General features: G+C 68.0%; 60 protein-coding genes and 2 pseudogenes. 43 read left to right on the top strand and 19 right to left on the bottom strand.

Annotation, left to right across the window (positions count from 1 at the left end; all coding sequences use genetic code 11):
- Positions 1–385: 385 nt before the first annotated feature.
- The 9 genes from ACTWLT_RS14310 to ACTWLT_RS14350 all read left to right on the top strand — a co-directional run bounded on the left by ACTWLT_RS14310 (position 386) and on the right by ACTWLT_RS14350 (position 9,111).
- Positions 386–1,834 (top strand): Y4yA family PLP-dependent enzyme, encoded by a 1,449-nt coding sequence (locus ACTWLT_RS14310; protein ID WP_445318794.1) that lies wholly within the window; start codon positions 386–388, stop codon positions 1,832–1,834.
- Positions 1,831–3,150: a pyridoxal-phosphate dependent enzyme gene (locus tag ACTWLT_RS14315; protein WP_445318795.1), complete on the top strand. Its 1,320-nt coding sequence runs from the start codon at positions 1,831–1,833 to the stop codon at positions 3,148–3,150. Before ACTWLT_RS14310 ends, ACTWLT_RS14315 begins: the two co-directional genes overlap by 4 nt.
- A gap of 1 nt (position 3,151) precedes the next feature.
- Positions 3,152–4,342: an aminotransferase class V-fold PLP-dependent enzyme gene (locus ACTWLT_RS14320; protein WP_445318796.1), complete on the top strand. Its 1,191-nt coding sequence runs from the start codon at positions 3,152–3,154 to the stop codon at positions 4,340–4,342.
- A gap of 112 nt (positions 4,343–4,454) precedes the next feature.
- Positions 4,455–5,216, top strand: coding sequence for a class I SAM-dependent methyltransferase (locus ACTWLT_RS14325; protein ID WP_445318797.1), 762 nt, complete (start codon positions 4,455–4,457; stop codon positions 5,214–5,216).
- Between the two features lie 121 nt (positions 5,217–5,337).
- Entirely contained in the window at positions 5,338–6,327 is a 990-nt protein-coding gene (locus ACTWLT_RS14330) for a metal ABC transporter substrate-binding protein (protein WP_445318798.1), read from the top strand.
- A 1-nt stretch (position 6,328) separates the two neighbouring features.
- A complete protein-coding gene (locus tag ACTWLT_RS14335) occupies positions 6,329–7,099 on the top strand; it encodes a metal ABC transporter ATP-binding protein (RefSeq protein ID WP_445318799.1) in 771 nt (256 codons plus the stop codon).
- Positions 7,096–7,983 carry a metal ABC transporter permease gene (locus ACTWLT_RS14340; RefSeq protein WP_445318800.1) on the top strand — a complete coding sequence of 296 codons (888 nt, stop codon included), beginning with the start codon at positions 7,096–7,098 and terminating at the stop codon, positions 7,981–7,983. The genes ACTWLT_RS14335 and ACTWLT_RS14340 overlap by 4 nt, the downstream gene beginning before the upstream one ends.
- Positions 7,967–8,806: a metal ABC transporter permease gene (locus tag ACTWLT_RS14345; RefSeq protein ID WP_445318801.1), complete on the top strand. Its 840-nt coding sequence runs from the start codon at positions 7,967–7,969 to the stop codon at positions 8,804–8,806. Before ACTWLT_RS14340 ends, ACTWLT_RS14345 begins: the two co-directional genes overlap by 17 nt.
- Entirely contained in the window at positions 8,803–9,111 is a 309-nt protein-coding gene (locus tag ACTWLT_RS14350; RefSeq protein WP_445318802.1) for a metalloregulator ArsR/SmtB family transcription factor, read from the top strand. The genes ACTWLT_RS14345 and ACTWLT_RS14350 overlap by 4 nt, the downstream gene beginning before the upstream one ends.
- A gap of 16 nt (positions 9,112–9,127) precedes the next feature.
- Here the strand turns inward: ACTWLT_RS14350 and ACTWLT_RS14355 are convergent, their stop codons facing one another.
- Positions 9,128–10,003 carry a helix-turn-helix transcriptional regulator gene (locus ACTWLT_RS14355; RefSeq protein ID WP_445318803.1) on the bottom strand — a complete coding sequence of 292 codons (876 nt, stop codon included), beginning with the start codon at positions 10,001–10,003 and terminating at the stop codon, positions 9,128–9,130.
- Positions 10,004–10,178: 175 nt separating this feature from the next.
- Here ACTWLT_RS14355 and ACTWLT_RS14360 point away from each other — a divergent pair, with 175 nt between their 5' ends.
- On the top strand, positions 10,179–11,201 hold the full coding sequence (locus tag ACTWLT_RS14360) for a zinc-dependent alcohol dehydrogenase family protein (RefSeq protein ID WP_445318804.1): 1,023 nt from the start codon (positions 10,179–10,181) through the stop codon (positions 11,199–11,201).
- Between the two features lie 17 nt (positions 11,202–11,218).
- Here ACTWLT_RS14360 and ACTWLT_RS14365 read toward each other — a convergent pair whose 3' ends face one another.
- The gene (locus ACTWLT_RS14365; protein WP_445318956.1) at positions 11,219–11,905 is read right to left on the bottom strand and encodes a Type 1 glutamine amidotransferase-like domain-containing protein; all 687 of its coding nucleotides are present in this window, start codon (positions 11,903–11,905) and stop codon (positions 11,219–11,221) included.
- Between the two features lie 224 nt (positions 11,906–12,129).
- Here ACTWLT_RS14365 and ACTWLT_RS14370 point away from each other — a divergent pair, with 224 nt between their 5' ends.
- From ACTWLT_RS14370 to ACTWLT_RS14380, 3 genes are all read left to right on the top strand, one after another.
- Complete coding sequence (locus ACTWLT_RS14370) at positions 12,130–12,540, top strand: (R)-mandelonitrile lyase (protein WP_445318805.1); 411 nt, start codon at positions 12,130–12,132, stop codon at positions 12,538–12,540.
- 98 nt (positions 12,541–12,638) lie between these two features.
- The gene (locus ACTWLT_RS14375; protein WP_445318806.1) at positions 12,639–13,313 is read left to right on the top strand and encodes a nucleotidyltransferase domain-containing protein; all 675 of its coding nucleotides are present in this window, start codon (positions 12,639–12,641) and stop codon (positions 13,311–13,313) included.
- Positions 13,310–14,056 carry a nucleotidyltransferase domain-containing protein gene (locus tag ACTWLT_RS14380; protein ID WP_445318807.1) on the top strand — a complete coding sequence of 249 codons (747 nt, stop codon included), beginning with the start codon at positions 13,310–13,312 and terminating at the stop codon, positions 14,054–14,056. The genes ACTWLT_RS14375 and ACTWLT_RS14380 overlap by 4 nt, the downstream gene beginning before the upstream one ends.
- A 35-nt stretch (positions 14,057–14,091) precedes the next feature.
- Here ACTWLT_RS14380 and ACTWLT_RS14385 read toward each other — a convergent pair whose 3' ends face one another.
- On the bottom strand, positions 14,092–15,048 hold the full coding sequence (locus tag ACTWLT_RS14385; protein WP_445318808.1) for a helix-turn-helix domain-containing protein: 957 nt from the start codon (positions 15,046–15,048) through the stop codon (positions 14,092–14,094).
- 103 nt (positions 15,049–15,151) lie between these two features.
- Here ACTWLT_RS14385 and ACTWLT_RS14390 point away from each other — a divergent pair, with 103 nt between their 5' ends.
- On the top strand, positions 15,152–16,213 hold the full coding sequence (locus tag ACTWLT_RS14390) for a saccharopine dehydrogenase family protein (protein WP_445318809.1): 1,062 nt from the start codon (positions 15,152–15,154) through the stop codon (positions 16,211–16,213).
- A gap of 46 nt (positions 16,214–16,259) precedes the next feature.
- Here the strand turns inward: ACTWLT_RS14390 and ACTWLT_RS14395 are convergent, their stop codons facing one another.
- Positions 16,260–17,441, bottom strand: coding sequence for a HEAT repeat domain-containing protein (locus ACTWLT_RS14395; RefSeq protein WP_445318810.1), 1,182 nt, complete (start codon positions 17,439–17,441; stop codon positions 16,260–16,262).
- A gap of 68 nt (positions 17,442–17,509) precedes the next feature.
- Here ACTWLT_RS14395 and ACTWLT_RS14400 point away from each other — a divergent pair.
- Together ACTWLT_RS14400 and ACTWLT_RS14405 are read left to right on the top strand one after the other, a co-directional pair.
- A pseudogene (locus ACTWLT_RS14400) lies at positions 17,510–17,605 on the top strand (pyridoxamine 5'-phosphate oxidase family protein); the annotation flags it as partial.
- Positions 17,606–17,838: 233 nt separating this feature from the next.
- Complete coding sequence (locus ACTWLT_RS14405; RefSeq protein WP_445318811.1) at positions 17,839–18,396, top strand: hypothetical protein; 558 nt, start codon at positions 17,839–17,841, stop codon at positions 18,394–18,396.
- Between the two features lie 1,533 nt (positions 18,397–19,929).
- On the opposite strand, the gene ACTWLT_RS14410 is transcribed toward ACTWLT_RS14405, so the two are convergent.
- The 5 genes from ACTWLT_RS14410 to ACTWLT_RS14430 all read right to left on the bottom strand — a co-directional run bounded on the left by ACTWLT_RS14410 (position 19,930) and on the right by ACTWLT_RS14430 (position 23,747).
- Positions 19,930–20,484 carry a DUF4352 domain-containing protein gene (locus tag ACTWLT_RS14410; RefSeq protein WP_445318812.1) on the bottom strand — a complete coding sequence of 185 codons (555 nt, stop codon included), beginning with the start codon at positions 20,482–20,484 and terminating at the stop codon, positions 19,930–19,932.
- A 511-nt stretch (positions 20,485–20,995) separates the two neighbouring features.
- Positions 20,996–21,406, bottom strand: a complete 411-nt coding sequence (locus tag ACTWLT_RS14415) for an NUDIX hydrolase (RefSeq protein WP_445318813.1) — start codon at positions 21,404–21,406, stop codon at positions 20,996–20,998.
- Positions 21,407–21,537: 131 nt separating this feature from the next.
- Complete coding sequence (locus ACTWLT_RS14420; protein ID WP_252414569.1) at positions 21,538–21,954, bottom strand: YeeE/YedE thiosulfate transporter family protein; 417 nt, start codon at positions 21,952–21,954, stop codon at positions 21,538–21,540.
- Positions 21,954–22,610, bottom strand: coding sequence for a YeeE/YedE family protein (locus tag ACTWLT_RS14425; protein WP_445318814.1), 657 nt, complete (start codon positions 22,608–22,610; stop codon positions 21,954–21,956). Before ACTWLT_RS14425 ends, ACTWLT_RS14420 begins: the two co-directional genes overlap by 1 nt.
- A gap of 585 nt (positions 22,611–23,195) precedes the next feature.
- Positions 23,196–23,747: a hypothetical protein gene (locus tag ACTWLT_RS14430; protein ID WP_445318815.1), complete on the bottom strand. Its 552-nt coding sequence runs from the start codon at positions 23,745–23,747 to the stop codon at positions 23,196–23,198.
- 871 nt (positions 23,748–24,618) lie between these two features.
- Between ACTWLT_RS14430 and ACTWLT_RS14435 the strand changes: the two genes are divergently transcribed.
- From ACTWLT_RS14435 to ACTWLT_RS14450, 4 genes are all read left to right on the top strand, one after another.
- Positions 24,619–25,380 carry a GNAT family N-acetyltransferase gene (locus tag ACTWLT_RS14435; RefSeq protein ID WP_445318816.1) on the top strand — a complete coding sequence of 254 codons (762 nt, stop codon included), beginning with the start codon at positions 24,619–24,621 and terminating at the stop codon, positions 25,378–25,380.
- Between the two features lie 57 nt (positions 25,381–25,437).
- Positions 25,438–26,166: a tetratricopeptide repeat protein gene (locus ACTWLT_RS14440; protein ID WP_445318817.1), complete on the top strand. Its 729-nt coding sequence runs from the start codon at positions 25,438–25,440 to the stop codon at positions 26,164–26,166.
- 122 nt (positions 26,167–26,288) lie between these two features.
- A complete protein-coding gene (locus ACTWLT_RS14445) occupies positions 26,289–26,903 on the top strand; it encodes a dihydrofolate reductase family protein (RefSeq protein WP_445318818.1) in 615 nt (204 codons plus the stop codon).
- A 104-nt stretch (positions 26,904–27,007) separates the two neighbouring features.
- Complete coding sequence (locus ACTWLT_RS14450) at positions 27,008–27,682, top strand: DUF6891 domain-containing protein (protein ID WP_445318819.1); 675 nt, start codon at positions 27,008–27,010, stop codon at positions 27,680–27,682.
- An 8-nt stretch (positions 27,683–27,690) separates the two neighbouring features.
- Here the strand turns inward: ACTWLT_RS14450 and map are convergent, their stop codons facing one another.
- Positions 27,691–28,473 carry a type I methionyl aminopeptidase gene (gene map / locus ACTWLT_RS14455; protein ID WP_445318820.1) on the bottom strand — a complete coding sequence of 261 codons (783 nt, stop codon included), beginning with the start codon at positions 28,471–28,473 and terminating at the stop codon, positions 27,691–27,693.
- A 65-nt stretch (positions 28,474–28,538) separates the two neighbouring features.
- Here map and ACTWLT_RS14460 point away from each other — a divergent pair, with 65 nt between their 5' ends.
- The 3 genes from ACTWLT_RS14460 (at position 28,539) to ACTWLT_RS14470 (ending at position 31,582) form a co-directional block, all read left to right on the top strand.
- The gene (locus ACTWLT_RS14460) at positions 28,539–28,841 is read left to right on the top strand and encodes a helix-turn-helix domain-containing protein (RefSeq protein WP_445318821.1); all 303 of its coding nucleotides are present in this window, start codon (positions 28,539–28,541) and stop codon (positions 28,839–28,841) included.
- 153 nt (positions 28,842–28,994) lie between these two features.
- Positions 28,995–30,605: an FAD-binding oxidoreductase gene (locus tag ACTWLT_RS14465; RefSeq protein WP_445318822.1), complete on the top strand. Its 1,611-nt coding sequence runs from the start codon at positions 28,995–28,997 to the stop codon at positions 30,603–30,605.
- 149 nt (positions 30,606–30,754) lie between these two features.
- On the top strand, positions 30,755–31,582 hold the full coding sequence (locus ACTWLT_RS14470) for a peptidoglycan-binding domain-containing protein (RefSeq protein WP_445318823.1): 828 nt from the start codon (positions 30,755–30,757) through the stop codon (positions 31,580–31,582).
- A 22-nt stretch (positions 31,583–31,604) separates the two neighbouring features.
- On the opposite strand, the gene msrA is transcribed toward ACTWLT_RS14470, so the two are convergent.
- Both msrA and ACTWLT_RS14480 read right to left on the bottom strand, forming a co-directional pair.
- Positions 31,605–32,123, bottom strand: coding sequence for a peptide-methionine (S)-S-oxide reductase MsrA (msrA, locus tag ACTWLT_RS14475; RefSeq protein WP_445318824.1), 519 nt, complete (start codon positions 32,121–32,123; stop codon positions 31,605–31,607).
- A 36-nt stretch (positions 32,124–32,159) separates the two neighbouring features.
- Positions 32,160–32,912, bottom strand: a complete 753-nt coding sequence (locus ACTWLT_RS14480; RefSeq protein WP_445318825.1) for a DUF1223 domain-containing protein — start codon at positions 32,910–32,912, stop codon at positions 32,160–32,162.
- A gap of 100 nt (positions 32,913–33,012) precedes the next feature.
- Between ACTWLT_RS14480 and ACTWLT_RS14485 the strand changes: the two genes are divergently transcribed.
- Positions 33,013–33,426, top strand: a complete 414-nt coding sequence (locus ACTWLT_RS14485) for a VOC family protein (RefSeq protein WP_445318826.1) — start codon at positions 33,013–33,015, stop codon at positions 33,424–33,426.
- A 65-nt stretch (positions 33,427–33,491) separates the two neighbouring features.
- Positions 33,492–33,935, top strand: a complete 444-nt coding sequence (locus ACTWLT_RS14490) for an OsmC family protein (protein ID WP_445318827.1) — start codon at positions 33,492–33,494, stop codon at positions 33,933–33,935.
- Between the two features lie 46 nt (positions 33,936–33,981).
- Here ACTWLT_RS14490 and ACTWLT_RS14495 read toward each other — a convergent pair whose 3' ends face one another.
- The gene (locus ACTWLT_RS14495; RefSeq protein ID WP_445318828.1) at positions 33,982–34,692 is read right to left on the bottom strand and encodes a DNA alkylation repair protein; all 711 of its coding nucleotides are present in this window, start codon (positions 34,690–34,692) and stop codon (positions 33,982–33,984) included.
- A gap of 118 nt (positions 34,693–34,810) precedes the next feature.
- Between ACTWLT_RS14495 and ACTWLT_RS14500 the strand changes: the two genes are divergently transcribed.
- Complete coding sequence (locus tag ACTWLT_RS14500; protein ID WP_445318829.1) at positions 34,811–35,170, top strand: hypothetical protein; 360 nt, start codon at positions 34,811–34,813, stop codon at positions 35,168–35,170.
- 150 nt (positions 35,171–35,320) lie between these two features.
- Positions 35,321–35,510: pseudogene (locus ACTWLT_RS14505) on the top strand (hypothetical protein); the annotation flags it as partial.
- Here ACTWLT_RS14505 and ACTWLT_RS14510 read toward each other — a convergent pair.
- On the bottom strand, positions 35,511–35,837 hold the full coding sequence (locus ACTWLT_RS14510) for a hypothetical protein (RefSeq protein ID WP_445318830.1): 327 nt from the start codon (positions 35,835–35,837) through the stop codon (positions 35,511–35,513).
- Positions 35,838–36,188: 351 nt separating this feature from the next.
- On the opposite strand from ACTWLT_RS14510, the gene ACTWLT_RS14515 reads away from it, so the two are divergent.
- The 12 genes from ACTWLT_RS14515 to ACTWLT_RS14570 all read left to right on the top strand — a co-directional run bounded on the left by ACTWLT_RS14515 (position 36,189) and on the right by ACTWLT_RS14570 (position 47,022).
- Positions 36,189–36,716 carry a 2'-5' RNA ligase family protein gene (locus ACTWLT_RS14515; RefSeq protein ID WP_445318831.1) on the top strand — a complete coding sequence of 176 codons (528 nt, stop codon included), beginning with the start codon at positions 36,189–36,191 and terminating at the stop codon, positions 36,714–36,716.
- Positions 36,717–37,085: 369 nt separating this feature from the next.
- Positions 37,086–38,300, top strand: coding sequence for an acyl-CoA dehydrogenase family protein (locus ACTWLT_RS14520; protein WP_445318832.1), 1,215 nt, complete (start codon positions 37,086–37,088; stop codon positions 38,298–38,300).
- A gap of 45 nt (positions 38,301–38,345) precedes the next feature.
- A complete protein-coding gene (locus ACTWLT_RS14525; protein ID WP_445318833.1) occupies positions 38,346–39,311 on the top strand; it encodes an ATP-binding cassette domain-containing protein in 966 nt (321 codons plus the stop codon).
- A complete protein-coding gene (locus ACTWLT_RS14530) occupies positions 39,295–40,143 on the top strand; it encodes an ABC transporter permease (protein ID WP_445318834.1) in 849 nt (282 codons plus the stop codon). The genes ACTWLT_RS14525 and ACTWLT_RS14530 overlap by 17 nt, the downstream gene beginning before the upstream one ends.
- Positions 40,144–40,195: 52 nt before the next feature.
- Complete coding sequence (locus tag ACTWLT_RS14535; RefSeq protein WP_445318835.1) at positions 40,196–40,603, top strand: DUF6157 family protein; 408 nt, start codon at positions 40,196–40,198, stop codon at positions 40,601–40,603.
- Between the two features lie 62 nt (positions 40,604–40,665).
- Complete coding sequence (locus ACTWLT_RS14540; RefSeq protein ID WP_252414530.1) at positions 40,666–41,031, top strand: VOC family protein; 366 nt, start codon at positions 40,666–40,668, stop codon at positions 41,029–41,031.
- A 763-nt stretch (positions 41,032–41,794) separates the two neighbouring features.
- The gene (locus ACTWLT_RS14545) at positions 41,795–42,250 is read left to right on the top strand and encodes an SRPBCC family protein (RefSeq protein ID WP_445318836.1); all 456 of its coding nucleotides are present in this window, start codon (positions 41,795–41,797) and stop codon (positions 42,248–42,250) included.
- Between the two features lie 433 nt (positions 42,251–42,683).
- Entirely contained in the window at positions 42,684–43,223 is a 540-nt protein-coding gene (locus ACTWLT_RS14550; protein WP_445318837.1) for a copper resistance CopC family protein, read from the top strand.
- A 210-nt stretch (positions 43,224–43,433) separates the two neighbouring features.
- Positions 43,434–44,960 carry a class I adenylate-forming enzyme family protein gene (locus tag ACTWLT_RS14555; protein WP_445318838.1) on the top strand — a complete coding sequence of 509 codons (1,527 nt, stop codon included), beginning with the start codon at positions 43,434–43,436 and terminating at the stop codon, positions 44,958–44,960.
- On the top strand, positions 44,953–46,161 hold the full coding sequence (locus tag ACTWLT_RS14560) for a type III PLP-dependent enzyme domain-containing protein (RefSeq protein ID WP_445318839.1): 1,209 nt from the start codon (positions 44,953–44,955) through the stop codon (positions 46,159–46,161). Before ACTWLT_RS14555 ends, ACTWLT_RS14560 begins: the two co-directional genes overlap by 8 nt.
- 82 nt (positions 46,162–46,243) lie before the next feature.
- The gene (locus tag ACTWLT_RS14565) at positions 46,244–46,453 is read left to right on the top strand and encodes an acyl carrier protein (protein WP_445318957.1); all 210 of its coding nucleotides are present in this window, start codon (positions 46,244–46,246) and stop codon (positions 46,451–46,453) included.
- Positions 46,454–46,599: 146 nt separating this feature from the next.
- On the top strand, positions 46,600–47,022 hold the full coding sequence (locus ACTWLT_RS14570) for a GNAT family N-acetyltransferase (RefSeq protein WP_445318840.1): 423 nt from the start codon (positions 46,600–46,602) through the stop codon (positions 47,020–47,022).
- Between the two features lie 109 nt (positions 47,023–47,131).
- Here the strand turns inward: ACTWLT_RS14570 and ACTWLT_RS14575 are convergent, their stop codons facing one another.
- From ACTWLT_RS14575 to ACTWLT_RS14585, 3 genes are read right to left on the bottom strand one after another with little or no spacing between them, the layout of a single operon-like run.
- Positions 47,132–47,974 carry an alpha/beta fold hydrolase gene (locus ACTWLT_RS14575; protein WP_445318841.1) on the bottom strand — a complete coding sequence of 281 codons (843 nt, stop codon included), beginning with the start codon at positions 47,972–47,974 and terminating at the stop codon, positions 47,132–47,134.
- A gap of 34 nt (positions 47,975–48,008) precedes the next feature.
- Positions 48,009–48,986: a CopD family protein gene (locus ACTWLT_RS14580; protein WP_445318842.1), complete on the bottom strand. Its 978-nt coding sequence runs from the start codon at positions 48,984–48,986 to the stop codon at positions 48,009–48,011.
- A 44-nt stretch (positions 48,987–49,030) separates the two neighbouring features.
- Complete coding sequence (locus ACTWLT_RS14585; protein ID WP_445318843.1) at positions 49,031–49,516, bottom strand: copper resistance CopC family protein; 486 nt, start codon at positions 49,514–49,516, stop codon at positions 49,031–49,033.
- A gap of 165 nt (positions 49,517–49,681) precedes the next feature.
- Between ACTWLT_RS14585 and ACTWLT_RS14590 the strand changes: the two genes are divergently transcribed.
- The 3 genes from ACTWLT_RS14590 to ACTWLT_RS14600 all read left to right on the top strand — a co-directional run bounded on the left by ACTWLT_RS14590 (position 49,682) and on the right by ACTWLT_RS14600 (position 52,244).
- The gene (locus ACTWLT_RS14590; protein WP_256482042.1) at positions 49,682–50,173 is read left to right on the top strand and encodes an RDD family protein; all 492 of its coding nucleotides are present in this window, start codon (positions 49,682–49,684) and stop codon (positions 50,171–50,173) included.
- Positions 50,174–50,295: 122 nt separating this feature from the next.
- Positions 50,296–50,877 (top strand): HEAT repeat domain-containing protein, encoded by a 582-nt coding sequence (locus tag ACTWLT_RS14595; RefSeq protein ID WP_445318958.1) that lies wholly within the window; start codon positions 50,296–50,298, stop codon positions 50,875–50,877.
- Between the two features lie 611 nt (positions 50,878–51,488).
- Positions 51,489–52,244 carry a hypothetical protein gene (locus ACTWLT_RS14600; RefSeq protein WP_445318844.1) on the top strand — a complete coding sequence of 252 codons (756 nt, stop codon included), beginning with the start codon at positions 51,489–51,491 and terminating at the stop codon, positions 52,242–52,244.
- Between the two features lie 639 nt (positions 52,245–52,883).
- Here ACTWLT_RS14600 and ACTWLT_RS14605 read toward each other — a convergent pair.
- Positions 52,884–53,249 carry a hypothetical protein gene (locus ACTWLT_RS14605; RefSeq protein ID WP_445318845.1) on the bottom strand — a complete coding sequence of 122 codons (366 nt, stop codon included), beginning with the start codon at positions 53,247–53,249 and terminating at the stop codon, positions 52,884–52,886.
- Between the two features lie 435 nt (positions 53,250–53,684).
- Between ACTWLT_RS14605 and ACTWLT_RS14610 the strand changes: the two genes are divergently transcribed.
- Positions 53,685–54,371: an SDR family NAD(P)-dependent oxidoreductase gene (locus ACTWLT_RS14610; RefSeq protein ID WP_445318846.1), complete on the top strand. Its 687-nt coding sequence runs from the start codon at positions 53,685–53,687 to the stop codon at positions 54,369–54,371.
- A 265-nt stretch (positions 54,372–54,636) separates the two neighbouring features.
- Here ACTWLT_RS14610 and ACTWLT_RS14615 read toward each other — a convergent pair whose 3' ends face one another.
- Positions 54,637–55,209 carry a hypothetical protein gene (locus ACTWLT_RS14615; RefSeq protein WP_445318847.1) on the bottom strand — a complete coding sequence of 191 codons (573 nt, stop codon included), beginning with the start codon at positions 55,207–55,209 and terminating at the stop codon, positions 54,637–54,639.
- Between the last annotated feature and the right edge of the window lie 54 nt (positions 55,210–55,263).

Raw genomic sequence — 55,263 nt, forward strand, 5'->3', positions numbered from 1 at the left:
CCTGCACCTCGTCCGCCAGCCAGGCTGGCGTCGCGCGCCGACCAGCACCACCAGCTCCGACCTCTGCAGGGGGCACTCGCGGATCGGCATCGCCGGTGACAGGAGGGCGAGACCCGCGCCGGCCAGTAGCGCCGGCGGTCGGACAGAACAAGACAATGGCTGGCCGTCGTTCTCGTCAGGATTGCTGGATAGTCGACGCATGCATTGACGCTTACCATCACATATGCGCACTCCTATATGTGACGGCCGGGCGTCCAGTCGCTCACTTGCCACCCCTTGGCGGGCGTCGGAACATCGGTTACGTTGAAGCGGGCCGCCGTCACGAAGGGTTTCGGCGTAAGGGGTGGCGGCGCCCGTGGCGCCACGACTCACCTGAGGAGTCGCATTGCCCCTTTACCTGTCTCCGCGAATCGGTCCGGCACTACAGTCGGCGCTCGACGAAACCGTCCTGATGGCGCAATTATCCGACGCGTTGGGATCTCCACTCGGCGTGATCCTGCCACAGCAGTTGACGGACAACGTTGCCGCATTCCGCTCGGTCTTTTCCGACCATCGCCTCTCCGGTCACATCTATTACGCGCACAAGGCCAACCGATCCAGTGCCCTGGTGCGAGAACTCGCCGCCACCGACGCGGGTATCGACGTGGCGTCGCTCGCCGAGCTGCAGCACGCGCTCGGTGCCGGCTTCGTGCCGCAGCGGATCATGGCGACCGGGCCGAAGAACGAGGAGTTCCTCTGGCTGTGCGCCCGTACCGGGGTCACCGTCAGCGCTGACTCTGTCGGGGAGTTGGCGGCGCTCGCCACACTGGTCACGGATTGGTCGTTGCCGCGCATACCGGTGATGGCACGCCTGTCGGGCTTCACCTCAACAGGCGTGCAGTTCAACAGCCGCCGCAGCCGTTTCGGGGTGTCGGCCGCCGCGGTGAGCGAGGTTCTCGACGTGATCGAGAAACATGCCGACGCCCTGGATCTGGTCGGAGTGGCGTTTCACCTCGACACGATCGGGCTGCCGGAAAAGGCCGTGGCGTTGGAGGGCTGCCTCGGCGCGCTGGACGAGTGCCGCCGGCGCGGTCTGCGGCCATGGTCGGTGGACATCGGCGGTGGGTTCGGCGTGGACTACCTCGCCGACGGCGCGCAGTGGGAGCGGTACACCTCCGCGTTGACCGAGGCGGTGCTCGGCAGGCGGGCGCCACTGACCTGGACCGGGCACGGTTACGGGTTGCGCGCCGAGGGTGCCCACATTCGGGGTTCCCTGAACCTGTACCCGGCTCACCGGCCCGTCTCCGGACCCGCGTACCTCGATCGGCTGCTACGAACAACCTCGCCCGAGCAGCGCCGCCCACTCGGGACACTGCTGTTGGACAACATGTACGACCTGCACGTCGAGCCGGGTCGGGCCCTGCTCGACCAGTGCGGCCTGGTCCTGGCCAGCGTTCTCGAGGTGCGTGACGAGGCCAACGGCGACACGATCGTGCGCCTGGACTGCAACGCGCGCGACGTCAGTCTTGAGGAACACGGAATCCTGATGGACCCGGTCGTCGTGCACCGGACGACCCCGGCCGCTCCGGGGCCCGTGGGGGTGTACCTGTTCGGCAATCTCTGTCTCGAAGCGGATCTCATCACCCGACGCAAGGTCTTCCTGCCGTCCCGGCCCTGCGCCGGCGACCTGCTGGCCTTCGTCAACACCGCCGGCTATCTCATGGACTTCAGCGCCACACAGGCGCTGCGCCAGCCGATCGGCCGCAAGGTCGCGCTGTACCGCGACGACGGCGCGTGGCGATGGTGCCTCGACGAGCAGTACTGGCCCGTTCACCATCGCGCGGAGGCACCATGAGGTTCGAGAACATGACCGATGCCATCGGCAACACCCCACTGGTGCGTATCGACCCCGCCGTGCACCGTCTGCGAAACATCGACCTGTACGCCAAGATGGAGCTGCTCAACCCGTTCGGCTCCCTGAAGGACCGCGCCGCGTGGAACATGGCCCGACCCCTGCTCACCCAGGCCGTTGAGCGCGGAGACACCGTCGTCGAGTTGTCCAGCGGCAACACGGCCAAGGCTCTGGCCGTCATCGCCGGCATGCACGGGCTCACTTTCAAAAGCGTCACCAATCGCATGAAGGTCGCCGAGATCAAGGACCTGCTGCTGCTGCTCGGCGCGGAGATCGACGAGCTGCCCGGGCAGGCCGAATGCCTCGACCCCACCGACACGGACGACCCGCTGACCAGGATGTACCACCGGCTGGCCGGATCGGGTGGCGGCTACCTGCACACCGACCAGTACTTCAACGAGCTCAACGTCGACGCGCACCTGAACGGCACCGGGCCGGAGATCGTGAAGGACCTCGACGGCCGAGCCCCGGACTACTTCATCGCCTGCGTCGGAACGGCCGGCTCCTCCACCGGTGTGGCGGCCGCGCTGCGCCAGCACAATCCTGACGTGAGCGTCGTCGGGCTGGTCGCGCACAAGTCCGACTTCATCCCGGGGATCCGCACCATTGACGAGGTGCACGAGGTCGGCCTCTTCGACCCCGGCGTCTATGACACGGTGGAGACGATCACCGCTGACGACGCCATCGATGGTCTGCTGACTCTCGTACGTCGATGCGGCACGCTCGCCGGGCCGACCGGTGGTGGTGCCTACCAGGGCGCCGTACGCCATCTGCGCGCCATCGACGCGCAGCTCACCGAACGCCGCACGGCGGTCTTCATCGTCTGTGATCGCGTCGAGAGCTACATGAGCTATCTGCGGGAGCGGCGCCCCGAACTGTTCGGCCGGCCACCGCGGCGCAACTCCCTCCGCATGGTGACCGACGCGGACGTGAGGCAGGCGGCCACCATGGATGTCGCGGAAGCCGAGCGGTGGATCGCCGAGCGTCGAGGGCTGGTGGTCGACCTGCGCAGCCCGTTCGCGTACCAGGCGCTGCACATCGACGGCTCGATCAACATCGTCGACGAACTCTTCGCGGAACTACTTCACGGTGGGCTGCCGTTCGGCCGCCGCCAGCCGGTGCTGCTGGTTTGCCCGGTGGGGGAGAAGTCCGCCCGCTACGCCGCGCTGCTGACCCGGATGGGTCATCCAGATGTGCGCTCGCTCAACGGCGGGATCATCGCCTGGCGCGACGCCGGCGCCGAGCTCGTGCGCGACTGACATGGATGTTCTCGACGAGCTGCGCCCGTGGCAGGAGGCATTGCGCGCCCAGTTCCCGCTCATCACCGCCAACCCCGACGTGGCGTACCTGGACAGCGCCGCCACCTCGCAGAAGCCACAGGCGGTCCTCGACGCGGTCCTGACCTATCTGACGACGGGCAACGCCAACGCCGCCCGTGGCACGTACCCGTGGGCGAACCGGACCACCACCCGCATCGAACAGGCCCGCGACCGGCTGCGCCGCTTCCTCGACGATCCGGCGCCGCAGCGTTCGGGCGTGCACTTCGTCAGTGGCACCACCGAGGGACTGCGCGCCATCGCCCGCGACTGGCTCGCCCCGCAGTTGCGCGACGGCGACGAGATCATCGTGCCGTTCGCCGACCACGCCGCCAACAACGCACCCTGGCTGGAAACCGCGGAGCTGCTGCGCCACCAGGGCATCACCGTCGGCGTCCGGGCAATGCCCTACGACGCCGCCCACGACTACGACACCGGTCGGCTCGCGGCGATGATCAACGGTCGGACGCGCCTGATCGCCGCGACCCACGTGCACCACGTCTACGGCAACGACATGAACGTGCACAGACTGCGCGCGGCAGCCGGACCGTCCGTCCCGATCTGCCTCGACGCCGCGCAGGGCGTGGGGCACCTGCCGCTGTCCACCGCGGCGACCGACGTCGACTTCGTGGTGTTCTCCGGGCACAAGACGATGGCGCTGCCGGGCACCGGCGCGATCTGGACACGCAATGAGCGCGGTCCGACCTACGCGCCGGCAGGATGGAACGGCTCACCCAACACCAGTGGCATCATCAGCCTGGTCGCCGCGCTGGACTGGCTCGACGCCGCCGGCCTGGATCGTGTCGCCCGTTGGAACACCGCGCTCGGCGCGCGGCTCACCGACGGGTTGCGCACGCTGTCCAACGTCGAGGTGCTGGGCTGTCAGAGCAGCCTGGCCGCCGACGCCCCGGTGCAGCAGCGCCAGGGCATCGTGGCCTTCCGCCACCGCCTGATCGGCTCGAACGACCTCGGGTTCATCCTGGCCGCACACGGACTTCTGGTCCGCGCGGACGGTCACTGCCAGGGCGACCAGGGCGAGAAGACGGCATCCGTACGGGTGAGCCTGCACGTCTACAACACCGCCGAGGAGGTGGACCGGCTCCTGTCGGTCCTGGACGAGCTCGACCGCGATTGACGGACACGCACCGCCAATCGCCGGTTCTGCCGCCTCGGATCGCCTATCGTGTCGGAAATGGCTTCCGTTATCGTGTGGCCGTCCTGTCCGCGTGTCGTCCGGGAGTGCACCCATGGCAACGACCACCGGCGCGCCCCGCGCCGTGCTCGACCGCGCGCAGGCCGTCCGGTGGCGCGAAGGCTGGGCGCAGGTCATGGGTGGATTCGTGCCCCATCTCGCCACCCTCGAGGAGGCGCTGTGCCGTGCCGCCGAGGCCGTCCGCGGTCGGACACCCCGGCGGGTGCTCGATCTCGGCGGCGGGCCCGGGTTGCTCGCCGAGCGGATGGCTCGACGGTGGTCCGACGCCTCGGTCACCCTCGTGGACATCGATCCGGTGCTGCTCGCGCTGGCCCGCCGCGCCCTGGAGGGCGAGGTGCGGACGCTGACGGGCGATCTGTCCTCGCCGGGCTGGGCGGCCCGTGCGGGTGGCGGCCATGACCTGGTCACCGTGGTGATGACCCTGCACTACCTCACAGCGGCCCAGGTGCGGGCGTTCTACGACGACGCCCGCCGCTGCCTGGCGCCCGGCGGGTTGCTCATCGTCGCCGACCTCATGCCCGACGACGGTCTTCCGTCGCTGATGAGCGCCCTGGACCCCGCGCCGGACGAGGCGGCTGCGGAGCTGGCCTGGGCCCAGTGGTGGAGCGACATCGGCGAGGTGAAGGCGCTGCGTCCGTTGCTCGCGGAACGGGCGGCGATCTTCGAGAACCGCCCCCCGGTCGAGTTCACCGCTCCGGTGTCATGGCACGCCGCCGCCGCTCGTGACGCCGGCCTCGGCGAGGTCGGGATCCTGTGGCGGTCCGGTCGGCACGCGGCGCTGGCGGCCGTGGCCTGAGGTTCCAACCCACCACGTCCCGGTCAGGTGCCCGCAGCGGACGGACGCATGGTCATCTCGCTATTAGACGATACTTAGTGAAAACGATTACCGTTCCTGGCCTCAGGAATGGAGTGTTTTCGTGAAGCATGGGCAACGCACGTTCATAACAGCGGCGACCGCCGCGGCGCTCGTACTCCTCGTCGGATGCGGCTCGGGTGACGGTGCCACCGAGGGCGGCAGCGGCACCTCGTCCGGCACCAAGCTCGCTGTGGTGGCCACGACCCCCGAGGTGGCCGACTTCGCCCGCACCATCGGCGGCAGCGACGTCACCGTCACACAGATCATCAAGCCGAACGTGGATCCGCACGACTACGAGCCCACCCCGGCCGACATCCAGGCCATCGGCAAAGCCGCCATCGTCGTCAAGAACGGCGTCGGCCTCGAGGAGTGGCTCGACCAGACCATCGAGTCGGCCGGCTTCAAGGGCACCGTCGTCGACTCCAGCCAGGGCATCACCCTGCGCGAGGGCGGCCACGAGGAGGGCGAGGACGGCCACGAGGAGGGCGAGGGCGCACACGAGGCCGAGGAGCACGACCCGCACATCTGGCACAACCCGCAGAACGCCAAGACGATGGTCACCAACATCGAGAAGGGCCTCGCCGCGGCCGACCCCGCGCACGCCACCGCCTTCGCCGACAATCTGCGGAACTACTCAGCCGAACTCGACAAGCTCGACGCCGACAACGAGGCCGCCTTCGCCGGAATCCCTGCCGATCAGCGCAAGCTCGTGACCAACCACGACGCCTTCGGCTACTACGTCGACCGGTACAAGCTGCAGTTCGTCGGCTCGGTCATCCCCAGCCTCGACACCTCCGCCGAGCTGAGCGCGAAGCAGCTCAACGACCTCGTCGCGAAGATCAAGGCCACCGGTGCGAAGGCCATCTTCGCGGAGACGTCATTGCCACCCAAGAGCGCCGAGGCGATCGCCAACCAGGCCGGCGTCAAGGTCGTCGGCGGTGAGGACGCCCTCTACGGCGACAGCATCGGCGCCGAAGGCACGCCCCAGGGCACCTACCTCGGCGCGGAGCGGCACAACACCCAGGTCATCGTCACGGCTCTGGGCGGCTGACATGGACGATGTCGCGGTGGCCGACGCCGCCCTTCGCTACGCCGGGGTGAGCGTCGGCTACCACGGCACCCCCGTGCTCACCGACGTCAACCTCGAACTGGCCCCGGGGGAGCGCCTGGCCCTGGTCGGCCCGAACGGCGCCGGCAAGTCCACCCTGATCAAATCGATCCTCGGCCTGGTGCCGGTAATCGCCGGCACGCCAACCGTGCTCGGGCGTACGCCGTCCCGCGCCCGGACCCAAAGTGGATACGTTCCCCAGACTGACTCCCTCGATGCCGACTTCCCCGTGACCGCGGGCCAGGTCGTCATGATGGGCCGCTATCGACGCATCGGCTGGTGGCGTCCCACCCGCAGCGCCGACCGACGAGCCGTCCACGAGGCGCTCGAACGCCTCGGCCTCGCCGATCACGCGCGGACGCACTTCGGCGTGCTCTCCGGTGGCCAGCGCCAGCGGGTACTGCTGGCCCGTGCCATCGCCGCCGAGCCGCGGCTGCTACTGCTCGACGAGCCGTTCAACGGCGTCGACGCGGTCAGCCAGGAAGCCATCCTGGCCGTCCTGCGCGAGCTCAGCACGGTGGGGACCGCCCTGGTGCTCAGCACCCACGACCTGACCGTCGCACGGGAACTCGCCGACACGGTCGGCCTGCTCAACGGCCGCCAGTGGGCGGTAGGCCCGCCCGCCGAGACGCTGACTGCCGAGACGCTGCGCCGCGCGTACGGCGGGCACGCCATCGAGCTGAGAGACGGCCGGACAGTGCTGGTGGAGCCGTGATCGAGCCGTTCACCGTACCGTTCATGGGGCGAGCCCTGGCCGAGCTCGCGCTGCTCGCCCTCATCTGCGGGCCGGTCAGTGTCTTCGTCTTCGCCCGTCGCCTGTCGTTCGTCTCCGACGCGCTGACGCACACCGTGTTTCCCGGCGTCGTCATCGGTTTCCTGGCGGGTGGCGCCGAGGGCATCCTCGTCGGGGCGCTGATCGCCGGCGTCGTGACCGCAGTCGTGCTCACCCTACTGACCAGTGGCGGAACGCTGCCCGACGACGCGTCCATCGCCGTGGTGCTCACCGCCATGTTCTCGGTCGGCGTGGTGCTCGTGTCCCGGCGCTCGTCGTACACCTCGGATCTGACATCGTTTCTCTTCGGGCGCATCCTGACGGTGACGCCGCGTCAGGTCGCGGAGACCGCCGTACTGGCGGTGGTCATCCTCGGGCTGCTACTGATCACCGCCCGCGCCCTGATCTTCCGGACCTTCGACCCGGTCGGAGCGGCCGCGGCCGGGTTCCGGATCGCCAGGCTCGATCTGTGGCTCAACATCATCGTCGCGCTCGTCGTCGTCGCCGCGGTGCGCGCCGTCGGCACCATCCTCGTGGTGGCGTTGCTCATCGTGCCCGCCGCGGCCGCCCGCACGCTCACCGACCGACTGCCCGTCATGGCTGCCATCGGCACCGGCCTCATCCTCATCGCCGCATACGGCGGCCTACTGGCCAGCTGGACTGCTTCCGTCGACTACGGCGTCTCCCTGACCTCGGCGTCCGCCGTCGTCCTGCTGCTCGTGCTCGCCTACCTGCTTCTGCTCCCGCTGGGCGCGTTGCGCCTGCGGCACCGCCGCACGCGGACCGCCCCCCAGGGAAGGACATCACCTCATGAACTGGTGGGATGACGCGCTGCACCGGGCCACGGCCGAGGTGCTGCTCGTCGGCGCGCTCGCCGGACTCATCGGCGTCCACGTCGTGCTCCGTCGGCTGTCCTTCTTCACCATGGCACTGACCCACGCCACGTTTCCCGGGGTGGTGGCCGCCTCCATCATCGGCGTCAACATCGTCCTCGGCGGGGTGATCGCGGGTGCGATCGTCGCGCTGGGCGTCGCCGCGCTCAGCCGCAGCCGCAGCCAGAACGCGGCCGCGGCGACCGGCGTGATGCTCTCCGGTGGCTTCGCGCTCGGCGCCGGGCTCGTCGCCACCCAGAACGGCTTCAGCCGGGACCTGACATCGTTCCTCGTCGGATCGATCCTCACGGTCAGCCCGCAGGATCTGGTGACGACCGCGGTGGCGCTCGTCGTCGTCGCGGCCGTCCTGCTGGCCTGCGCCCGCCCACTGCGGTATACCGGCTTCGACCGCGGCGGCGCCCGGGCGGCCGGCTTCACCACCGTTGCCTGGGACGTCGTGCTGCTGCTCACCATCCAGGTGGTGGTCGTGACGATCGTCCCGGCGGTCGGCACGATCCTCGCCCTCGCCCTCATCGTGGCGCCCGCCGCCGCGGCGCGCCAGTGGTCTCACCGGCTCCGCACCATCACCGCCCTGGCCGTCACGTTCGGTGCCCTCAGCGGCCTTGGCGGGCTGTACGCGTCGAGCCGTTGGAACGTCGCCGCCGGCGCGAGCATCACCCTGACCGCCACCGGGGTCCTGGCGTTGTCGACGGTCCTGTCCCGGCTGACCAGTGCCCGCGTCCGGACGATCGCCAGCTCACGTGCGGTCCCGGCATGAGCACCGCCCACCTCGACGACATGAGGGCCACCCTGGATCGGGCGATCGTCGTGCTGCGTGGCATGGCGTACGAGCACCGGTTGCACATCCTGGTGCTGCTGCAGGGAGGGGAGCAGACACCGGCATGGCTGGCGCAGGCGCTGTCCGCGGATTCGACGGCCATCGCCCACCATCTGCGGTTTCTCAAGGACGCACGGCTCATCCGGCGGAAGCGCCGAGGCCGACAGGTCACCTACATGCTGCAAGGGGAGGCCACCAGGCGGCTCATCGGGGACGTGCTCCGCTACGCCGAGAACTCCTCCTGAAACACCATACGGTCGCTCAGGAGTTGCCGGACGCACTGCTGGTGTCGGCGGTGGTCGCCGCCCAGCTCGCCAGAACGCGCAGGGCGTCGTGTGCCGGGGTGCCGACCTGGGCGCTGTAGGCGGTCATGGTGAGGCCGGGATCGGCGGGTAGCGGCATCGCTTCGAAGGCGAGGTCGAGGCGGCCGACGGCCGGGTGGTGGAACTGCTTCACGCCGGTGTGGTGCAGGCGGACGTTGTGCGCGGCCCAGCGGGTGCGGAAGTCGTCGCTGCGGGTGGCGAGTTCGCCGACCAGATCGGTGAGGGCCCTGTCGTAGGGGTCGCGACCAGCCTCCGTGCGCAGCAGCGCGACGGTGGTGTTGGCGGCGTCGTCCCAGTCGGCGTAGAGGTCCTCCGCCCGGCGGTCGAGAAAGCAGAACCGGGCCAGGTTGACCGGCCGGTCGGGGCTGTCGAAGGCTGGTGCGTAGAGGGCCTGACCGAGCTGGTTGGCGGCGAGGATGTCCAGGCGCCCGTTGCGGACGAAGGCGGGGGCCTCGGTCATCGCGTCGAGGAGACTCCGCACGCCGGGCCTGATCTGTTGCTTGACCGGCCGTCGCCGGGTACGGGGGCTGGTGTTGGCGGCGCGGGCCAGGTCGTGCAGGTGGGAGCGCTCGGCCTCGTCGAGGTGCAGGGCGCGGGCGATGGCGTCCAGGACGTTGTCGGACACTCCGGACAGGTTGCCGCGTTCGAGGCGGGTGTAGTAGTCGGGGCTGACCCCGGCCAGCATCGCGACTTCGGCGCGGCGGAGCCCGGCGACGCGGCGGATGCCGCCGAAGGAGGGCAGGCCGGCCTGCTCGGGGGTGATCCTGGCGCGCCGGGAGGCCAGGAACTCGCGAACGGCGTCCCGGGTGTCCATGCCCGCAACGCTACGACCCCGGCCGGCGACGAAGGGGGTTCTGTCATTACCTGCTTCGACAAGCCCTCCCACCCGGCGGAATTGGGGAGTTCTGTGGACGGTGACAGCCGTGCCCGCGACAACGGAACCTCCTCCGGGCGCGGCCCATGCCACACAGTCGAAAGGAACCACCGCCATGCGCGGAGCAGTGCTACACGCCCCCGGCGACGTCCGCGTGGAGGACCGTCCCGATCCGAGGATCGAGCAGCCGACCGACGCCGTCATCCGCCTGGCGGCCACCTGTGTCTGCGGCTCGGACCTCTGGCCGTACCGGGGCATCGAGGCCCTCTACGGGCCGCGGCCGATGGGCCACGAGTACGTCGGCATCGTGGAGGAGGTCGGCAGCGAGGTCCGCACCGTGCGGCCCGGGCAGTTTGTGGTCGGTTCGTTCTTCGCCTCCGACAACACCTGCGAGATCTGCCGAGCCGGCTACCAGACGCACTGCGTGCACCGCGAGTCCGCCAGTCCGGGCGGCGCGCAGGCCCAGTACGCCCGGATCACGCTGGCCGACGGCACCCTCGTCGCCACCCCGGACACGCCCGCCGACGACCTGGTCCCCGGCCTGCTGGCGGCCTCCGACGTGCTGGGTACCGGCTGGTTCGGCGCCGTCGCCGCCCAGGTCGGGCCCGGCAAGACGGTCGCGGTCGTCGGTGACGGCGCGGTCGGCCTGCTCGGTGTCCTCGCCGCCAAGCGGCTGGGCGCCGAGCGGATCATCGCGATGAGCCGCCACGAGACCCGGCAGAAGCTCGCCCTCGACTTCGGGGCCACCGACATCGTCACCGAGCGCGGCGACGACGGCGTCGCCCGGGTCAAGGACCTCACGGGCGGGCTCGGCGCGCACTCGGTCATCGAGGCCGTCGGCACCCAGGAATCCATGATGCAGGCCATCCGGTCGACCCGGGCCGGCGGGCACGTGGGCTATGTCGGCGTCGCCCATGGCGTCGACCTGCCCGGGCAGGAGCTGTTCTTCTCCGGCGTGCACCTGCACGGCGGCCCCGCCCCGGTTCGCCGTTTCCTGCCCGAACTGATCGACCTCATCCAGAATCGAGTCATCGACCCGGGCAGGGTCTTCGACCTCACCCTGCCACTGGAGCAGGCCGCCGAGGGCTACCGGGCGATGGACGAGCGCCGCGCGATCAAGGTGCTGCTGCGTCCCTGACCGGCCGGACGTCTCGGTCAGGGGTTGATCAGTCTCCAGTCGCCTTCGGAGATGACGTCAACGGTGCCATCGACCACCTTGATGGCGGTGTTGTCGTCGATGGCGTAAGTCGGGACCGGGATTCCGGCCGCCCACTTCTGGATGGTGGACAGGTCGGTGTCCTTCATGTCCGGATGATTGAGGTGGGGGTACAGCGTGAAATCCACCAGCCCCAGCGCCCGGTCGGCGCCCTGCGCCATGTCGCTGCCGTCAGGGACGAATTCAAGGTCGAATTCGGCGTCGCAGTTGTACGGGGTGACCGCGATGCTCCCGGCGCTGACTCCCACATACACCGTGTCACTCAGCGACGGCAGGAGGTAGGCCAGGCCCGACTGGCGCAGCCAGTAGGTCAGGTACAGCACGTCGCCGCCCCAGACGAGGAGGGCATCGGCCTCCCGGACCGCCGGGACCCAGTTCTCTTCTCGAATGGTCGGCAGCGCGGTGAGCTCCAACATCCCCAGGGATTTCCAACCGAGCTGGGACAGCGGGATGTGAGACTGGCCGTGGATCGCCTTCCACGCCCTCTCACCTCCGCCGGAGAAGGGGTAGACAGCGGTGGGGACGAACAGGGCCGTGGACTCGGCGATTGGCTTGCCCAGCAGGTCGACGAGCGCGTCGGAGATGCTCGGGTTACAGATGCCCGACGACGTGAGAAGGAACTTCATGAAATCCGCTCTCCTGAAGCCACCGCATACGGCGATCATGTTGTCCATGAATACCAGCGTCGCCAACCCGAGCGACACATCGCTGGATCATCCGCTGGCGGCCGTCCAACCGTCAACCGCCAAGGTCAGCGAGATTGGGCAAGGGAAAACGCCCGACTCGGGCCCGAAGTCACGCACATCTGGGCCCCGTTCACACGAGCGGAGTAACAGGAGCAACAGACCGCATGGACCTCAAGCCCGTCAGTCCCACGGTGAAGACGCCCGCGGAGGCGTTCACCGGTGACGTCTACCTGACGCCCATCCACACTGGAACGCCGCCGTCGCGGATGACCGTCGCACTCGTACGCTTCACCCCCGGCGCCCACACCAACTGGCACTCCCACGCCGTCGGTCAGACCCTCCATGCCACCGAGGGCGTCGGCCTGGTCGGCATCCGTGACGGATCGGTGCTGCGCGTACGGGCCGGGGACACCATCGTCTGCCCGCCGGGCGAGGAGCACTGGCACGGCGCCGCCGCCGACACGTTCATGAGTCACCTGGCCATGCTCGAGGCCCTGCCCGACGGCGGAGACCCGACCAGCTGGCTCGAACCCGTCAACGACGAGCACTACCGGGAGGCGAACCAGCGGAGCTGACGAGCCGCTGGTCGCCGTCGATCGGCAAGCACCGGCCCGGGCCGTAGCCTCCGGAAAAGATCACGCGCGCCGGATGACGCTTGGGTAGCGTGCCGCTCGTGATCAAGCTTGTCGAGGAGCGCACCGTCCTCGCCGTCGTGGTCGGGTCGCGGGCGTACGGGCTGCACGGCCCGGGCTCCGACCACGACCGGCGCGGTGTGTACGTGGCGCCAACCCGCGCGTTCTGGCACCTGGACAAGCCGCCGACCCACCTCGACGGTCCGGCGGCGGAGCAGTTCTCCTGGGAGTTCGAACGCTTCTGCGTGCTGGCCCTGCAGGGCAACCCGACCGTTCTGGAAGTGCTCTGGTCTCCGCTGATCGAGACGATCACCGAGGACGGGGAACGGTTGCTGGCCGCGCGACGGGCGTTCCTGTCGCGACGGGTGGCCGAAACCTACGGCAGCTACGCCCGGGATCAGCTCAACCGGGTGGCGGCCCGCCGCGAGCGCACCGGCGAGACGAACCACAAACAGGCGATGCACATGATCCGGCTGCTGATCGCCGGGGCGCACGTGCTGCGTACCGGGGAGGTCCTGGTCGACGTGCGGCACCTGCGCGACCGGCTGCTCGCGGTGCGCGGTGGCGAGCTGCCCTGGGACGCGGTCGCCGCGTGGGCGGCGGATTTGCTCGCGGAGCTCGCCGACGCCGCCGCCACCACCGCCCTGCCGGAACGGCCCGATCGGGAAGCCGTGGACCGGCTGCTCCTCGACGTACGGGAAAGGAACCTGCAGTGACCACCGAGGTGCCGCCGTGGGCTGCGGACGCCGCCCACGCTCTGCCCCGTCCGCTGCTGTTCGCCACCGTCAGCGGCGCACACCTGTACGGGTTCGCGTCCGTCGACTCCGACCTGGACCTGCGGGCCGCGCACCTGCTGTCAGCGGAAGAGGTGGTCGGGTTGCGCACCGGGCCGCAGACGTTGCAGCACGCCGGGGTACGCGACGGCGTCGAGTTGGACGTGGTCAGCCACGATCTGTTGAAGTTCGCCAAGCTGTTGACCAGCCGCAACGGGTACGTCCTGGAGCAGCTGCTGTCACCGCTGGTGGTCGTCACCACCGAGGTGCACGCCGAACTCACGTCTCTGGCGCCGCACCTGATCACCCGTCACCACGCGCACCACTACCTCGGATTCGCGGCCACCCAGGAGAAGCTGTACGCCACGACCGGGCAGCTCAAGCCCGCGCTGTACACGCTGCGGGTCCTGCTCACCGGGATCCACCTGATGCGCACCGGCCGTCTGGAGACGGATCTCGGGGTGCTCGCGACGACGTTGTCGTACGTGCCGGACCTCATCGCCGCCAAGCGGGCGGCCGAGCACGGACCGCTCCCCGCGGGCACCGCGGAGCGGCTCGCCACCGACGTGCCGCGCCTGCGCGCCGAGCTGGAGGCGGCGCGGGACGCGTCGACGCTGCCCGACCACGCGGACCCGGAAGCCGTGAACGCCCTGCACGACCTGGTGGTGCGTACCCGCCTCGGCTGAGCCCGACCGGATGGACGTCATGAACCGGGTGGCGGTCATGAATCTGGTGCGGGCCGGGCGCTGCGGAAGGTGCGACGGTAGGCGTCCGGAGGCACGCCGACGGTGCGGTTGAAGTGTCGGCGCATCGTGGTGGCGGTTCCCATGCCCGCCGCCTGCGCGATGGCGTCGATGCTGTTGTCGGTGTTCTCCAGCAGTTCCTGGGCGCGGCGGATCCGCTGCGTCGACAGCCACTGCAGGGGAGTGGTGCCGGTGATCGACCTGAAGTGGCGGGCCAGGTTGCGGGAGCTCATGTTCGCCTGGCGGGCCAGATCCTCCACGGTCAGCGGGCGGTCCAGCCGTTGCATCGCCCAGGGGAACAGGTTGGCGAGGGGATGGTCGTCGCGGGCGGGCACCGGGGTGGTGACGAACTGGGCCTGCCCGCCGGCGCGGTGCGGCGGCACGACCAGGCGGCGGGCGACGGCGTTGGCGACCGTCGAGCCGTGGTCGCGGCGGATCAGGTGCAGGCACAGGTCGATCGCGGCCGCTTTGCCGGCAGAGGCGAGCACGCTGCCGTTGTCGACGTAGAGCACGTCCGGGTCGACCGTCACCCGGGGATAGCGGGCGGCCAGCGCGTCGGTGTGCGCCCAGTGCGTGGTCGCGTGCAGCCCGTCCAGCACCCCCGCGGCGGCCAACACGAACGCACCCGTGCACAGCGAGACCATGCGAGCGCCCGCCTCGTGGGCCGCGCGGACGGCGTCGAGGAGGTCGGGTGGCACGTCGGCGTCGATGTCTTCCACCGCAGGGATGATCACGGTGTCGGCGCGGGCCAGTCGGTCCAGCCCGTCGTCGGGTTCCATGCGGAACCTGCCGATCCCGACCGGGCCCGGGCCGCAGACCACGAGGTCGTACCACGGGTCTGCCAGGCCGGTGGGGTCGCGGACGAAGACCTCGCAGGCCATGGCGAGCTCGAAGTGCAGCATTCCGTCGGTGGCGGCGAGCGCGACAGTGGCCATGTCCGAAAGTGTATGGGCCGTGGCGTTCCCGACACTGGTTCAGGCCGGGCGCCTCGGAGAGGATCTTCTTAGTCGATCTTCCAAGGAACAGGGGAAACCGCAGATGAGCTCAGGTCAGACGGTGGCGGTGTTCGGTGCGTACGGGCACACCGGGCGGTTCGTGGTGACGGAGCTGCGCGACCGTGGGTTCGTCCCGCTTCTCATCGGACGCGACGCAGGCAAGCTCCAGGCCCTGGCCGCGTCGCATCCGGGCCTCGAACACCGGGTGGCGTCGGCCGACGACCCTGCCTCGCTCGATCAGGCGTTGAAGGGCGCGGCCGCCGTCATCAACTCTGCCGGCCCGTTCGCCTCGACCGCGGCACCCGTGATCGAGGCCGCCCTGCGCGCCAGAATCCCCTACGTGGATGTGGCGGCCGAGATCGAGGCCAACGTCGACACGTTCACGCACTTCACCGACCACGCGCGGAACGCAGGGGTCGCGGTCGTCCCGGCGATGGCCTTCTTCGGCGGACTCGGCGATCTGCTGGTCACGACGGCGATGGCCAACTGGGTGGCGGCCGACGAGGCGCACATCGCGTACGGGCTCAGTAGTTGGCACCCCACGGCCGGGACCCTCGCCTCCGGCACCGTCTCACGGGATCGGCGCGACGGGCACCGTGTCCGCTACACCGGTGGCCGGTTGGACTACTACGTCGACGAGCGCGACCTGCCGACCCTGACGTGGGACTTTCCCACCCCGGTCGGCACCCGGACCGTCCTCGGCGACTTCACGATGGCCGACGTCGTCACCGTCCCCAGCCACCTGTCCATCCCCGAGGTGCGTACCTACATGACCACCGACGCGGCCAACGACCTGGCCGCTCCCGACGCATCCGCCCCGAGCGCGGTCGACGAGCGCGGCCGTTCCGCGCAGACGTTCACCGTCGACGTGGTCGTGCGCTCCGGCGACACGCAACGACGCGTCGTCGCCAGCGGCCAGGACATCTACGCCATCAGCGCACCCCTGGCGGTCGAAGCGGTCCGTCGCATCCTCGCCGGTCAGACGAGGACGAGCGGCGTCGCCTCCGCCGGCGAGATCTTCGACGCGCCCGACTTTCTCCGCGCGCTGTCCGCGCACATCTCGGTCGAGGAACGGCCCGAGTCGCGAGTGCCACTGCTCGCCTGATCGGCCAGCCACAGTGACGGCCCGGACTGTCGACGATGTTGTCGGATCAGCGGGTGGGGTTGGTCAGTCGGTCAAGTTCGGTGGAGGCAAGTCGGCGCAGGGTCTGATCGGGGTCGTTGGCGTATCGGTGCAGGATCTCCGGGGCGGCTTCGGGCGCGAGGTGCCGCGCCAGAACCGCGACCCGCTGACGGACCATCGCAACGGGGTCGTCCACCAGGCCCGCAAGAAGCTGCCCCCACTGCGATGGGCCGACACCGGCGCTGGCGAGTCCGCTGATGGTCGCCGCCCGAACCGTCGGCTCGTCGTCCCGCGCCAGCAGGATGAGCTGCGGCCGCACCCGGGGATCCGACCCGACTGCCTTCGCGAGCGCTTTGGCGGCGTGGACCCGCAGCTGTGGGTCCTTGTCGCCAGCCAGCGACAGCAGCGCGGTGACCGCCGCCGGGCCGCCGACCGAGCCGAGGGCCTCCCCGGCACGCTCGCGGACGTGCCGGTCGGGGTCCTGAAGAAGTCGCTGCAACGTCGGGGTCGCCTCGCGCCTGCCGAGTCGTCCCAGCGCGCACACGGCCGTGGACCGCACCTGCGACACCCGGTCGGCGGCGAGGGCGACGAGTGGCGCCAACGCGTCAGCTCGACCGGTGGAGCCAAGCCTGCTCGCCGCCGCTGCCCGGACCTGCTCGTCCGCATCACCAAGCGCCAGGACGAGCGCACGAAAGGCCCTGTCGTCGTTGGCCGGGTCCGGGATCGAGCCGACCGCGATAGACCTGACCTTCGCGTCGGCATCGGTCATGGCCGCAGCCAGCAGCTCGACATCGTGTGCGTCGACCACGAACTCCAACGCCCACAGCGCCACGCGACGCAACTCGGGCGCGTCGTTCGTGGCCAACTCACGCACCACACGCCGGCTGGCTGCCCGGTCTGCGCGCAGCAGCTCGATAATCTCGGTCTGCAGGCTGTCCTGGTCATCTCCGAGATCGCACGCCGAGGCGATCAACAGCACCGGCAGCGCTGCCACCCCCTCGATGCCGGCCAGAACGCCGGCGATCAGGTCCCGGCCGTAAAAGTTCTCCTCGTCGAGAAACCGGTCGAGGGCGTCCCGTAGCAGCGGTAACAGCGTGGCGTCCCCGCAGGCCGACAGGGCGGCGAGGGTCGACGCGATGTCCTCGTAATCATCTTCGAGCTCCACGGCATGCCGGACCACGGCCTGCAACGCCCCACGACTGTCGAACACCCTGGCACCATGCCACACCCCCCAGGCGGAATCAGCGTGCCAGCCGTAAAAATCAACTCACCCCCGCAGCAGAGCGGGGGCGTCTGCTCCCGCAGCGGATTGTCTATACAGAGCACTGGCTGCCACGTGAAGGTTTTGCACCGCGCCAGTTCTGGCGGCGCTGAGACTAAAAGGACCGGCACGTCGGCGGCGGCGTAATCAACCTTGAGGACTGGATGAGGATTGAGGCGAGGCACGCTCACGCATCTGATCCGAAGCCTCGGCGAGGCGGTCCGGATTCGTCCGGATGACGGCCTGCGCCCTTGTCTCATGCCGGTTGGCGTCCTGCGGCGTCCTGTCGAGTCCGAGCCTGTGGCTGCCAGGATGTCCGCCGGACGGTGGGCGGAGGGAGCGAGCGGTGGGCGAATGGTTCGAGACTATTGCCGACGTCGAGGCAACCCCCGAAGAGGCTGACCATCTGGGGGCCGAGGTGCTGTCATGGCTGGTTGAGCAGGGCATCGTCATGGCCGAACCGACGGACTGCATCCTCGGCAACCGAGGGCACCGCCCCGGGCCGAACTACGCCGCCGCGACCGTCGAACCATGGGATGACCTACACGAATTCGCCACTAACGGATTCCGCGTGGTCACGGGGCAGTCAGTGTTCTACTCGATGGGCGTCGTCCAGGTCGGCTGCCCACACTGCAAAGCAGTTGTGGTGGACGATCAGGACCAAGACTCTTGGAGCGACTTCTCACCGGTCATCGACGAGTGGTACCAGGGTGGGACCGGCGTGCATGCATGCAGGCACTGCGGCAAGCCTGTCGGCATCAACGAGTGGGGGTGGAGCCCGCCCTGGGGCTTCGGCTACCTGGGATTCGAGTTCTGGAACTGGCCCACGCTCGACCCCGGCTTCGTTGCCGCCGTGTCCTACCGGCTGGGCCACCGGACCGTCCGACCATACGGAAAGCTCTAAACCCTGCCTTGCAAAGATCAAGACTGCTGCCGGCCAGCGTCGACTACTGCCGCTGACCTGCTCGTCCTGTCGACTCGCGTCGGCTCATGACCGGGCCGGTCTGCTGGCTTGGCTGTACGAATGGCTGTACAGCCACACGGTTTAGGAAGTGTGGCCACGGGCGGACGCGGCTCGGCAGTGACCTGGCTTGGCCTGCGCGGCCATACCCTCGGCCACGTCCAGGAGCTGACCGCCGTTGACCCTCGGTTCCCGTCCCATCGGGCACGGAGCGGGCACGCCCCGCTCCCTCGGGTCGCCTGCATTGCTGGCTCTCCTGCTGTACGCGCCTCTCGGATCACTGATCTCCTGCCGGCCCTCGCTCCGGCTGGCTGGGCAGAGGAGTGCAGGTGCTTTCGCCGGTTCTCAGCAACCAGAGCACCTGATCGGGTGCTGGCATGGGCAACGGGTCACCGAACGAGTGGACCTCCAGCTCCGCGAGCTGCCCGCTGGCAAGGAAGAGCAAGATGCCTCCGAACCACTGCCCTTGTTGATCGGGAAACTGTCCTTGCACGCGCACCGGAGTCTGTGCCGGTGAGGCGGGAAGGTTCTTGCCTTGTGGGAAAAGGTGGATGGTCCCGCATCCACATCCGCATCCGGGGCGGGCCATGACGTCTCGCGCTTGCACCCGGAGCTCCTCAACACCTGCGAAGTTGTGGCGGAGAAGTGCTTCCAGGACGCCGGCCTCGTTCGCGCTTAGGTGCCGTAGTGGCGGATCTGGCTCTGTCACGGCAATAGCTTAGGCGCAGGTGGCCGAAGCGCCTTAAGCTCATCTCCGCCGTGAGTCCGCACATCGTGGGACGGGCCTGTCCCCCGGTGTCAACACAACGATCCACCGTGTTGACACCGGGAGACAGGTCTGTTCGGCTTCGCCCGGACTCGCGGTGGAGGTGGGCGGCCTCATCTCTGTCGAAGAGCCCCGCCGGAGGCATGTTCTGGCACTTGGCGCGGCTGTCAGTACCGGCCGATGCCGGCGCTTGCGCCGCCAGCAGGCCGAGCGCGGCCGGCGCGGCCCGGTTGCGGGCCGCCTTGATCCTTAAGAGGTCAATTCGGCAACGCGACGCGGTCGAGCCGCGGTCGAGCCTGTCCCTCCGTCGACTGACGTGCGGCACGCGTCCGCCAACTGATCCGCCACAGTCGGCGCGCGGAATGCGGCAGATCCGGATACTGAGTCGCCGTAGTAGGGCCAGGAAGGCTATCCGCTCCGCGGGTGCAACCCAGATGCCGGATAGCTGTCTGATGTGGTGGACCATGGGCTTCACTCGGCAGGTTCCCGACGCTTCGGGCGGCCATCGCTGTCACGCTGGGCGACGCGCGACTTGCGGCGATGCCGTGCCATACTGCGGCACGTGCACGCGACCGGGGAAGTGCAGATGACACACCTGCCCCAAGTAAACAATCTCAAGGTGGGGTCGTCCGGGTCAGGTCGATGATTCGCGCCCGTGTCGGGCCGGGTGCCTCGGCCGGCTCTCAGCCGCAGGTGCTGGAACGGTAAGGTCACGGAGTCCAAGTGATTGGTTCGGGAGCCCCTGCTGGCGTATATTCCACCGCAGTCGGCTTTCCGTCCTTGGGTACCTTGAACTCAAGCCAACCACGAACGCAGGTCCCGACCTTGATTTCCTTCCGGTCGGGATACTCGGGCTTCATGCCGTTGCCGCCAGCGTGGCCAGTGCTCTTGATTGAAGCGTCCCCGAATTTCAATACCCAGTTTGAGGTGCCAATCGAGACAGCGGAGTATCCCTTGGGTAGTTTTTTGAGGCAGTATTTGAGGTCGATCGCGCCATAGACATAGGCACTGTCTGATGGCTTTCCGAATTGCGTGGCGTTGTGCTTGTAACCGTAGAACGTGATGGTCGAGGTGTTCTCGTCAAAGGGAATCGCATCGCCAAGCTTGTTCCCTGCGGGTGCCGAGGGCGGCGGGGCCGATGGGACCGCGCTGGCGCTTTGGCTCGGAGCGCTCGCCGCGGTGGACTCGGTGGCTCCTCCGCATCCCGCCACTGTCATGGCCACCGCGACCGCGATGGAGGGGATCATGGTCTGCCTCAAGTGCACCCTTTTGCTCCTATGCTCAGCTTGACGATCTATGTACTGCCGATCGGCCACGCCTCGACGCCCAGCCAAGGACGACCTTCGGGACATCTACCGACGGGAGGGAGGGCCGGCGGATCGCGGCTAGCTAGGGAAGGTAGCCCATCGACTATCTTCCCTGGGGGTCGAGGCAGGCGGTCAGGGTCTTGCGAGGCGGACCAGGAAGACCGTGGCGGCGATGAGGATTAACAGGGTCGGCCCCGTACGTCACATGTACAACCTCGCCCATGCTGGTCAAAGGCGGAGGGCCCGGAAGTGAAAGTCCGCCATAGGTTGATCATGTCACTGCCGGTATCGACGAACCATCCGCTCATCGGCATGACAGGACGTTTCGTCGGCGGCTCCTGCCGCCCCTAGACCTCTGGGACCTGTCGCGCGTCACCTGGCAGAGTTGCGTCGCACATCAGCTGTTGGGCTCACTCTGGTGTAGAGCCCTGGCCAGCTCGGCCATGCCGTCTGTGCCTTCGGTGATGTGTCAGGTGCTCTTGAGATGCAGAGACAGGACCAGCGCAGAGGAGACCGCGAGCTCACGGCCGAATACCTCGTCCCGAGGAACGAACACAATGGCTTGTCCCTCGCCGAGGACCACGTCCTTCTGCCGCGCCCTAGTGGTGCCACTGAACACGTGGACCGTCACAGTGTGAGGGAAACCGGCCTCGTACGGACGCGGACCGCTCCACAGAAGGTGCAGCTCGTCCGCCGTCAAACCCGTCTCTTCCAGCAGCTCCCGGCGGGCCGCCTCCTCAAGTGACTCGCCGGGCTCGACATGGCCGCCTGGCAGACTCCACTGATTCGGCGAGGCGGCCACATTCTCATCACGGTGCTGTAGGAGCACCGCGCCCGAGGCATCGACAAGCAGCAAGAGCGCGACCTCATAGGTGGCCACCACCGGATCATGCCACGCCCGATACACGCGAAGGACCTCGCAGCGCCACTACATTAGCGGACCGTGCGTCAGGTCGGGTAAATCGGGGTTCGCCATCGCGGAGACGTGTCGTCCGAGTCGCTCGCGTTCGGCTACCGCCCGCAGGATCCGCTGTCGAGGTGGAAGTACCTCGTGTTGGCCCATCGGCAGAGCCGGACGCCGACGACTATGCCGGCGATCGTGACCAAGGCGGGGAGGTACCCGCTGGCGACCTGCACGATGGGGATCGCCGGGCAGCCACCCGAGATCGCCCAGCCCGAGCCAAACAAGATCGCGCCCGGGATTACGCCGGCGTGGATGCGACCTGAGGTGCGGCGGACGCGCAATACGGCGAATACCACGACGATGATCGCTACGGCGCCGGCGAAGGCCAGGAGCATGCGAAGCTCCTGGAAGGTGAACATACGGTTCAGTTCGGCGTAGTCACCGAACCCGATGTTCGCGACGGTGTAGCCGAGAGCCAGCCCAGCGATGACGTTGGCGACGAGTATCCCGTCCCGGGTACGCATCAGATCACCTTCCACAGCAGGAACGACACGAGGACGCCGGTGCCGAAGAAGATGGCAGTCGCGACGATGCTGACCGGCTGTAGCCGCCCACAGCCATTGAGTCCGTGACCGCTGCTGCACCCTCCGGCGAGACGGGTGCCGAAGCCGACGAGTACACCGCCGATGAAGAGCGCGCCGATCATTGCGATCGGTTTGTCGGTCACGATCTGGCCGAAGGCGTCGCCCATGTCGAGGCGGAGCTGGAATCGGCCGGCGGTAACCGCCGCTACCCACCCGCCCACGAAAATCGACAGGAGCAGGGCGACCTGGCTGACCAAGGGCGCCGGGAGCAGGCTTTCCAGTGAGGAGCTCGGCGCGGCAGGTGGTTGCCCGTCCTGTCGCGGTGCCCGCGCGTCGCCGTGCGGGGTGGGATGAGCGGCAGGTGCAGCCGAACCGCCTCCGAACTGGTCGGCGGTGGCTGCGGCGAGAGCCGCTGTGAGGACACGTTCGTCAGCGAACTGAGCGTTGACCCGTTCGACACGGCGTTCGGCGCGCCAGTGCAGCACGCGGTCCCACGCCCCGGACACGCCGAAGGAGCGATCGGTCGTGACGGCGTAGTTGATGGTGGTGAGGGCGAGCCCGGCAGCCCCCGCCCACCAGGGCCAGTATTCAGTCATGCGGGACCTGCAATCCACTCTGCGAGTCGTGTCCACCACCGGGCCCCTGGCGGCGTCGGTGGGGTCGATGGGGTTCTGGAGGGGTGCGGACCCTCTGCCGGCGGCCGGGTGTTGAAGCCTTGAGCGGGTGCCGGTACCGGGTTGAGCTCCCGGGCCGGCACCGGCTCGAACCGCTGAGAGGACCCCGAGCGAGCCGTGACGGGGGTGTCTCGCGCCGTGTCTGACCCCATGCCGGCGGGTCGGCGCCCCAGATACAGCGCGTCGGCTCCATTCGGCGGGAGCGTGATCGGTACGAGCTGCTCGCGTTGAGCAGGGGGAAGAGGGGGCGGTCCTGAGTGTGTGAGCAGTCCATGTCACTCCGATCCGGCCAGCTTCACCCGGCGAATGGGTGGGATGGCATGAGTTGGAGGGGCAGGTCTCGGTCAGCCAGCATACCTACCATATGGACGACTGGCGATCGAGGAGCGGTCATGTCGGCAGCCGCTTTGATCAACGGCCCGGTCACGCCCTACTACGGCCCGTCGCGGTCGTAGTACCGCGGCCTGGAACACCCAGCAAGCCCGCGATCTGGTGATGGTCGGCCTGTCACTCGAGCAGTGGTATCCATGCGGCGGCGACGGTTCCGTCGCGTCGCGCCTCGGCGAGCCGTTGAGCCGGAGGCGGCTCGGGGTGCACTGCCTGCTGCAGGGGACCAACTCCGTAGACGACGGCGACGGCGCCCAGCGCCCTTGCGGCGGTCGTCCAAGTGGACGGTATCTCGGCGACGCCGTGGGCGAAAACATGACCGGTCGGGTCATGCAACGCGAGACCCTTAGCGCTCAGGCTCACACCCCAGGTGGTCACCCTCGCCGGATGTGTCGCCGATGGCCAGCGCGGCAGGCCCAACAAGATCGCCGCCTCCACCTGCGCCTCGCACCGTGAGCCAGTGAGGGTTTCCGTCCACGCGGCGCTGGCTGGCTCGAACCAGGCAACGGCGACCACAGCCGGTCCGTCGGCGTGAGAAGGCTGCCCTGGCTGCGGGACGGGAAGAGGAGCAGCCCACGGCTTCTCCTGGCTCGTCACCCACACGTGCAGCCGTTCACCGCCGCGGCATCTCGCATCATCGGCGACGGCAAGCACCCATGCATCGCTGACCATGTCTCCCACACCTGAGTGATCCGGGTGGTTTACCGGTGGAGTCGGCTCCGCAGCACCTGTGCTTTCCGCAGCCGGTAATCCATCCGAGACCTCTCGCGATGTTGCTGACGTATACGGGCGGGGTGCGTCCACCGGTTGATTGGACCTGGGTACTGCCGCAGGCGCGGGCCTGAACGCGTCGACTCCATTCGGCAGGAGCGTGATCGGCACAAGCTGGCCTGTCTTGTACAGCTGGTACCGAGCACATGTCGGCCAGCCCTCCGCACTGTCGCAGTAGTGGTTACGCCAGACGCGCAAGCTCGCGTTGAGCAGCGGGAAGAGGGGGCAGTCCTGAGCGTGTGAGCAGCCCACGTCACTCCGATCCGGCCAGCGTTACCCGGCAAATGGGTGGGATGGCATGAGTTGGACGGGCAGGTCTCGGTCAGCAAGCATGCATACCATATGGACGACTGGCGATCGAGGAACGTTCATGCCGAACGCGGTCAACGGCCTGGTCGGCGACAAGTCCGGCGGTGGTCGCCCTGGGCACGTCGTGGGGCTCCCGGAACACTCCGAGCTGGTATTTCTCCGACAGTCCCGCCGTGCTCGAGTTTGACGCTGCACTCCCGCCGACTTAACTGCCTCCTCAGACGGCCGGCCTCATCCACGATCCTCCGTGTCGGCGTCGTGACTCCTCGACCTTGCGACGCAATCGCGTGGTCCCCACCAGCACACATCCTGATAACCGATCGTTCACCTCTTTGGGGTTCGGTGATTTGGCGGATGGCAGGAGGCGCGGCTACCTTGTGCAGCGCGAAAGAACGGCCGTTCTTCTTCAGGGGATCCAGGACCATTCGTAGCGGCCGCGTTCGCGGCGAGGAGCGAGACAGGCATGAGCAACACCGCTGATCGGATGGCGGCGGCGTACTTCGACGCGATCGAGGTTCTCTGCGGGGTGACCCCGAAGGGCTGGTACGCCGAGCGCGGCACGGCCCGGGCAGCGGTCACGCACGCCGCCATCGCGGGGCTGAACGTGGCCTACGACACGACGCCGGAACCGGATCTCGGGGCGCTCGACGCGATGGCGACGGAGGTCGGCAGGCAGGCCCCGCACTGGTCGATCATGGTTCGTGGCGAGGCCGGCGACGAGATCGCCGATCTCGCCGCCCGGCACGGGTTGATGGAACGCAGTGATCTGCCGTTGCTCGCGTGTACGGCGGATGACATCGTGTTCCGGGCCGGCGCGGCACAGCGGACGTCGGTGCGGCGGGTCGGCGCGGCCGAGAACGACCTCTACACCAGGACTCTCACCGAGAGCTTCGAAGCTCCCGAGGGTGCATTCGGCTCCTTGATGGACGGTGGCGTACTCGACGCCAGCTCCATCACCGGCTATCTGGCCGAGGACTCCGGTCGGTCCGCCGGCACCGGGCTCGGGATGCGGACCGCCAACGTGATCGGCGTGTTCAACATCGCTGTCGTTCCCGCCGCCCGAGGTCGTGGCCTGGGACGGACGATCACCGAGACCGTGCTGCTGGACGGCATCGCGGCCGGCGCGGACGCGGCCTACCTGCAATCCAGCGCGATGGGTCGGCCGCTGTACGAGTCGATGGGCTTCCGTCTCGTGGAGAACTGGACGGTGTTCCAAGCGCGCTGACGTCAAGCACCAGACCCATCTGACCGGGCATCATGACGCGCGTGTGGGGGAGAACCGATGAACTTCAGCGAGAACGTCCGCTCGGCCTTCCGGCGCGGGGAGACCGACGCCGTGGTGCGCATGAGCGAGGCCGAGATCCAGCGGGCGCAGGCGGCCGGCGATCCGGCGGGCGAGGTGGAGGCCCGGTACAGCCTGGCCAGGGTCGCCATCCGCGGCGGTGACCTGCCGGGCGGCGAGGCCCGTGCCCGGGAGGCTCTCGAGGTCGCGGTGCGGTCGGGCCAGCGGAGCCTTGAGGAACGGCCGAGGCACGTCCTGGCCGCTGTGGCGCGCATGTCCGGCGACCTGCTGAAGGCCCGGGACCTGTACCGGGAGAGCATCGCCCTCAACGAGGCGCTGAACCACCCCGAGACGGTCAACTCCGAGTATCACAACCTCGCGTTCTGCGAACTGGGTCTGGGCAATCTCGACGCGGCGAGGCAGTTGTTCGCTGAGGGCCGCGAGCGGGTGTTCCGCAACGGCTGGGCGGACTTCGTGCCGTACGTCTGCGTGGCGGGCGCCGCGCTCGCCTCGGTGGAAGGGGACCACGTGCGGGCGGCGCGGATGATCGGCGTCGCGGACGCGGCGTTCGCGTCTCTCGGCCAGGTCCCGGATCCTGACGACGCGGCCGACCTCGCGAAGGCGCGCGCCGCCGCGACCCAGGTGCTCGGCCCGGCCGCCTTCGGCGAGGAGTACGCGCGAGGTCAGCTCCTCGACCCGCAGGCGGCCTTCGCCGACGATCGCCGCTGACGCGACAGTCCTTGCTCGACATGCCGAATTCTTCGTCGTCAGGGACCGGTGGCTGGTCGATGAGTTTGGGATGATGCGCCGGTCTACCTACCGACATCACCTGACTCGAAGGGATCACCCTGATGGCAAAGGTCATCTCCACGCTGTTCATCTCGGCCGACGGTGTGGCTGAGATCGACCCCGACTGGCACTTCCCGTACTTCGACGAGAACATGGGTCGGGCTGTCGGCGAGGACTATGACGCCGCTGACGTGCTGCTCATCGGCCGCGAGACCTACGACAGCTTCGCGGGGGCCTGGCCCGAGCGTGAGGCCGCGGATGGAGAAGACGCGTCGTTCGCCAAGCAACTGGGCGACGTGCGCAAGGTGGTCGTGTCGCGCCAGTCGTTGGAGTTCTCGTGGCGCAACTCGGAGCTGATCGAGGGCGATCTTGTCGGTGCCGTCACGGCGCTGAAGGCCGATGCCGGGAGCAGGGGCATCCTCATTCCAGGGTCGATCTCCGTGGTGCAGCAGCTGCTCGCCGCAGGGCTGGTCGACGAGCTGCGCCTGCTGGTGCATCCGGTGGCGGCGCGTAAGGGCCGCAAGCTGTTCGACGAGGGCGACTCGCCGTACCACCTGAGTGTGACGGCCACGGAGGTGTTTCCGACGGGTGTGATCCGGGTGATCTACGCGCCGGGTCCGGCGCCGGCCGAGGCCGGCTACGACGAGATCAAGGACCAGGTTCCCGCAGGGGAGTAGCCCGCCTTCGTGGGGGAGGGCATCGCCTGGCGCTGGTCACGCCGGGCGGTGCGGCGGTCGTGGCCCGGCTCAGGCTGTCACAGGCTCGTGTAAAGATCGTCGCCGTGAGCGGATGGATCTACAACGATCGACCTGAGGGCGCCAGGTTCCTGGCCGAGCGGATCGCGGAGCCGGGCCGTGGGGAGATCGAGGACGAGATCTGGGACTGGGTCGTGCGTGGCGAGGACGACGCCGACGAGTTCGTGGACTACTTCGACGAGGACGACCAGCGTCATGGCGCGACCGACGAGGAGCTCAGGGCGGCGTACCAGAGGGCATTGGCTGTTCGGCGGGCGCAGCAGCGCGAATGGGGTGCGGTGCGGAGCAACCTCACCCGCGCCTTCGTCGAACTCAATGACATGGGTGTGTTGGCCCGGGAGAATTTCACTTGCTGTGGCACCTGCGCGGCCGCTGAGATCCACGACGAGCGGGATGACTCCCGGCACTGGCGCGGATACCTCTGGTACCACCAGCAGGACACCGAGTCTCTGCTGGCGAGCGAGGACGGCGAGGTCTACCTCGGCTACGGTGCCTATCCGCCGGCGGACTTCGACGAGGCCGCCTATGCCGCCCTGTCGGAGGACCAACAGCAGGCCCGCTACCAGGCCGACCTGGAACGGCTACTGGACGAGGTCGCCTTTCCGGTGCTCCGCAGGTACGGCATGCGGGTGGAGTGGAACCGCGAGCAGTCCAAGCGGATCCGCGTGACCGGCGCCCAGTGGTATGCGCCCCTGGTCTGAGGCCGACGTCACGAGCGTGCCTGCTTCGGCAAGGTGAGGATCTCGGCGCCGTCGCTGGTGATGGCGATCGTGTGCTCACTGTGTGCCGTCCGGCAGCCGGTGGCGCTTCGGAGCGTCCACCCGTCGGCATCGGTGACGAGGTCAGCGGTGTCCGCCATGACCCACGGCTCCAGTGCCAGCAGCAACCCGGGGCGCAGTTTGTATCCACGGCCGGCCCGCCCGGTGTTCGACACGTGCGGGTCCTGGTGCATCGTCGATCCGACGCCGTGACCGCCGAACTCGGTGTTGATCGAGTATCCCGCCCCGCTCAGGACCGTGCCGATGGCATGGGAGATGTCACCGATGCGAGCCCCGGGCCCGGCAGCAGCGATCCCCGCGCGCAGTGCCCGTTCGGTTGCGCTGATCAGCGCGACGCTCTCCGGGGGGTTCGAGTCGCCCACGATGAAGCTGATGGCCGAGTCCGCAACGACTCCGCCTGCGGAGACGGCGAGGTCGAGAGACAGCAGATCGCCGTCGGCGAGCGTGTAGTCGTGGGGCAGCCCGTGGAGCACGGCGTCGTTGACCGACGTGCAGATGTAGTGGCCGAACGGCCCGCGTCCGAAGGAGGGCTCGTAGTCGACGTAGCAGGACAGCGCCCCGGCCTCGGCGATCATGGTCTGGGCCCACCGGTCGATGTCCAGGAGGTTGGTACCTACCGCGGTGCGGCTCTTCAGCGTCTGCAAGATGTCGGCGACCAGGGCACCGGCCTCCCTCGCTCGGGGCAGGTCGGTGGGGTCCAGGATCTCGATCATGCGGCGCCTTCCTCCGTAACCAATAACTATCCCGGCCATACTATCCCGGTACTAGAATCGGGGGCATGGTCAGGTTGCCGCTCACACCCGCAGAGCTGGAGCGCGGGCAGCGCCTCGGCGCCCTGCTGCGTCGCGCCAGGGGGCAGCGCTCGATGCTCGAGACCGCGCTCGACGCCCGTGTCTCACCGGAGACCCTTCGCAAGATCGAGTCCGGTCGCGTGGCGACCCCCGCCTTCCCGACCATCGCGGCGATCGCCGACGTCCTCGGCCTCTCCCTCGACGCGGTGTGGGCCGAGATCAACCAACCCGAACGTGTCGTCGTACCGACCGGCTCCGGTCGCAACGCACCTGCGCGGTTGGCCTCGTGAGGCTCAGACCGCTGCTCGACTCGGCGGGAGCCCTGAGCGGATCGCGTCCAGGCCAGCCCCAGGCCCGGGACGACGACATCGACATCGACAGTGTGCCGACCGCCGAGTAGGTTACCGGCGAGTCGGTCTGGCGATGGTGGACGGGGAGGCCGTGTGGCCGGGAAGCACCGTTCGTGGTGGGGCTGGGGGCACGCCGAGGACGCGGTGACCGGCGCGGAGGCCACCGCGTTGACAGACCGGGTGCGTACCCTGCTTCCCGGCGTCGACCTGACCGAGCACGTCGCGCCGCCGGTGACCGAACTCGGCCTGCGGTCATCGCGGGTCGATCCGCCACCGTCACTCGCCCGGCTGTGTTCGACGGACCTGGCCGACCGGGCGGCGCACACCCACGGCAAGGCGTTCCGGGACGTCGTCCGCAATCTGCACGGGGACGTCCACGACCCGCCGGACCTGGTGGTCCGGCCGGTGACCGAACAGGACGTCGTCGACGTGCTGGACTGGTGCGCGAACCGGGACATCGCGGTGATCCCCTATGGCGGCGGCTCGTCGGTGGTCGGCGGCGTGGAGCCGAGGCTGGGTGACGCCTATCCCGCGGCGGTCAGTCTCGACCTCGGCCGCCTGGATCGGGTGGTGGAGGTGGACCGGACCAGCCGGGCGGCCCGCATCCAGGCCGGCGTGTTCGGCCCGGCGCTGGAGGACCAGCTCCGGAGGTACGACCTCACACTGCGGCACTTCCCGCAGTCGTTCGAGTTCTCCACCCTGGGCGGTTGGTTGGCCACCCGCGCCGGCGGTCACTACGCCACCGTCCTCACCCACGTCGACGACCTGGTGGAGTCGATGCGGGTCGTCACCCCGGCGGGCACCAGCCAGTCGCGCCGGCTGCCCGGCTCCGGCGCCGGCCCGTCCCCGGACCGGCTGTTCCTCGGCTCGGAAGGCGCGCTCGGCGTCATCACCGAGGCGTGGATGCGGCTGCAGGACCGGCCCCGCTGGCGGGCCGGCGCTTCCGTGCACTTCACCGACTACGACGAGGCGGTCACCGCGACCCGGGCCATCGCCCAGTCCGGTCTGCACCCGAGCAACTGCCGACTGCTCGACCCGGCGGAGGCGCTCCTCAACGCCGGAACCGCCACCACCGGCGGCGTGCTCGTCCTGGGATTCGAGTCCGCCGACCATCCGGTCACACCGTGGCTGGACCGCGCCGTCGAGCTGTGCCGCGACCACGGGGGAACCCTGCCGGAGCCACCCCGCAGCGACGACTCGCCCGGCCCCCGCCAGCGGACCGCCGCCGACGCCTGGCGGTCGGCGTTCCTGCGGATGCCGTACCAGCGTGACGCGCTCGCCGCCCGCTCGATGATCGTGGAGACGTTCGAGACCGCCTGCACCTGGGACCGGTTCCCCGCCCTGCGTGCCGCCGTGCTCGACGCGGCCGACGCCGCGCTCCGCGCCGTCGCCGCGACCGGCGTGGTGACCTGCCGATTCACGCACGTCTACCCGGACGGCCCGGCCCCCTACTTCGGCGTGTACGCGACCGGCCGCTGGGGCGCCACCCTCGCCCAGTGGGACCAGATCAAGCAGGCCGTCTCCGACGCGCTGCTCGCCGCCGGCGGCACCATCACCCACCACCACGCCGTCGGCCGCGACCATCGACCCTGGTACGACCAGCAGCGTCCGGAGCCGATGGCGCTCGCGCTGCGCGCCGCCAAGAGCGCACTCGACCCGTCCTGGATCCTCAACCCGGGCGTCCTGGTCCATCCCGCCCGCTGACGACAGCGTCCTGAGGTCGCTTGTGCGTCCATCGATAGTCGTGCACCATGGGGCATTCGTGAAAGTCGATCACCTGTGTGTGCGGGCAGGGAGGCGGGATGGCGGTACGCGTCGCCGGCCCGGATCTCCCTAAATCTCATGGAGGACACGTGGTAACGAGAAGGAGCCTGCTCGTCGCTGCCGGCGCGGCGGTGGTCGCCGGCGCGCCGCTGGCCCGTCCGGCCACGGCCGCGTTGCCGCAGGTGGACATGGAGGCGTTGATCAAGGCCGCGCAGATCGACCCGCGCCGGCCGGACACCGCGCGCACCGAGGGTGCCAGGGACAGCGTCCTGCTGGTGGAGCGCGCCCTCCAGGCCAAGGGGCTGCTGTCGTCGACGTACGTCGACGGGCACTTCGGCACCAGCACGATCTCCGCGTACGCGGCGTACCAGCGGTCGCTCGGCTATTCCGGCCTCGACGCCACCGGTCTTCCCGGCCCGTCGTCGCTGCGGTCGCTGGGCGAGGGGCGTTACGACGTGGTCAAGGCGATCTCGCCGGGAAGTGTGGTGACCCTGCGCGGGGTGCAGGTCAACACCCGCACCAGGTCGATGTTGTTCGAGGCCGAACGCCTGCTGGGCTATCAGCTCAGCATCACGCAGGGCTCGTACAGCAGCGGTGTGGGCGCCTCCGCCGGCACCCATGACGGTGGGGGAGCGCTCGACCTCTCGGTCAGCGGTCTGTCCTCGGCGACCCGGACGGACGTGCTGCGCCGGCTGCGCACGGTGGGCTTCGCCGCCTGGCTGCGCACTCCCGCCCAGGGGGACTGGGGCTACCACATCCACGCCATCGCGCTCTCCGACACCGACCAGTCGACCGGCGCGCAGAACCAGGCCGGCGACTACTACCTCGGTCGCAACGGCCTGGCCAACCGGGGTGCCGACGACGGCCCGGTGGTCAGCCCCAAGCGGACCTGGGAGGAGTACCAGCGCACGCTCTGAGGGCGGGTGGCCTGGCGGAATCTCAGGCGGCGTTCTCGCCTCGGCGGGGGAGCTTCCAGTCGGGCCGTACGAAGTGGCAGGTGTATCCGCCGGGGTTCTTCTCCAGGTAGTCCTGGTGTTCCGGTTCGGCCTCCCAGAATGGCCCGGCGGGGCTCACTTCGGTGACCACCTTGCCCGGCCACAAGCCCGACGCGTCGACGTCGGCGATCGTGTCCTCCGCGATCCGCCGCTGCTCGTCGTCGGTGTAGAAGATGGCCGACCGGTAGCTGACTCCCACGTCATTGCCCTGACGGTTCTTGGTGGTCGGGTCGTGCACCTGGAAGAAGAACTCCAGGAGGTCCCGGTACGACACCTGGGCGGGGTCGAAGGTGATCTCGATCGCCTCGGCGTGGGACCCGTGGTTGTAGTACGTCGCGTTCGGCACATCCCCGCCCGTGTATCCCACCCTGGTGGTGAGCACGCCAGGGCGCTTCCGGATGAGGTCCTGCATCCCCCAGAAGCAACCGCCGGCCATAATCGCCTTCTCAGCCGTGTCCGTCATCGCTCCGCCCTCCCGTCCGGGTGCTCGAAAGCACGGTCACGTACGTCGTCCCGCCGCCACGTCGACGGACGCAGCACCGACGATGGTCTTGTCGCCGTCGTTCTGCACATAGCCGACCACCGAGGCCTTTCGAGGGTCGAGAGTTGACGGCACCTCGAGGTCGACCTGCCCGCGCTCCGTATTCATCGGAATCGACGTGAAGGCGCGCACCACGCCGTCCTGCCGAAGCCGCCGCCCGGCGTTCTCGCCCCGGGGTACGTCGTTCTCCAGGCCACGTTCCACGACCGCCACGTTGAACGCCGCGGGCTGCGGCAGTCGCCCGGCTTCGAACTCCACCACGACCCGGCGTCCGTCGCCGGCGTCCTCGGGTGCCTCCTGCAGCGACAGCGCGAGCGGCGTGGTGTTCACCGCCTCCGAGAGGGCGGAGTTGATCGCCATCGAAGCCAGCCGGCGGTCGGATCCGACGAACTCGACGGCGCCGTTGACGATCATCTGGGGGGTGTACAACCCCCGGGAGCCGAGCGCCCGCGCGTACGCCTCCTGGCGCAGGGTGTGCGCCTCGGCGCCGAACGGGTCAGCCCAGCCCAGGTGGTCCCAGTAGTCGACATGGAACCCGAGCGCGTAGACAGGCTGGCCGCGCTCCCGGGCGTCGCGGTCGATCTCGGACAACACGTCCTCGGCGGGAGGGCAGCTGTTGCAGCCCTGAGAGGTGAACATCTCCACGACCGCGAAGCCGCCGGGGGCCGGTGGCCGGGCGCTACCAGACCCGGAGCCCGGTGTGTCCGTCATGGCGCATCCTCCTCGGTCGGTCCCGCTGGCGGCCCTGATCTTCCCGCTCCAGCGGCCACCATGCCGAGCTGCCGGAGCGGAACCGGCCCATGGGTCACCTGTGACAGAGTGGTTCATGCCCTTGAGTACGTATCACCTCAGGACTTCCGTCGCCGTGTCCGACATTCGGACGGCGGTCGCCTTCTACGAAGGCAAACTGGGCCTGCAGGTGCTGCGGTCCGGCCCGAGCGCCCACATCGCCGACGGCAGCCGTGTCTACGGTTCGGGCGGCGGGCCAGCGCTGAATGTGTACCAGTCGGTCACCGCCGGGAAGACCGCGGCGACGCTGGCGACGTGGTACGTCGACGACATCGACCAGATCGTCGACGAGCTTGCCTCGTCCGGTGTCGAGTTCACCCGCTACGACCAGTTCGACCACGACGCCAAGGGGATCACTGCTCGGGCCGGCGGTGGACGCATCGCGTGGTTCCAGGATCCGGACGGCAACACCTTCGCCCTCGAAGCCGACGTCTGATCCCGTCGGGCTGCGGAGGCGCTCCAGGGCCACGAGGGCCAGCAGACCTGGGTAGTTTCCCTGTCATGAGTGATGACACCTTCCGCTCGGTCGAGATCGAGCGCACCAGCGTGGGGAACTACGTCGCGCGGAACGTCCGCGGCGGGTCGATGTCGATGGGCACGGGCGAGGACGCCAGCTTCACGCCGGTGGAACTGCTTCTGGCTGCCATCGGCGGCTGCACCGCGATCGACGTGGACCACATCACCAGCCGCCGCGCCGAGCCGACCCGGTTCTCCGTTGCCGTCACCGGCGACAAGATCCGGGACGAGGCCGGAGGAAACCGGATGCAGAACCTCACGGTCGAGTTCACCGTGACGTTCCCGGCCGGTGCGGACGGCGACAGGGCGCGCGAGGCGCTGCCCCGATCGCTGCAGCAGTCGCACGAACGGTTGTGCACCGTCTCCCGCACCGTCGAACTGGGCACTCCCGTCTCGATCGTCGAGGCTACGGAATCCACCGCCGACTGAGCTCTCGTCATGCCGCCAACGAGCCCACTCCTTGGGCAGCGACGGTCTAGACCACGCCGGACAGGTACTCCCCACGTCGCTGCGGTTCGAACTTCTCGATCGCGTACCGCAGCATCACTCGCGGCATGGCCCGGTAACGCCGGGCCAGGAACTCCTCCTCCGCCGCCCGGTCCCGGTTGCCGACCTCGCGCAGCATCCAACCCACCGCCTTGTGTACCAGGTCGTGCGGGTCGTGCAGGAGCCGTTCGCTGAGCCGGAAGGTCCAACGGAAGTCGCCGGCCCTGATGAAGGCGAACGTCGCCATGATGGCGATGCGCCGGTCCCACACGAGGCTGGACCCCGCCAACCGATCCAGGACGCTGCGGTCCTTGTCGATCAGCCAGGGGCCGACGATGTACGGCGCGGAGGAGTCCACCAGGTCCCAGTTGTTGATGTGGCCGGTGTTGGACAGGATGACGTCGAAGATCCGGCCCCGTTCCGCCGCGTCTGCTCTGGCGAACTTTCGCACCAGGATGAACAGCGAGGTCAGCCTCTCCTCGTGCACGCTGCTGGTCAGTAGCTTCGCCGTCTCGGCGAGGGAGAGGTCGCGCCAGTACCGGGCGGCCACCCCGCGCTGCTTTGGCACGGAGACACCGATGGCGCGATCGCCCTCGCCGTAGCCGCCCGGAACCATCTGCAGAAACCGGCTCACAGCCTCCGCCCGCTGCTGGTCGGCGAGGCTGGCGAGTTCGCTGCGGACGTCGGCGATCGTGGCCATGACTGTGCAACCTACCGCGACCGGCTGCCGCATAGGATCGTGTGACACAGGTGCGGCTGAGATGCGGGGCCACTCGACGGGAACGTCGGATCGGAACGTCTCCTCGGAAGGACGACGCATGGCGCTGGGTCGAGTACTGGTGGTGGGTCTCGATCCTGCCAGGATCCCCGGTTGGGACCCTGAGCCGGTCCAGGCCGCGATTGCGCGCGGTCAGGCCCGTTTCGGCGATCATGGCATCGAGGCGGACCTGTGCCTGGTGGCACCCGACGAGAACCCCGAAGCGGCGATCGTCGAGGCACTGACCCGCAGGACCTACGCGTGCGTGGTCATCGGGGGCGGTATCCGGAAGCACGAGCCGTTGCTCGGGCTCTTCGAGAAGGTGGTCAACCTGGTCCGGCAGCACGCACCCGACGCGGCCCTCGCCTTCAACAGCAGCCCGGAGGACACGGCTGATGCCGCACTCCGGTGGCTGCGGTAGGGGCAGACGCCGCCTCAGGCGCAGCGGGGACGGCTTCCAGGTCGAGCCAGTTCCGCCAGGAGTGCGTCCAGGGACAGGTCCGCCGGGCAGCAGGAGGTCCGCGTCCGTGAAGCGGGCGTGGTACGCGTGCGGGTTCGACACCGCGCCGCACTGTGTTTCACCCCGACCAGCGCGTCCAGGCCAACCCGATCGAGGCCCGGTTCGGGCCGCTACGCACCATGGCCGGCTCGAACCACCCGAAGCACACCGCTGGCCCGAGAGCTGCAGGACTGCCTGCGCTGCGCAACGCCAACGCCCGTCACCGCGACTTCCGGCAGCTCAACGCCGCGAACACGCCTGACTAACCGACACGTCCCGGCCGGTGCATCCAGGGCGCGACTCTGGGCGCCGCCGCGATCAAGGCGACCGCGAGCCCCGTGATCACCGCTTGTCCGATTCGGCCGGGCGTGATCCCCGGCGCGGTATCCAACACGTAGTTGGCGTACCCGTTCGCCGCCGCATCGCTGGCAAGCACGGCACAGCCGAGCAACAGCCCTTCGATCCGCCGCAGCGCGAGCAACACCGCCGCGAGCGGGTCGAACACGACCAGCGAGGTGAAGTACAGCAGCAGCCAGGCAGGAGTCGACGGGCTCGGACCACCCGGCCGAACGCCGAGGAGGTCGCCCACGTGAACGATCCCCCCATATGCGAGGACGCAGACGGCACCTGTCACGACGACCCGAACCCACCCGGGCACACCGGCCCACCGCCGGAGCGATGTCCACCTCACCGCCTGCACGGGGCCCCCGTTTCCGATCGGGCATCGGCCCGCCCGTGCCGCACCGAAGCCTATGCGGCGCCAGGACCTTCGCGGCGCTGGCCTGAACCATCATCGACGGCGACGAGACGTTCCGAATCTCCAAGCTGGGCCTCTCCGGAACACCGGCAACGTTCGTGGACACCGCACCAAAGGTGTCTCGCACCTCTTCTGGTCACGAATTCCGTGGACTGTCAGAAGCCGTGATCAGAGACTGTGGCGATGGAGCCGACAGAGAGTGCGCTGATCGTCGCCGTGCCCGAGGCCGAGCGGGCCGTGGGGCGCTTCCGGTCCGCTCTGGACATCGCGGCCAGCTGGGGAGTCCCCGCTCATGTGACCGTGCTCTACCCGTTCTTGCCCCCAGACCGGATCAACGACGATGTGCTCGCCACCCTGAGCCAGATCTTCGAAGCCACACCGCGGTTCGATATCTCGTTCGCGGAGGTCAAGTGGTTCGGAGACACTGTGGTCTGGCTCTCGCCGCAGCCGGATGGCGGGCTGCGCCAACTCACCGCGGCCGTGTGGCGGCGATTCCCCGAGGCTCCGCCGTATGCCGGCGCCCATGCCGACGTCGTACCGCATCTGACCATCGGCCATGACGCCCCGACGCACGTCCTGGCCCAAGCCGCCGAGGCTGTCGCCGGCCACCTGCCGATCCGCGCCACTGTCGACGCGGTCCGGCTCATTGCCGGGGCACCGGAACCCGACTCCTGGCACACACTGCGCGAGTTTCGGCTCGGCTCGGCCTAGCGCCGCTGCATAGCTGCGCCCCTCAGCCGACCCATCCCGAATCCCCAACCCACCGCCGCCGGCATTGCCCATCTCCAGACCATCCCCCTCGCCCGCTGACCACCGGACAGCACCGGGAACCTTCGTCCCGCCCGAGTTACGAGACGTCGCTTAGGAGAACCCTGCCGCAACACCGCTGAGGACGATCGACGCGTGAGCCGTGGGCCGGGTGTGCGCGGATCCGGACGGTAAGCCTCCGAGACGACAGCCGTAGAGGATCCCGTGTTGACCGGTTGTGTCGGAAAGGCTCAATAGTGCGCAGCACAGCCTCGCCAGGTCTTTCTACGGTGGCGGCCACACCAGACACCTACAAGTCGCGAGTGAGGACCCATGACCATGCTCGGACCTCCAGCAGCTGCGATCGACGACCCCATGGTCGACACCTCTGAAAAGATCGTCGATGACATGCTCGCGGCCGTCGTGCCGGTGCTGCGCGGTCGCACCGCGGACGGCGAGGCCCAGCGGCGTCTGCCCGACTACGCCGCATCGGCCCTCGTCGAGGCAGGAGCGTTCCAGGTTCAAGTGCCCAGGTCCCTGGGCGGACTTGAACTCAATCCCCTCCAGGCGACACGGCTCGTGGAGGAGATCTCGAAGGTCGACCCCAGCGCAGGGTTCCTGGTAGGCAACATGAACAGCCAGGCGTTTGCCATGATGGCTCTGTCGGCCGAGGGCGTCGAAGAAGTGTTCGCTGACCCTAAAGCGGTCATCTGCGGTGGCGCTTTCCCGCCGGCTCGGGCGGTCGAGGCGCCCGGCGGCTACCTCGTCTCCGGGCGCGCTCCCTTCGCCTCCGGGGCGCACATCGCCACCTGGGTCACCGCCTACGCCATGCTCTTCGAGGGCGACCAGCCGAAGATGACCCCGCACGGCCCGGTCATGCTGCTCGCCGCAATGGCCCGCGAGGACTGCGAACTGGTCGACAACTGGAACGTGTTGGGGCTGAAGGGAACCGGTAGCCACGACTACGCCTACCACGAGGTCTTCGTCCCGCATAACCGGGTGGCGCCGCTGACGCTTGGTGAACCTAACCGCTACTTCTCGGGCCCGCTCTACAGATCGCGTCTGTGGTCAGGACACCCGGCGTTCGCGGCCACCGCACTGGGGGTGGCGCGGGCCAGCCTGGACGAGGTTACGTCGCTGGTGCGAACCAAGAAGGGCAACTTCATGATGGAGGTGCTCGGCGACAGCCCCTCGATCCAGCGCCAGCTCGGCAAGGCCGAGGCGCGCTACCGGGCGTCTCGGGCCTACCTCTACGACACCGTTGACCAGCTCTGGCAGCACCAACTCGCCGGGGAGTTCGTTAACACCGAACACGGCATCTCGATGCAGCTCGCTGCCTGCTACGTGATCGAAACCGCCCGGGAGATCAGCGAGATCGTCCACGAGATCGCCGGGTCGACAGGGTTCCAGGAGTCCAGCCCGTTGGAGAAGTACTTCCGCGACGCGCACACGATCAGCCAGCATGCCTTTGCCTCCCAGACGCGCTACGAGTCCGCCGTCAAGGCGATGCTCGGCAAGCAGAATGACTGGCTGTTCTTCCAGCTCTGACATCCCGACCGACCAGCCAGGGCTTCCCTCGACAGCGAGGACGATATGACGATTCCGGCCATTCTTGCCGAGAACCTGGGACGTACCTTCGGCGACAAGGTCGCCATTAACAACGTCAACCTCAAGATCCCTTCCGGAGAGGTGTACGGACTTCTGGGGCCCAACGGCGCCGGCAAGTCGACCATCGTCCGGATCCTGTGCACGCTGCTCATGCCTACCCAGGGGCGTGCGCGCGTTGCCGGCTACGACGTAGCGACCGACCCGATGGCCGTGCGCCTGCGCATCGGCGCCGCACTGCAGTCGACCGCCATCGACGGCTTGCAGACTGGCCGGGAGATGCTGGCGCTGCAGGCACAGCTGTACGGCATCTCGTCGGGGGTGGCCCAGAAGCGGATCGCGGAGCTTGAGGCGCTCGTGGATCTGGGCAAGGACTTCGACAAACGGGTCTCGACCTACTCGGGCGGTATGAAGCGTCGGCTGGACATTGCCATCGCCATGCTGCACCGCCCGCCGATGCTGTTCCTCGACGAGCCGACGACAGGGCTGGACCCGCGCAGCCGCCAGCAGATGTGGGACGAAGTGCGACGGCTCAACCAGGAGTTGGGTGTCACCATCCTGCTGACGACCCAGTATCTCGAGGAGGCGGACTCTCTGGCCCACCGCATCGGGATCATCAACGACGGCGGTGTGGTGTCCGAGGGCAGCCCGCGGGAGCTGAAACGCTTGGTCCGCGACGACATCGTCGTGGCGAACGTTCAGGGCGACGCCGTCTCCGTGGAATCCCGCTTGGCCGACATCCGAGGCGTCAAGTCTCTGACGGTCACCGGCGATCGCATTGAGGCCCGCGTCTCCGACGGCGCCCAGGCCATCGGTTCGGTAGCGATCGGGATCCAGCAGGCCGGGTTGACCCTCAACGACATCACGCTGCGTACGCCCACCTTGGACGACGTGTTCATGGAGCTCACGGGCGCCCACATGAACAAGGAGGTTGGGCATGAGCCTGTCCGCTGACGCGTCGCCTGGCGTCGCGACCAACGTGGACGCCGAGCAGTTCGGCGTGGACCCGGAGCTGCGGCCGCGCGACCAGTCGTTCATCCGAGACGTCCTGATCATTGCCCGTCGCTCGATCCGACAGTTGCCCCGCGAACCCGAGGCCGTGTTTCCTGCGCTGCTGATTCCGGTCTTCTTCATGGCGGTGAACATCGGTTCCCTGGAAAAGCTGACCGAGTCGGCTCTCGCCATCGACTACAAAGCGTTTCAGTTGCCCGTCGGCATTGTCTTCGCGGTGACCGGCATCAGTCGCGGCGCTTCATTGGTCGCGGACCTGAACTCCGGGTACTTCGACCGGTTGCTCATGACACCGGTTTCGCGCCTGGCGCTGCTGATCGGCACCATGGCCGCCGACTTCGTCCTGGTCGCCCTAATGACGCTACCCGTCCTCTGCCTCGGCTTCATCGTCGGCGTCGGGTTCCACAACGGTGTGCTCGGCTTCCTGGTCTTCGTCGGCATCTCCGCACTGTGGGGCATGGTGTTCCCCGGATTCACCTACGCCATCGCCTTCAAGACCGCAAGCCCGGCTGCGGTCGCCTCGGCCACCATCCTGTTCTTCCCCTTCGCCTTCCTCACCACCACCTTCCTTCCGAAGGATCAACTCAACGGCACCTTGGACGCAGTGGCCACGGTCAACCCCGTGACCTATATTTTGGAAGCCCTGCGCAGCCTGCTCACCGAGGACTGGAACATGTCCGCAATCGGTCCGGCCTTGCTGGCGATCGGCGTCGTCGGGATACTGAGCATCGGTCTGGCCCTCACCGCTCTCAAGGGCAGAGTCAGCCGCAACTGAGCCCGGGGCGGGGGTTCAGGCAGGCAATGCACGCAGCACCAAAGGAGACGTCGTGAATTATATTCAGACATTCATCGCGGTGGCGGAGGACTGCAAAGTCGATCACGCGAAGGTGCCCGCATCCCGCGGGTCGTCCAAGACGGTGGCCGAGATCCAGTACGAGATGCTGTCGGAGCACCCCTTCACCTACACGCAAGAGGACGTGCTGTTCGAGTCCTGGTTCGCCCGCCAAGGGTTGGACGTCAGTGAGGAGGAGAAGGCTGACCTGCGCGCGCAGTTCTTCTCCAAAGAGCAGCCCTGTCTGCGAACCTCACCGCTGACACGAACGCACGGGTGGGGGATGGTCTTCGACGAGGATGGGCGCGTCGCCCTCTGTGCGATGGACTCGCCTGAGTACACCGACTTTCTCAAGGCCGACGACCGCAAGGTGATCAGAGCCCTCCGTACCAAGCGCGCTTGATCTCCGAGCGCATCCCTGCTCTCGGCTCCCTTCAACAACCGACCTCAGGAGGTCACCGCTTCATGATCGCCACGTACACCGGCACCACCCTGGACTGCGCCGACCACACTGCTCTGGCGGGCTTCTACGGTCAGGTTCTGGGCTGGGACATTGTCCACAGCGACGAGGGCTCGACCTACCTGGCGAGCAGCACGGGCGCCAGGCTGGGCTTCCAGAAGGTGGAGAACTTCGTCGCGCCCGTGTGGCCGGACGGCAAGGTTCCCCAGCAGAGCCACCTCGATCTGGAGGTGACCGACCTCGACGAGGCGGAGAAGAAGCTGGTCGAGCTGGGCGCCACCAAGGCCGAGCACCAGCCGGGTGGCGACTACTGGCGGGTGTTCCTCGACCCGGCGGGTCACCCGTTCTGCATCGCCCTGCCGATGGGCTGACACGCCCCAGCGCCAGCCTTCGCGACGACCCCCCGACCTTGTGGTCGGGGGGTCGTGGCATGTGCTCACGCTCTTGACCGGCATAGATGAGCGGCGTCAGCACCATGACGGGCGTCGTCCAGACCGCCTCTCGACGTAGGGCCGAGCTTCGAGGCTCGTACGAAGGTCGACACGGCCGGGCAGGCCCTCTACTGAGGGGACGCCTACGCCCGCTCAGGGTGACACAAACCAGGCCTGGCTCGCCGCGGCCCTGTCGACCTTCTGTGGCCCTGTTCGCGACCCATTGAGGGCTAGCTGACGGGCCGGATATGGATTTGTCGAACCTGACCGGCCCTACCTCCGGTTCGTGCGGCCGCCTCTCGCCGGCCAGGGCGGATGTTGGCTCACGGCCGCTATGGCAGGCCGCGGCGTCGCGTCCTGACGCCTCGTGAAGCGCGGGAACTCGCGGCTGGACGAATGCTCGATGAAGGACTCGGCCCACCGAGTCCCGCAGTTGTCAGCTGGCGTCGCTTCTCGAGCGGTTCCCGCGCCTCGGCGCACTCACCGGATCCCTGAGTCCATGCGTCGGGAACCATGCGGATTCACCCGATCTCTGGCGATGCCGGTGGTGTTCGCATGCTATGGCTGGATGTTCCATGCCCTCTGCCCGCATCCTCGCCCGGAAAGTCTCCGTTTGATACGTGCGGTCTCGTGTTGCCTGCGGCCGTGCGGCTGGCTCGCGCCCGACCGCGCCCAACCCACCTACCGATACTCAAGGAAAGCCATGGCCCAACGAACGTTCCTCGATCACATCGAGGTTCTATCCACGCCCAACACCATTTTCCACGTCTACTCTCAGGTGGAGAAATGGCGGGAGTGGGATCACAGCATCCAATACTCGCACGTCGACAAATTCGAGTCCGGTGGTCGTGGCGTCCTCAAATCCAAAAATGGTCCGAAGTCCAAAATGGAGCTGCTCGAGGTCACCGACGGCGCGTCCTTCACGACGAAGTTCGGACTGCCGATGTGTGAGATGCGGCTGAAGTACGAGCTCCAGCCCGTCGGCGAGCGTAGGACCGAGGTCACTCACAGCGTCACGTTCGATGGAAAGCTAGCTGCTGTATTCGCGCTGCTGTTCGGCCGTGAAGTTCGCAAAGGGCTGCCGGCAGGGCTGCGTCGACTGAAGTCGATGTCGGAGGGCGAATTCGACAGACAGTCGTCCCGTGGCGCGTCAACATGACGGGGGAGCGGTGCGGAAGCCCGTTCGTTGACTTGATCACGCTCCCGGATAGCCGGCGGTAGCGCCAACCGTTCCCTTTGGCATGCCGACGGGCTCGACGATCGAGGCCCCGCGGGCCGCGTGACCACGAGGATTGTGACGTCGAGGGACGCAATCGGCCCTGGGGCATGTCGCCGGCGGGGGACCGGGACTGCCCCTGTCGACTTCCTGCGTGTCGCCTACCGTCGGAACGGCCCTCTCGTCCCGCCTCGTCCGCCGCTCATGAGCCCCCGAAGAGCCAGGCGCATCGGCATAACGGTCTCGGCTACCGATGCCAGCGGGGGTCCTCGTCGTGGCCTCCGATGGTTACCGTGAAGCCTCGTCGCGTTGCCGGGGGGTTTTCATGAGGCGTCAGCTCGGGATCCTCGCCTCGATGCGCGCTGCAGGTCTAGGCGTGATCGTCGCGGCCCTGGTGGTCCTTCAGGCCGCGAGCCCAGCGCAGGCGCACAACGAGCTGAAGGAGAGCAACCCCGCGAAGGGCTCCCGTCTGACATCCGCGCCCCCGCAGGTCGAGCTGGTCTTCGCCGAACGGCTCGATGCTCGATACACCTCGGTGCGGGTGACCGATGCCAAGGCGAAGGCGGTGGTCAGCGGGGCGCCGGTCATCACCGGAACGCGTGCCAAACAGGCCCTCCGGGCAGGGTTGGGTGCGGGCACGTACACGGTGGCCTATCGGGTGGTGTCCGTCGACGGGCATCCGGTGGCAGGTTCCTTCACGTTCGCCGTCATCGGCTCGTCTCCTGCCACGTCCGAATCCGTGACGCCCGGCCCTCCTGCCAGCGCCACCGACGCCACGACGGCACCGAGCGCCACCCATCAGCCCAAGCCCGCGGGCGCTCTGGACGGTGCCGGTGTGGTGGGACTGGCGCTGTTGGCGCTGATCGCCGCCGGCGGTGGGCTTTTCTGGCGAGCGAAGCGGACGCGCAGGAAGTAGCTCGTCCCGTTTCCACCGGCGGCGAAGACCGAGATCCACATCAGTGGACGGTGTAGGTGTTCAGGCGGTGTCAGCCGGCACACCTGCGCGAGGCCGCTCGGGGCAATTTCGATCATGGCCTGCTCAACGTTGAGCACGGTGCCGAACCGGACCCGCATACCGTCGATGACGGGCAGACGGCCCGTACCGCGCCGGCAGACGGGAGCTGGAATGGACTCGCCACGCTCGACGTTGGTGCATCACCTGCTCGACGAGCGAGCCGCGCTCACCCCCGATGCCATCGCGGTCGTCCACGGTCCGGAGAGCTGGACGTATGCGCACGTGAGGCAGGCCAGCACCGGCTACGCGCACTGGTTGAGGTCGCGCGGAGTCACTCGCGGCGACCGGGTCGTCATCGCAGCATCGCGGGCCTCGAATACGGTGGCGCTCGTCTACGCGATCTCGCGACTCGGCGCGCTGTACGTCATCGTCGACGAGAAGCTCGGATCGTTCGTCCTGCGCCAGATAGCCGATGACTGCGAACCCCGACTCGTCGTCGTCAACGGAACACCGCCGCCGGGCGTACGGGATGCGTTCGGCGACTGCGTCGAGATACCGGAGTGGCGGACGCTGACGGACGATGGGCCGCTTCCCGCTGCACCGTGTCTGTCCGTCGATCCGGTGAGCCTCATCTACACCTCCGGCAGCACCGCTGCGCCGAAGGCGGTTGTCTCCGCCCATCGTGAGGTCATCTTCTCGGTGCGGGCCATCCAGGCCCGCCTCGGATACCGCAACGACGACACGGTCTTCTGCTGCCTGCCTTTGTCCTTCGACTACGGTCTCTACCAGGCTTATCTCGCATGCGTCTCGGGGGCTGCGCTGGTGCTCGGCGACGCGGGCGCCGCAGGTCCGCCACTGTTGACAGCGCTGCTGCACCACCGGGCGACGATCCTGCCTGCCCTTCCCACCCTGGCCACCATTCTGGTCATGCTGCTGGGTCGCTCAGGCAAGTCCGCTCCGGGCCTGCGGATGGTGACCAACACCGGGGCGGCCCTGTCGCCGGCTCTGACCCAGCAGCTGCGCACCCTTCTACCGCAGGCGAAGGTGGTGCCGATGTTTGGCCTCACCGAGTGCAAGCGGGTCACGATCGCACCGGTCGACGACGCCGACGTGCCGGCGGGCTCCGCCGGAACCGCCCTGCCCGACACGGAGATCTTCGTCGTCGACGAGAATGACCGCAGGCTGCCGCCGGGGGAAGTCGGGCAGCTCGTGGTTCGCGGGCCCAATGTCATGTCGGGATACTGGCGGGCGCCGGCTGAGACGGCGCGCCAGTTCCGCGTCGACGAGTTCGGTGTGCGGTCGCTCTACACCGGCGACCAGTGCCGCATCGACGCCAAGGGCCATCTCTACTTCGTCGGCCGTCAGGACGAGGTGTACAAGCAGCAGGGCATTCGAATTAGCGCCGCGCAGGTGGAGGCGGCCGCTCTGGACATCACGGGAATCAACGGCGCTGCCCTGCTGCCACCCGACGGCGACCGAGGCGCACTGCTCGTGGTTACCGGAGGCCTCAACGCCGAGACGGTCATGATCGAGCTGCGAGAGCGACTGGGACGTGCCCGCCTGCCCCAGGATTGCCGGGTGCTTGAGACGCTGCCCGTACGTGCCAACGGGAAGATCGACAAGAGGGCCCTGCTCGAGACGTTCGACGCTCCTGTCTCTGTTGGCGCCACGACCCGTAACGGCCACCGCCATGACTGACGCCACGCTGGCCGCTCGCTTCGGCACACCCTTGTACGTGTACGACCAGGCGGAGATCCGGGCAGCCCACGCCGCCTTGACCGCGGCGCTACCGACGCCAGGTCGCCTCTACTACTCGCTGAAAGCCAATCCTCACCCGCACGTCGCCGCCACGCTCGCGGCACTCGGCTGCCATGCGGAGGTCAGCTCCAGCGGGGAGCTCACCGCCGCACTGGAAGCCGGCTTCGAGCCGGAACGAATCATGGTCACCGGGCCCGGCAAGGCAGACGGCACCCTCGACATCGCCATGCGCCACGGCGTCCACCGCTTCTCCGCCGAGTCACCGACCGATCTGCAGCGGATCGGCCTCGCGGCCACGCGGGCAGGAGTGGTGGCGCAGTGTCTGTTACGCGTCAACGCTGACCGTGTGGTCACCGGGATGGGTCTGTCGATGACGGGTCGCGCCTCGCAGTTCGGCGTCGACGCGTCGTGGGTCGCGGCGAACCCTGCGGAGTTTCGGGCCGCGGGAACCCAGGTGACCGGACTTCACCTCTACATGGGAACGAACATCTCCCATACCGACCGCCTGATCGAACAGTTCCGTACGAGCGTCGCCCTGGCCGCTGACCTCAAAGGCGCGCTGGACGTGTCGGAGATCGACCTGGGCGGCGGTTTCGCCGCTCCCTACGCGCACCGGGGCGCCCGGCCGGACTATCCCGATCTCGCCGATCGGCTGGCTGAGCTGTTGGACGATCACCTGTCAGGCTGGCGGTCGTCGGCTCCACTGGTGTCGTTCGAAGCCGGCCGCTTTCTGGTCGCCACGAGCGGCACCCTTTTCTGTACCGTCCTCGACGTCAAGCCTTCCAAGGGCCGCACCTTCGTCGTGTTGGACTCCGGCGTTCACCATCTCGGTGGGATGTCCGGGCTGCGCCGACTGCCCCGGGTGATACCCGATCTCCTGACCACTGACATCCGTGACGTCGAGCGCGACTGCGTGCTCGTCGGGCCGCTGTGCACGCCGTTGGATACCTGGAGCGACGGTGTCGCACTCCCAGCGCTGCGCCGCGGCGACCTCGTCGCGGTACCCAACGTCGGTGCCTACGGACTGACAGCCAGCCTGGTGGCCTTTCTCGGTCATCCGGCCGCCACGGAGGTCGTCGTCGATGGCGACCGGCTGATCTCGGCGAGCCGGCTCACCCTGCAGCGCATCGCGGTCGCTTAGACCGGCAAACCGATGCATTCACGGAGAGGGTAGGACACTGAACGAGAGCTTCGTCGCCGTCCTCCGGCGGCACTTGACACTTGTGGGCGCCGGCCAGGAACTGACCCCCGACACCGTCCTCGCGGACATGGGTCTGGACTCCCTGGCGGCCGTCGCGCTGATCTTCGACCTGGAGGATGAGCTGGGGGTCACCTTGCCCGACAGTGCCTTCAGTGCCGGCACCTTCGACACGGTGGCGACACTGTGGGCGGCCGTGGACGGCGAGTCAGACCGGCAGCCCAGCGCTTCCTGACCGATCCGTCCGGCGCCACAGACGTTGCATCATGCCCCTCCGCGGGGTTGAGGTCGGGTGCCTTGGCCGGCAACCGCACCAAGGTCCACCGGCCCCGGGCGATCACCGTGAGCACCTGGGCGGCCGGCTCGCCTAGACTCCGCCGGGTGATCGTGCGGAGGGCCAGCGTGGCGGACGTGGCGGTGCTCGCGGAACTACGCGGCATCGACGCGGAAAAGCTCAAGGCGTACGCCGACTGGGTGGCCGCCCACGCGGACACACACCTGCCGTTCTTCGCCGAGATGGACGGGCACGTGGTCGGCGCCGCCTGGCTCCTCGTCGCACAACGGGTGCCCAGTAACGAGTCGCTGGACCGGTGGTACGGCGACATCCAGTCAGTCCAGGTCCGCGAGGAGTATCGCAACCGCGGTATCGGTGGCGCGCTGATGGCCGCGATTCTGACCGAGGCTCGTACGCGGGGCCTGCTGCACGTAACCGTCCACTCCGGCCGCCGCGCTGTCGACTTCTACCTGCGCAACGGCTTCCGCCACCACCGCCAGATTCTGCTCTGGGAGCCGGGTACCTCCTGACCGGACCGATCGGCCGCTACCGGCACGACAGCCGGACCCGGGGGCGACAGTCGGCTCGCAGCACCGTCACCTGCCCTGTCGATACAGATGTCAGTCTTTCAACCTTGTGTCAGCGCTCCGCGGCCAGCGTGAAACCCTCGACGAGGCCAGCGACCCGCTCGGCTTGATCCACGAGCGCGAAGTGGCCCACGGCGGGCAGGACTACGTGCGCCGCGCCGGGGAACATCTTCGCCGCCGCCCGGGTGGCCTCCGCCGAGACGATCTCGTCGCGCTCACCCGAGACGAACAGGACGGGCACCTCCGCGGTCGCCTCCCACGTGAAGTCCTCGGCCCAGAACTCCAGATGCTGCTGAGCGTAGGCGACGAGGGCGTCCGCGGAACCGAACGCCCGCCGTACCGCGTTGTCCTGCACAGCCGTGTTGGCGCCCGAGGCGGTGACCGTCCCGGGCTGAAACATCTCCCGCAGTCGGTTGGCGTTCTCCGGCCGGCGGTTCACCGCCCGACACAACACCTCCAGGTTCTGCTCGTAGGCGGTGTCCTGCTCGGGCGCTCGACCAGTGTGCTTGAACGATGCGTTGAGGAACACCATCGAACGCACCATCCCCGGATACCGCTGGCTGAACCGCAATGCGGTCTTGGGTCCGGTGCACCAGGCGACCAGATGGCAGGAAGTGACGGCCTCGGCCTGCAGGACCCGCGCGAGATCGTCCACGTGACCTGCGAACGGACGACGAGCGGCCGGCGGCACAAGGCCTCGCAGCTCCCAGGTGATCACCCTGCGGGGCAGGAGCGTGGCGACGAACCGTTGCCACGGCAGCAGGTCCTGACCCAGCGCGTTCACCAGCACCAGCGGACAGCCCTGCTCCCCGCCGCGGTAGTAGGTGAGGCCATCCGAGCCGGTCCCTATCCGCATCGTGTCCAATCCCTGTGCCTGGTCGACAGCGAGAGGCATGCTCTTCTCCTCGTTTCCCAACGGCCTTCGGGCACTACACCGGCGTGCGGGACAGCGCTACCGCGGTGCCCAGCGCCAGGCTCATGATCAGCAGCTCGGTCGATGCGAGGCGGACGAACGGTCGACGCCATCGGTGGGGTTCGGCATCGTTGAGGGCCAGTTGGGGCAAGGTCACGTGCCGATGCCGCCAGCCGCACAGGACCAGGGCGGTGAACGCCACTGCCTTGGCGCCGAGCAGAAGGCCATAACCGGAGGAGGTGAGCCCCGCCCACCCGGCGTGCAGTAGACCGGCGATCACGCCGCTCGCACCCAGCAGGACGGCGCAGCCCAGAGCCATGCTGCTGAACCGGGTGGCCGCCGACGCGAGCTGGTCCGGGGCTTTTCGGGCAAGCCAGACCAACGCTGCCAGGCCGCCGACCCAGACGGCGGCCCCGAGTACGTGTGCCATCAGCAGCATCGCCGCGGTCGTGTGGTTGCGGGTGGAGGCGGAGTGACCAACGAGCGCCGGAAGGCTCACCAGGACCAGTGATGTGAACAGGGCCGGCCATTCGCCGGCGCCGTCGTGTCGAGCCGCCGCCGCCAGGCTCATGGCAAGACCGACGGCGATGACCAGCTGAGCCGCCAGTGCCCATCCTTGGGTGAGAGTCGTCAGGAAGCGCACCACGTCGGCGGAGTTGAGCCCACTGATCGGTCGCCCGGCGACGTCGCTGGCGCACAGGATGATCTGCGCGGCAACCGCGACCGCCGCGACGGCGGCTGTCGTGCTCGCTGTCTTCAGAGCCGCGCTCCACGTGCCCGTGGCACGCGAGCTACGGTCCAGAAACAAAGCCGGCAGCAGCAGCAATCCGGTCGTCGCCACCGCGGCGACGTCGAAGACCAGTCGCGCGACTGGTAGACCCCATCCGGTCACCGGGCCGGGGTCGGGGAGCCCGGCAGGACTCGGCGCCGGCGCGCCACCACCCAGGAAGAGCGCCATCGCCAGCGACGCCAGCGCCACCAGCGGCAACGCCACACGCAACCGTGGCCGCCGGCCCGGCCGTAGCCGAGAGGCGGTCGTCACGAGGCGGGCCTGCGGTACATGCGAATCCAGTAGACGACAAACGTCAGCATGATCGCGCCACCGAGCAGGTGCAGCGCGTGGGCGACCATGAATCCCTTCAGTCCGCCGTCGATCACGGTGAAAACGAACCGGCCCGTCAGAGTCTGGCCGGCCACCGACGTGACCTGCCACTCCACGGCGTTGTCACCGCTGGCGTCGGCAGGCATGGACACGTCGAGCACCGCACTGGCGCCACCGATGTCCCGCAGTGGTGTGCGATCGCCGGTCGGTCCGATCAGGGTGACGGTAGCGCTGTCGGTCCGCACTGCTTCCCGGAATCGCAGCTCGACGCGCCGCGGTGGGGCTGTCAGCACCGCGTCGGCGCTCGGGCTGCTGGACAGCAAACCACCGTCCACGGTCGTCGCTCGCGCCGAGGACGACGCCGGTGCGCCCAGAGTAGCGATCACCAGTACGGCGATGGTCAGCGCAACCCGGACGATCACGCAGTGGCTCCGCCTACCCCGTGGCATGCGCACCTCCTCGGCTCACTAACCGGTGTAGTCCTCCAGCTGGCCGATCGGGGGTCAATTTTGAGCAGCAGCAGACGCCAGGGCGGCAGATGCTCCCATCACCAAATGGAGTCTCGTGACCGAAGATGGGAACGAAAAATGGTAGCTTCAAGTTGGCTGAAGCGACTTCTCGCCTGGGTCATCGACATGCACATCAGCATGGTCTTCCTGGTCCTCGCCTACGTCGGCAGCAATGCCGCCTACGACGCGTTCAGCTCGACCGTCGCGCTGTTGACCAGCATCGCTCTCTACGTGATCTGGTACGCGGTCGGCTTCTACAACCGCTGCATCCTCATGGGACGACGTGGCAACTCATTCGGTCGACGGTTGATCAACGCCAACTTGGTGTTCGAGAAGACCGGCAAGCCGATCGGAGTGTTCAACGCCTTCGTGCGGGAGAACAGCCACTTCATCGACTGGTTCAGCCTGGGGATCGGCTTCCTGATGCCGCTGTGGGACCGTAAGAGGCAGACCGTCGCGGACAAGGTGATGCGCACCATCACGGTGGAAGGTCCTGTGCCGAACGAGCCGGTCGTTCTCGCGGCGACTCCCGAGGGCGCCCGAGAGAGGTTCGGGCTTTCCACCGCCTGAGGAGGCTGGCGAGAGCCGCTGGTATTTGCGGGCAGCTCCGAGCCGTCGGAGCTGCCCGCAGGCACGTGTGTGGATTGCCGCCGGCCCCTGGCGGCAAAGACTACCTCGGCTTTCCGCTGCCGATGCGAACCGTCGGGTGGCTGGGGCGCGGTTACGGGGTACAGGGCGCAAGCGCGACACCGATGACCGGCGCCGAGATGGAGCGGCTCAAGGCTGCCTCCCGGCGGCTCGGCAGCCGCACGCTCGGCTGGCACGACTGCGACTTCTGCGGAGCCTTTGAGGGTAACGGCGAGTATCGCTACTACCTGCCCGGCGGGGAGATCTACGCCGCACCGATGATGGTCCTGCATTACGTTGAAGAACACGGATACCGGCCGCCTCGCGAGCTGCGCGACGGCTTGCAGGCGGCCGGGCAACTGCGGTGGGACTGGCGCGCCGAACGCTTGCACGCGGTGCTGCTGGACCAGTCGCAGGACCCGGAATTCCGGTGCCAGGCTGCGGTCGACCTCGCGAACTGGAACGACCCGCGCGCGTTGGACGCGTTGCGGCGCGCCGCACACGATGAGGAACTGGCCGACGATGCGGGAGACGAGATCGGCCGCTCGTTAGCAGCGTTCATGGATCGTGGCCTTGCGAGGGATCTGCTCGCCGAGGACTTGCACGACATGGTGCGCTACGGCATCGACGATGCATCGAGCCGGTGACATCCACGGACATCCGGATTTGCCGCGGACCGCGCGTCACGCAGCGTAATCGGCTGGCACGGAGTGGGCGTTTAGGCGTAGCCGGACATGCCGATGATAGTGCCCTAATTCTCCGATCGACCGCACCAGGTGTGCAGTTCGTGACCAGTGGGTCCCGTCCCGGCCCGAAGCTGACCAGCCAGGCGTGGCCAAGCGCCTTCCACTTCCTGCATAATCCCCTGATGTCGAGGACGCCGACTCAACGACGGGCAACCTTGGCGCTGACTGTCCTGGCTGCGGTGACTGCTGCGGCGCTGGCGATCGTCACGAACTACGCCACTGATCAAGTGCCAGGCTGGCTTAAGGTGCGTCCTGCAGTTACCTGGGTCGTCCTGGCGACACTGGTGATATTAGCTGCGTGGCTGGCAGTCCGACTGGCAGATAAGAGCGAAACCGGGCAAGACGCGCCGAGACGCCGCTGGCTAGTACTCCACCACCGAGATGCGCGACTGGTGCGTTGTCTTGCCTGCGGCAAGGATTCTATTGGAACACTCAAAGCGGGAGAGAGCGGTTCCTGGCGTTGCGCGAGATGCGGCCGGACGTCGGTCGCGAGTGTGGACTCGATTGCACGAGTGACGACCGAGACTCCCGGATACGGTAAGGTTCGATACACGCAGCGGGCTTCACTCTTCGGCCTCCTCACGAAGGTGTACAGATCCGAGGCGCTGGAACAAGCAAAACCAGCACCCTACACCCATCGCGACCTCAATGACCCGGGCGCAACGGTCATCAGTCAGACGGTCGACGGGATGTTCCAACGCGAGTTCCGGGCGGCCTTCATGCGAGGGCTTCTGCGTGACCGCTGGAAGCGGATCGCTGGCTGGAGTGCTTTCGGTTCGCTCCTAGTCCCATGGGGACAGGTAGGTAGTCCGATGCAATTTGCTTGGCGCGTTGCGCTGGGCTTTTGCGTCTGCGCCCTACTCGGCATCGGACTGCTTTGGCTGGCTGGCCGGCGTACCATTCGCAAATGGATGAGTTCGCGAAAGGCCCTCTACTGCTGGCTTCAGCGCCCTGAGGGGATCGCCTTGGCGGTGGTGATGGGTCCGACCCCATGGTACTTCGAAGCCCTGCGGATTCTCGGCGGGCGAGAGGCCCAAAAGTTGGGAGTCGAGCTTATGCACGATATCTGCCGATATGCCGATCGCAACAACTTAACTTTGTCTATGAATGCCAGTGACCCGGACTGGTTGATTGGGGACCTGCATTTCGAACAAGTGCCGGAACGGCGGCGACGTGGCTACACCATGCTGATACGGCCACCGTCAGGGAGTCGAGGACAGTCGAAAGTCGACCGCCGCAAACGAAAGCGGACGAAAGGTCGTCAGTAGGGCGATCAAAAAACAGAAAAAGGAATGGCTGGATGCATAAGGATGTTCCTCGTCCATGGCCAATAAACGACTGAGATGTGCTTCGCTCCCGCCAACTGCGTTCGATCACTCTCATGCCGCGATCCGCGACTGCAGCTGAAGTGTTAGGCCCCGGTTGAGCCGTTTCGGGAGCCCGCTCACGATGAGCCGGCTCCCCGGATCCTGGCCCGGCTCGAACGGCGCTGCCATCCCTGGGTCAGTGACGTGCGGTACCGGCGCCGCACGTTGGGCAGGCCGGCCTCCGAGGACAGTGCGTCCAAGCCCTGGTAGGGGGTTCGTAAACGTCGCCGCTTGTTCCTGCTCCCCATTCCGGTGGGCACACAGTCAGCCATGGCCGTAGCTGCGAGAGGTGGCTGCTCCGATGGCCATACCTCAGGCCAATGCCCGCGATCTGGCGAGGAACGACCTGTGGGAATATCCACCGCCGGTCGGCGGCCGCACCCTAGTCACGAGCCGGGGATCGGGGGAGCAGGTGGGCAGCAACAGGCTGCCCTGAACGGCCTTGAACTGCGTCCAACGGCATCGAACAGGGCCCAACTGCACCCACCCCTGCCTGCGGCTCCATGTTGCCGCAGGGCAGAGTCGGTGCAGCATCCTGTTTCACACTGAGGCGTCACTGTCCGTTGGATCCGGAGCATGAAGGCGGAGCTGGTGACCGCGGTACGAGCCTTCAACCGCCTCTGTCGATGCGTCACGGAAGACTGCGCCGCAGGCTAGACACTCCACGTGATACGTCGTGCCGCCCGGGTTATCTTCCTGCCACCTGTGTGGCTGACCTGCCTTCACCCACTTCGGCGCCCACTCAACGTCGAATGCGTAGGTGATGTTGATGGCGATGGACTCCGCGAGGTTCCCCAACGTCGCGTCGTCGAGCTGTAGGTTCAGCGGGACGTTCATGGCCACGATTTCGTCACGAATGTTCTCGGTGAGGCGCTCGAACGTATCGATCGGGGGCAGCTCCGGCACCGAGCGATGTTCGCACACTGAGCGGCTACCGAAGAGGTCGGCGTGCCCGATCCATGCCCGACGCACCGGCCAACACTGGACACGTTGATGGCCTGAGCCGGGACACTCCGTGCCGCAACGGCTACGCAGGGCGTCAGCCAGCTCAATTCCTTAGCTGATGCTCCGCACCTTTCAAAACTGACGTCCGACGCTGCGTGGTCCAGGGCGCGCGGGATCCGGTCCAGTTCATGCTTGGGCCGCCGAGCGGCAGCGGCGGTCACGCTCTCGTCGCATCGCTCAAGGGCAGGACCCGGACGGCAATATGAAGCTAGTAAGCGCAGACGTCTGCTGAGAGCCAGGTAACGGCCGTCCAGCCCTCCAGCACCGCCGCTCTGTCCGCCGCTACTGTCGGTGGTTGCCGATCAAGGTATGACCGGTGGGAGGAAACGAGGCCGAATGAGTACGTCGATCGTCGTCGGAGGCAGTAACGGGCTCGGGCGGGTCATCGCTCAGCATCTTGCGGATCGCGGGGACACGGTCATCATCACCAGCCGGGACAAAGCACGGGCAGAGGCCGTGGCCGCAGAAATCGGCGGTGCCACCCGCGGGCTGGCTGCCGACCTCTCCCAGCCGAACACCATCGCCTCCGCCTTCGGCGAGGTCACGGAGGTCGACCACCTCGTCATCACCGCCACGAGCCAGACGCCGAACAATCTCAGCGACTTCGACGTGGATGCGGCGGTCACCGCGCTGACCATCAAGCTGGTCGGCTATGCCGAGACGGTACGGGTGCTGCGCGACCGCTTCCGCCCCGGCGCGTCGGCGGTGCTTTTCGGCGGGGTGGCCAAGGATCGTCCGTACCCAGGGTCCACCATGGTGACGACGCACAACGCGGGTCTCACCGGCCTGGTGAAGACCCTGGCCGTCGAGATCGCTCCGCACCGGGTCAACGTCCTGCACCCCGGCGTTGTCGGCGACAGCCCGAAGTGGAGTGCCATGCCCAACCACCCGCACGTCGCCCGGACCCCGATCGGGCGGCTGGTGACGATGGCCGAGGTCGTCGACGCGACCGACTTCCTCCTGCGCAACAGCGGTATCAACGCCCAGGAACTCCTCATCGAGGGCGGGCTCCTGGCCAACTGACACGTCGTCCCGGACGTCGGTCCGCCCGGGATGGCGCTCAGAACCTGCGCGAGAGGGTGGCCTTGGACGGATCAGCAGCTTGTTGATCGGTCCACCGGCTCAACCACCCGCCTGCAGAAGGTGCCTCTCGCGACTCGACGCAAGGATTCGCGGTCACAGCGAGGACGCCGGTATGTGCGGCCACGAGTGGTGGTCGGAACGCGAAGCCCTCCCGGTCCAGACACCTGCGGACCGGGAGGGCTTGTTGCTGACTGGATCGTAGGAGTCAGGAGGCTACGAAGTGCGTGGCACACGTGCACGGCGGTGTGCCGGCATTTCGCCCGTCTCTGCGGAACCAGTGCAGGCTGATCGCGGTCAACAAAGGGATCAGCACGATGATGTTGTAGATCAGATGCGTCTCGACCCGTGCGATGGCCAGCTGCAGGATGCTCGTCGGCACCGGCCTGCCGGCGAGGTTGGACCCTGACCATGCCTGCGCCGTCAACAGGGCATGCTCGAAGAAGTGCCACGCCTGGATGATCAGCGCCGCGGTCCACCAGGTTCGCGCCTCGCCACTGAAGGCCCGACGCAGCAGGGCCAGCCCCACCAGCATGTAGATGGCGTACAGGACGTGCAGCAGTTCCGAGGAGATGAGGAAGGGGAACGGCTCGCCCAGCACCCCGCGCGCCTGCGGACGAGGTACGTCGAACACGTAGATCTGAACGGCTTGGACGAAGTGTTCGATCCAATGGGCCAGCACGACCAGGAGGTAGATGGTGAGGGCGCGGTAGTGGCCGGCTCCGTTGATCCTGGTGAGCCAACCGGAGCGGACCTTGCCGCCGGTTGCTGTCAAGCTCATGCCTCTCCCGTTCCGTTCGTTGCAGGGTCAGCCAGTGCCTGTGGACAGTAAAAC

Source organism: Micromonospora yongxingensis (assembly GCF_052601155.1).

Bases quoted from the DNA above. Each gene is read 5' to 3' on its own strand.
- ACTWLT_RS14315 (WP_445318795.1), top strand. From the start codon at position 1,831: ATGAGGTTCGAGAACATGACCGATGCCATCGGCAACACCCCACTGGTG.
- ACTWLT_RS14320 (WP_445318796.1), top strand. From the start codon at position 3,152: ATGGATGTTCTCGACGAGCTGCGCCCGTGGCAGGAGGCATTGCGCGCC.
- ACTWLT_RS14325 (WP_445318797.1), top strand. From the start codon at position 4,455: ATGGCAACGACCACCGGCGCGCCCCGCGCCGTGCTCGACCGCGCGCAG.
- ACTWLT_RS14335 (WP_445318799.1), top strand. From the start codon at position 6,329: ATGGACGATGTCGCGGTGGCCGACGCCGCCCTTCGCTACGCCGGGGTG.
- ACTWLT_RS14345 (WP_445318801.1), top strand. From the start codon at position 7,967: ATGAACTGGTGGGATGACGCGCTGCACCGGGCCACGGCCGAGGTGCTG.
- ACTWLT_RS14350 (WP_445318802.1), top strand. From the start codon at position 8,803: ATGAGCACCGCCCACCTCGACGACATGAGGGCCACCCTGGATCGGGCG.
- ACTWLT_RS14355 (WP_445318803.1), bottom strand. From the start codon at position 10,003: ATGGACACCCGGGACGCCGTTCGCGAGTTCCTGGCCTCCCGGCGCGCC.
- ACTWLT_RS14360 (WP_445318804.1), top strand. From the start codon at position 10,179: ATGCGCGGAGCAGTGCTACACGCCCCCGGCGACGTCCGCGTGGAGGAC.
- ACTWLT_RS14365 (WP_445318956.1), bottom strand. From the start codon at position 11,905: ATGAAGTTCCTTCTCACGTCGTCGGGCATCTGTAACCCGAGCATCTCC.
- ACTWLT_RS14370 (WP_445318805.1), top strand. From the start codon at position 12,130: ATGGACCTCAAGCCCGTCAGTCCCACGGTGAAGACGCCCGCGGAGGCG.
- ACTWLT_RS14385 (WP_445318808.1), bottom strand. From the start codon at position 15,048: ATGGCCACTGTCGCGCTCGCCGCCACCGACGGAATGCTGCACTTCGAG.
- ACTWLT_RS14390 (WP_445318809.1), top strand. From the start codon at position 15,152: ATGAGCTCAGGTCAGACGGTGGCGGTGTTCGGTGCGTACGGGCACACC.
- ACTWLT_RS14420 (WP_252414569.1), bottom strand. From the start codon at position 21,954: ATGCGTACCCGGGACGGGATACTCGTCGCCAACGTCATCGCTGGGCTG.
- ACTWLT_RS14425 (WP_445318814.1), bottom strand. From the start codon at position 22,610: ATGACTGAATACTGGCCCTGGTGGGCGGGGGCTGCCGGGCTCGCCCTC.
- ACTWLT_RS14430 (WP_445318815.1), bottom strand. From the start codon at position 23,747: ATGGTCAGCGATGCATGGGTGCTTGCCGTCGCCGATGATGCGAGATGC.
- ACTWLT_RS14435 (WP_445318816.1), top strand. From the start codon at position 24,619: ATGAGCAACACCGCTGATCGGATGGCGGCGGCGTACTTCGACGCGATC.
- ACTWLT_RS14440 (WP_445318817.1), top strand. From the start codon at position 25,438: ATGAACTTCAGCGAGAACGTCCGCTCGGCCTTCCGGCGCGGGGAGACC.
- ACTWLT_RS14445 (WP_445318818.1), top strand. From the start codon at position 26,289: ATGGCAAAGGTCATCTCCACGCTGTTCATCTCGGCCGACGGTGTGGCT.
- map (WP_445318820.1), bottom strand. From the start codon at position 28,473: ATGATCGAGATCCTGGACCCCACCGACCTGCCCCGAGCGAGGGAGGCC.
- ACTWLT_RS14460 (WP_445318821.1), top strand. From the start codon at position 28,539: ATGGTCAGGTTGCCGCTCACACCCGCAGAGCTGGAGCGCGGGCAGCGC.
- msrA (WP_445318824.1), bottom strand. From the start codon at position 32,123: ATGACGGACACGGCTGAGAAGGCGATTATGGCCGGCGGTTGCTTCTGG.
- ACTWLT_RS14480 (WP_445318825.1), bottom strand. From the start codon at position 32,912: ATGACGGACACACCGGGCTCCGGGTCTGGTAGCGCCCGGCCACCGGCC.
- ACTWLT_RS14490 (WP_445318827.1), top strand. From the start codon at position 33,492: ATGAGTGATGACACCTTCCGCTCGGTCGAGATCGAGCGCACCAGCGTG.
- ACTWLT_RS14495 (WP_445318828.1), bottom strand. From the start codon at position 34,692: ATGGCCACGATCGCCGACGTCCGCAGCGAACTCGCCAGCCTCGCCGAC.
- ACTWLT_RS14500 (WP_445318829.1), top strand. From the start codon at position 34,811: ATGGCGCTGGGTCGAGTACTGGTGGTGGGTCTCGATCCTGCCAGGATC.
- ACTWLT_RS14515 (WP_445318831.1), top strand. From the start codon at position 36,189: ATGGAGCCGACAGAGAGTGCGCTGATCGTCGCCGTGCCCGAGGCCGAG.
- ACTWLT_RS14520 (WP_445318832.1), top strand. From the start codon at position 37,086: ATGACCATGCTCGGACCTCCAGCAGCTGCGATCGACGACCCCATGGTC.
- ACTWLT_RS14525 (WP_445318833.1), top strand. From the start codon at position 38,346: ATGACGATTCCGGCCATTCTTGCCGAGAACCTGGGACGTACCTTCGGC.
- ACTWLT_RS14530 (WP_445318834.1), top strand. From the start codon at position 39,295: ATGAGCCTGTCCGCTGACGCGTCGCCTGGCGTCGCGACCAACGTGGAC.
- ACTWLT_RS14540 (WP_252414530.1), top strand. From the start codon at position 40,666: ATGATCGCCACGTACACCGGCACCACCCTGGACTGCGCCGACCACACT.
- ACTWLT_RS14545 (WP_445318836.1), top strand. From the start codon at position 41,795: ATGGCCCAACGAACGTTCCTCGATCACATCGAGGTTCTATCCACGCCC.
- ACTWLT_RS14555 (WP_445318838.1), top strand. From the start codon at position 43,434: ATGGACTCGCCACGCTCGACGTTGGTGCATCACCTGCTCGACGAGCGA.
- ACTWLT_RS14560 (WP_445318839.1), top strand. From the start codon at position 44,953: ATGACTGACGCCACGCTGGCCGCTCGCTTCGGCACACCCTTGTACGTG.
- ACTWLT_RS14575 (WP_445318841.1), bottom strand. From the start codon at position 47,974: ATGCCTCTCGCTGTCGACCAGGCACAGGGATTGGACACGATGCGGATA.
- ACTWLT_RS14590 (WP_256482042.1), top strand. From the start codon at position 49,682: ATGGTAGCTTCAAGTTGGCTGAAGCGACTTCTCGCCTGGGTCATCGAC.
- ACTWLT_RS14595 (WP_445318958.1), top strand. From the start codon at position 50,296: ATGCGAACCGTCGGGTGGCTGGGGCGCGGTTACGGGGTACAGGGCGCA.
- ACTWLT_RS14610 (WP_445318846.1), top strand. From the start codon at position 53,685: ATGAGTACGTCGATCGTCGTCGGAGGCAGTAACGGGCTCGGGCGGGTC.
- ACTWLT_RS14615 (WP_445318847.1), bottom strand. From the start codon at position 55,209: ATGAGCTTGACAGCAACCGGCGGCAAGGTCCGCTCCGGTTGGCTCACC.